This is a genomic window from Paenimyroides ceti, assembly GCF_030409925.1.
Genome location: NZ_JAUFQU010000001.1, coordinates 1,095,761 through 1,151,881, shown reverse-complemented (window position 1 = coordinate 1,151,881; position 56,121 = coordinate 1,095,761). Strand labels below are relative to the sequence as shown.

67 protein-coding genes and 1 tRNA gene (3 of these 68 cut by a window edge) are annotated in these 56,121 nt (G+C 34.5%); 16 read left to right on the top strand and 52 right to left on the bottom strand.

All coding sequences use genetic code 11. From position 1 onward, the window contains the following. Window positions 1-44: the start of a DUF6265 family protein gene (locus tag QW060_RS05470; protein WP_290362645.1), read on the bottom strand. It extends 433 nt beyond the left edge of the window; 44 of the gene's 477 nt are visible here — the first part of the coding sequence; its start codon is at window positions 42-44; its stop codon lies beyond the left edge, outside the window. After that, window positions 1-261 carry the 5' portion of a hypothetical protein gene (locus QW060_RS05465; protein WP_290362644.1) on the bottom strand. Its footprint begins 45 nt before the window's first position, so 261 of the gene's 306 nt are visible here — the first part of the coding sequence; the start codon lies at window positions 259-261; the stop codon falls past the left edge of the window. The genes QW060_RS05470 and QW060_RS05465 overlap by 89 nt, the downstream gene beginning before the upstream one ends. 117 nt (window positions 262-378) lie before the next feature. Here QW060_RS05465 and QW060_RS05460 point away from each other — a divergent pair, with 117 nt between their 5' ends. The 3 genes from QW060_RS05460 to QW060_RS05450 all read left to right on the top strand — a co-directional run bounded on the left by QW060_RS05460 (window position 379) and on the right by QW060_RS05450 (window position 6,022). Continuing rightward, a complete protein-coding gene (locus QW060_RS05460; RefSeq protein WP_290362643.1) occupies window positions 379-1,443 on the top strand; it encodes an efflux RND transporter periplasmic adaptor subunit in 1,065 nt (354 codons plus the stop codon). Window positions 1,444-1,464: 21 nt separating this feature from the next. Then, complete coding sequence (locus tag QW060_RS05455; protein WP_290362642.1) at window positions 1,465-4,563, top strand: efflux RND transporter permease subunit; 3,099 nt, start codon at window positions 1,465-1,467, stop codon at window positions 4,561-4,563. A 109-nt stretch (window positions 4,564-4,672) separates the two neighbouring features. After that, complete coding sequence (locus tag QW060_RS05450; protein ID WP_290362641.1) at window positions 4,673-6,022, top strand: TolC family protein; 1,350 nt, start codon at window positions 4,673-4,675, stop codon at window positions 6,020-6,022. Window positions 6,023-6,208: 186 nt separating this feature from the next. On the opposite strand, the gene QW060_RS05445 is transcribed toward QW060_RS05450, so the two are convergent. The 4 genes from QW060_RS05445 to QW060_RS05430 form a co-directional block, all read right to left on the bottom strand. Beyond that, window positions 6,209-6,757: a YbhB/YbcL family Raf kinase inhibitor-like protein gene (locus tag QW060_RS05445; protein ID WP_290362640.1), complete on the bottom strand. Its 549-nt coding sequence runs from the start codon at window positions 6,755-6,757 to the stop codon at window positions 6,209-6,211. A gap of 86 nt (window positions 6,758-6,843) precedes the next feature. Beyond that, a complete protein-coding gene (locus QW060_RS05440) occupies window positions 6,844-7,680 on the bottom strand; it encodes a helix-turn-helix domain-containing protein (protein ID WP_290362639.1) in 837 nt (278 codons plus the stop codon). Between the two features lie 579 nt (window positions 7,681-8,259). Next, complete coding sequence (locus QW060_RS05435) at window positions 8,260-8,964, bottom strand: transglutaminase-like domain-containing protein (protein ID WP_290362638.1); 705 nt, start codon at window positions 8,962-8,964, stop codon at window positions 8,260-8,262. Window positions 8,965-9,059: 95 nt separating this feature from the next. Then, window positions 9,060-9,791, bottom strand: coding sequence for a helix-turn-helix transcriptional regulator (locus QW060_RS05430; protein WP_290362637.1), 732 nt, complete (start codon window positions 9,789-9,791; stop codon window positions 9,060-9,062). 296 nt (window positions 9,792-10,087) lie between these two features. Here QW060_RS05430 and QW060_RS05425 point away from each other — a divergent pair, with 296 nt between their 5' ends. Together QW060_RS05425 and QW060_RS05420 are read left to right on the top strand one after the other, a co-directional pair. Next, window positions 10,088-11,134 carry a S41 family peptidase gene (locus tag QW060_RS05425; RefSeq protein ID WP_290362636.1) on the top strand — a complete coding sequence of 349 codons (1,047 nt, stop codon included), beginning with the start codon at window positions 10,088-10,090 and terminating at the stop codon, window positions 11,132-11,134. 463 nt (window positions 11,135-11,597) lie between these two features. Then, window positions 11,598-11,777 carry a hypothetical protein gene (locus tag QW060_RS05420; RefSeq protein ID WP_290362635.1) on the top strand — a complete coding sequence of 60 codons (180 nt, stop codon included), beginning with the start codon at window positions 11,598-11,600 and terminating at the stop codon, window positions 11,775-11,777. A gap of 11 nt (window positions 11,778-11,788) precedes the next feature. On the opposite strand, the gene QW060_RS05415 is transcribed toward QW060_RS05420, so the two are convergent. Together QW060_RS05415 and QW060_RS05410 are read right to left on the bottom strand one after the other, a co-directional pair. Continuing rightward, window positions 11,789-12,013, bottom strand: a complete 225-nt coding sequence (locus QW060_RS05415; protein ID WP_290362634.1) for a hypothetical protein — start codon at window positions 12,011-12,013, stop codon at window positions 11,789-11,791. Window positions 12,014-12,117: 104 nt separating this feature from the next. Then, window positions 12,118-13,074: a helix-turn-helix transcriptional regulator gene (locus QW060_RS05410; protein WP_290362633.1), complete on the bottom strand. Its 957-nt coding sequence runs from the start codon at window positions 13,072-13,074 to the stop codon at window positions 12,118-12,120. 88 nt (window positions 13,075-13,162) lie between these two features. On the opposite strand from QW060_RS05410, the gene QW060_RS05405 reads away from it, so the two are divergent. Then, on the top strand, window positions 13,163-14,326 hold the full coding sequence (locus QW060_RS05405) for an FAD-dependent oxidoreductase (RefSeq protein WP_290362632.1): 1,164 nt from the start codon (window positions 13,163-13,165) through the stop codon (window positions 14,324-14,326). A 129-nt stretch (window positions 14,327-14,455) separates the two neighbouring features. On the opposite strand, the gene QW060_RS05400 is transcribed toward QW060_RS05405, so the two are convergent. The 3 genes from QW060_RS05400 to QW060_RS05390 form a co-directional block, all read right to left on the bottom strand. Then, window positions 14,456-14,641 carry a hypothetical protein gene (locus QW060_RS05400; protein ID WP_290362631.1) on the bottom strand — a complete coding sequence of 62 codons (186 nt, stop codon included), beginning with the start codon at window positions 14,639-14,641 and terminating at the stop codon, window positions 14,456-14,458. Window positions 14,642-14,845: 204 nt separating this feature from the next. Further along, entirely contained in the window at window positions 14,846-16,030 is a 1,185-nt protein-coding gene (locus QW060_RS05395; RefSeq protein WP_290362630.1) for an alpha/beta hydrolase-fold protein, read from the bottom strand. A gap of 240 nt (window positions 16,031-16,270) precedes the next feature. Then, window positions 16,271-16,903 (bottom strand): histidine phosphatase family protein, encoded by a 633-nt coding sequence (locus tag QW060_RS05390; protein WP_290362629.1) that lies wholly within the window; start codon window positions 16,901-16,903, stop codon window positions 16,271-16,273. Between the two features lie 18 nt (window positions 16,904-16,921). Here QW060_RS05390 and QW060_RS05385 point away from each other — a divergent pair, with 18 nt between their 5' ends. After that, window positions 16,922-17,071: a hypothetical protein gene (locus QW060_RS05385; protein WP_290362628.1), complete on the top strand. Its 150-nt coding sequence runs from the start codon at window positions 16,922-16,924 to the stop codon at window positions 17,069-17,071. Between the two features lie 7 nt (window positions 17,072-17,078). On the opposite strand, the gene QW060_RS05380 is transcribed toward QW060_RS05385, so the two are convergent. From QW060_RS05380 to QW060_RS05345, 8 genes are all read right to left on the bottom strand, one after another. Beyond that, a complete protein-coding gene (locus tag QW060_RS05380) occupies window positions 17,079-17,546 on the bottom strand; it encodes a GNAT family N-acetyltransferase (protein ID WP_290362627.1) in 468 nt (155 codons plus the stop codon). Window positions 17,547-17,677: 131 nt separating this feature from the next. Then, a complete protein-coding gene (locus QW060_RS05375; RefSeq protein ID WP_290362626.1) occupies window positions 17,678-18,223 on the bottom strand; it encodes a hypothetical protein in 546 nt (181 codons plus the stop codon). 65 nt (window positions 18,224-18,288) lie between these two features. After that, a complete protein-coding gene (locus QW060_RS05370) occupies window positions 18,289-18,798 on the bottom strand; it encodes a GNAT family N-acetyltransferase (protein ID WP_290362625.1) in 510 nt (169 codons plus the stop codon). Between the two features lie 175 nt (window positions 18,799-18,973). After that, window positions 18,974-20,134, bottom strand: coding sequence for a S41 family peptidase (locus tag QW060_RS05365; RefSeq protein ID WP_290362624.1), 1,161 nt, complete (start codon window positions 20,132-20,134; stop codon window positions 18,974-18,976). Window positions 20,135-20,245: 111 nt separating this feature from the next. Beyond that, the gene (locus QW060_RS05360) at window positions 20,246-21,715 is read right to left on the bottom strand and encodes a class A beta-lactamase-related serine hydrolase (protein WP_290362623.1); all 1,470 of its coding nucleotides are present in this window, start codon (window positions 21,713-21,715) and stop codon (window positions 20,246-20,248) included. A gap of 170 nt (window positions 21,716-21,885) precedes the next feature. Then, a complete protein-coding gene (locus QW060_RS05355; protein WP_290362622.1) occupies window positions 21,886-22,593 on the bottom strand; it encodes a PH domain-containing protein in 708 nt (235 codons plus the stop codon). A 244-nt stretch (window positions 22,594-22,837) separates the two neighbouring features. Then, a complete protein-coding gene (locus QW060_RS05350) occupies window positions 22,838-23,308 on the bottom strand; it encodes a hypothetical protein (RefSeq protein WP_290362621.1) in 471 nt (156 codons plus the stop codon). Window positions 23,309-23,353: 45 nt separating this feature from the next. Next, on the bottom strand, window positions 23,354-23,890 hold the full coding sequence (locus tag QW060_RS05345) for a hypothetical protein (RefSeq protein ID WP_290362620.1): 537 nt from the start codon (window positions 23,888-23,890) through the stop codon (window positions 23,354-23,356). Window positions 23,891-24,324: 434 nt separating this feature from the next. Between QW060_RS05345 and QW060_RS05340 the strand changes: the two genes are divergently transcribed. Continuing rightward, entirely contained in the window at window positions 24,325-24,480 is a 156-nt protein-coding gene (locus tag QW060_RS05340; RefSeq protein ID WP_290362619.1) for a hypothetical protein, read from the top strand. Here the strand turns inward: QW060_RS05340 and QW060_RS05335 are convergent. The 7 genes from QW060_RS05335 to QW060_RS05305 form a co-directional block, all read right to left on the bottom strand. Continuing rightward, window positions 24,466-24,810: a DUF2085 domain-containing protein gene (locus tag QW060_RS05335; RefSeq protein ID WP_290362618.1), complete on the bottom strand. Its 345-nt coding sequence runs from the start codon at window positions 24,808-24,810 to the stop codon at window positions 24,466-24,468. The genes QW060_RS05340 and QW060_RS05335 overlap by 15 nt on opposite strands. Before the next feature lie 12 nt (window positions 24,811-24,822). Further along, window positions 24,823-25,410, bottom strand: a complete 588-nt coding sequence (locus tag QW060_RS05330; protein ID WP_290362617.1) for a J domain-containing protein — start codon at window positions 25,408-25,410, stop codon at window positions 24,823-24,825. A gap of 169 nt (window positions 25,411-25,579) precedes the next feature. Continuing rightward, a complete protein-coding gene (locus tag QW060_RS05325; protein WP_290362616.1) occupies window positions 25,580-25,726 on the bottom strand; it encodes a hypothetical protein in 147 nt (48 codons plus the stop codon). 5 nt (window positions 25,727-25,731) lie between these two features. Continuing rightward, window positions 25,732-26,286, bottom strand: coding sequence for a hypothetical protein (locus QW060_RS05320; protein WP_290362615.1), 555 nt, complete (start codon window positions 26,284-26,286; stop codon window positions 25,732-25,734). 219 nt (window positions 26,287-26,505) lie between these two features. Continuing rightward, window positions 26,506-26,886 (bottom strand): nucleotidyl transferase AbiEii/AbiGii toxin family protein, encoded by a 381-nt coding sequence (locus QW060_RS05315; protein WP_290362614.1) that lies wholly within the window; start codon window positions 26,884-26,886, stop codon window positions 26,506-26,508. A gap of 243 nt (window positions 26,887-27,129) precedes the next feature. Then, window positions 27,130-27,252, bottom strand: coding sequence for a hypothetical protein (locus QW060_RS05310; protein WP_290362613.1), 123 nt, complete (start codon window positions 27,250-27,252; stop codon window positions 27,130-27,132). Then, complete coding sequence (locus QW060_RS05305; protein ID WP_290362612.1) at window positions 27,236-27,811, bottom strand: hypothetical protein; 576 nt, start codon at window positions 27,809-27,811, stop codon at window positions 27,236-27,238. Before QW060_RS05305 ends, QW060_RS05310 begins: the two co-directional genes overlap by 17 nt. A 379-nt stretch (window positions 27,812-28,190) precedes the next feature. Here QW060_RS05305 and QW060_RS05300 point away from each other — a divergent pair, with 379 nt between their 5' ends. Next, a complete protein-coding gene (locus QW060_RS05300) occupies window positions 28,191-28,502 on the top strand; it encodes a hypothetical protein (RefSeq protein ID WP_290362611.1) in 312 nt (103 codons plus the stop codon). A gap of 21 nt (window positions 28,503-28,523) precedes the next feature. Here the strand turns inward: QW060_RS05300 and QW060_RS05295 are convergent, their stop codons facing one another. The 8 genes from QW060_RS05295 to QW060_RS05260 all read right to left on the bottom strand — a co-directional run bounded on the left by QW060_RS05295 (window position 28,524) and on the right by QW060_RS05260 (window position 34,191). After that, on the bottom strand, window positions 28,524-29,162 hold the full coding sequence (locus tag QW060_RS05295) for a hypothetical protein (protein ID WP_290362610.1): 639 nt from the start codon (window positions 29,160-29,162) through the stop codon (window positions 28,524-28,526). 256 nt (window positions 29,163-29,418) lie between these two features. Continuing rightward, window positions 29,419-30,129 carry an FAD-binding oxidoreductase gene (locus QW060_RS05290; protein WP_290362609.1) on the bottom strand — a complete coding sequence of 237 codons (711 nt, stop codon included), beginning with the start codon at window positions 30,127-30,129 and terminating at the stop codon, window positions 29,419-29,421. Between the two features lie 79 nt (window positions 30,130-30,208). After that, entirely contained in the window at window positions 30,209-31,081 is an 873-nt protein-coding gene (locus QW060_RS05285; RefSeq protein WP_290362608.1) for an AraC family transcriptional regulator, read from the bottom strand. A gap of 340 nt (window positions 31,082-31,421) precedes the next feature. After that, the gene (locus QW060_RS05280) at window positions 31,422-32,084 is read right to left on the bottom strand and encodes a DUF4919 domain-containing protein (RefSeq protein ID WP_290362607.1); all 663 of its coding nucleotides are present in this window, start codon (window positions 32,082-32,084) and stop codon (window positions 31,422-31,424) included. After that, window positions 32,085-32,294, bottom strand: a complete 210-nt coding sequence (locus QW060_RS05275) for a hypothetical protein (RefSeq protein ID WP_290362606.1) — start codon at window positions 32,292-32,294, stop codon at window positions 32,085-32,087. Continuing rightward, entirely contained in the window at window positions 32,276-32,551 is a 276-nt protein-coding gene (locus QW060_RS05270) for a CPCC family cysteine-rich protein (protein ID WP_290364696.1), read from the bottom strand. The genes QW060_RS05275 and QW060_RS05270 overlap by 19 nt, the downstream gene beginning before the upstream one ends. Then, window positions 32,545-33,078 carry a hypothetical protein gene (locus tag QW060_RS05265; RefSeq protein WP_290362605.1) on the bottom strand — a complete coding sequence of 178 codons (534 nt, stop codon included), beginning with the start codon at window positions 33,076-33,078 and terminating at the stop codon, window positions 32,545-32,547. Before QW060_RS05265 ends, QW060_RS05270 begins: the two co-directional genes overlap by 7 nt. A gap of 273 nt (window positions 33,079-33,351) precedes the next feature. Continuing rightward, window positions 33,352-34,191 (bottom strand): hypothetical protein, encoded by an 840-nt coding sequence (locus tag QW060_RS05260; protein ID WP_290362604.1) that lies wholly within the window; start codon window positions 34,189-34,191, stop codon window positions 33,352-33,354. Window positions 34,192-34,212: 21 nt separating this feature from the next. On the opposite strand from QW060_RS05260, the gene QW060_RS05255 reads away from it, so the two are divergent. Further along, window positions 34,213-34,398, top strand: a complete 186-nt coding sequence (locus QW060_RS05255) for a hypothetical protein (RefSeq protein ID WP_290362603.1) — start codon at window positions 34,213-34,215, stop codon at window positions 34,396-34,398. A gap of 22 nt (window positions 34,399-34,420) precedes the next feature. Here QW060_RS05255 and QW060_RS05250 read toward each other — a convergent pair whose 3' ends face one another. From QW060_RS05250 to QW060_RS05235, 4 genes are all read right to left on the bottom strand, one after another. Further along, complete coding sequence (locus QW060_RS05250) at window positions 34,421-35,059, bottom strand: hypothetical protein (protein WP_290362602.1); 639 nt, start codon at window positions 35,057-35,059, stop codon at window positions 34,421-34,423. Window positions 35,060-35,277: 218 nt separating this feature from the next. Continuing rightward, window positions 35,278-35,826, bottom strand: a complete 549-nt coding sequence (locus tag QW060_RS05245; protein ID WP_290362601.1) for a GNAT family N-acetyltransferase — start codon at window positions 35,824-35,826, stop codon at window positions 35,278-35,280. A 226-nt stretch (window positions 35,827-36,052) separates the two neighbouring features. After that, window positions 36,053-36,784, bottom strand: coding sequence for an HNH endonuclease (locus tag QW060_RS05240; protein ID WP_290362600.1), 732 nt, complete (start codon window positions 36,782-36,784; stop codon window positions 36,053-36,055). A gap of 225 nt (window positions 36,785-37,009) precedes the next feature. Next, window positions 37,010-37,723, bottom strand: a complete 714-nt coding sequence (locus tag QW060_RS05235) for a DUF6794 domain-containing protein (protein WP_290362599.1) — start codon at window positions 37,721-37,723, stop codon at window positions 37,010-37,012. 28 nt (window positions 37,724-37,751) lie between these two features. On the opposite strand from QW060_RS05235, the gene QW060_RS05230 reads away from it, so the two are divergent. Beyond that, on the top strand, window positions 37,752-37,976 hold the full coding sequence (locus QW060_RS05230) for a hypothetical protein (RefSeq protein WP_290362598.1): 225 nt from the start codon (window positions 37,752-37,754) through the stop codon (window positions 37,974-37,976). A 584-nt stretch (window positions 37,977-38,560) separates the two neighbouring features. Here QW060_RS05230 and QW060_RS05225 read toward each other — a convergent pair. The 13 genes from QW060_RS05225 to QW060_RS05165 form a co-directional block, all read right to left on the bottom strand. Further along, window positions 38,561-38,869 (bottom strand): hypothetical protein, encoded by a 309-nt coding sequence (locus QW060_RS05225; RefSeq protein WP_290362597.1) that lies wholly within the window; start codon window positions 38,867-38,869, stop codon window positions 38,561-38,563. Further along, window positions 38,833-39,015, bottom strand: a complete 183-nt coding sequence (locus tag QW060_RS05220; RefSeq protein WP_290362596.1) for a hypothetical protein — start codon at window positions 39,013-39,015, stop codon at window positions 38,833-38,835. The genes QW060_RS05225 and QW060_RS05220 overlap by 37 nt, the downstream gene beginning before the upstream one ends. 527 nt (window positions 39,016-39,542) lie before the next feature. Next, window positions 39,543-40,091 carry a hypothetical protein gene (locus tag QW060_RS05215; protein ID WP_290362595.1) on the bottom strand — a complete coding sequence of 183 codons (549 nt, stop codon included), beginning with the start codon at window positions 40,089-40,091 and terminating at the stop codon, window positions 39,543-39,545. A gap of 173 nt (window positions 40,092-40,264) precedes the next feature. After that, on the bottom strand, window positions 40,265-41,017 hold the full coding sequence (locus QW060_RS05210; protein ID WP_290362594.1) for an HNH endonuclease family protein: 753 nt from the start codon (window positions 41,015-41,017) through the stop codon (window positions 40,265-40,267). Continuing rightward, window positions 41,010-42,188, bottom strand: a complete 1,179-nt coding sequence (locus QW060_RS05205) for an AAA family ATPase (RefSeq protein ID WP_290362593.1) — start codon at window positions 42,186-42,188, stop codon at window positions 41,010-41,012. Before QW060_RS05205 ends, QW060_RS05210 begins: the two co-directional genes overlap by 8 nt. Before the next feature lie 415 nt (window positions 42,189-42,603). Next, a tRNA-Ser gene (locus QW060_RS05200) sits at window positions 42,604-42,691 on the bottom strand. 79 nt (window positions 42,692-42,770) lie between these two features. Continuing rightward, window positions 42,771-43,904 (bottom strand): 3,4-dihydroxy-2-butanone-4-phosphate synthase, encoded by a 1,134-nt coding sequence (ribB, locus tag QW060_RS05195; protein ID WP_290362592.1) that lies wholly within the window; start codon window positions 43,902-43,904, stop codon window positions 42,771-42,773. Then, window positions 43,897-45,345 carry an LptF/LptG family permease gene (locus QW060_RS05190; RefSeq protein ID WP_290362591.1) on the bottom strand — a complete coding sequence of 483 codons (1,449 nt, stop codon included), beginning with the start codon at window positions 45,343-45,345 and terminating at the stop codon, window positions 43,897-43,899. The genes ribB and QW060_RS05190 overlap by 8 nt, the downstream gene beginning before the upstream one ends. A gap of 7 nt (window positions 45,346-45,352) precedes the next feature. Further along, a complete protein-coding gene (locus QW060_RS05185) occupies window positions 45,353-45,979 on the bottom strand; it encodes a LolA family protein (protein ID WP_290362590.1) in 627 nt (208 codons plus the stop codon). After that, window positions 45,979-48,453 carry an FtsK/SpoIIIE family DNA translocase gene (locus QW060_RS05180; RefSeq protein WP_290362589.1) on the bottom strand — a complete coding sequence of 825 codons (2,475 nt, stop codon included), beginning with the start codon at window positions 48,451-48,453 and terminating at the stop codon, window positions 45,979-45,981. The genes QW060_RS05185 and QW060_RS05180 overlap by 1 nt, the downstream gene beginning before the upstream one ends. Window positions 48,454-48,456: 3 nt before the next feature. After that, window positions 48,457-48,828: a diacylglycerol kinase family protein gene (locus QW060_RS05175; protein ID WP_290362588.1), complete on the bottom strand. Its 372-nt coding sequence runs from the start codon at window positions 48,826-48,828 to the stop codon at window positions 48,457-48,459. Window positions 48,829-48,885: 57 nt separating this feature from the next. Continuing rightward, window positions 48,886-49,704: a 3-deoxy-8-phosphooctulonate synthase gene (gene kdsA, locus QW060_RS05170; RefSeq protein WP_290362587.1), complete on the bottom strand. Its 819-nt coding sequence runs from the start codon at window positions 49,702-49,704 to the stop codon at window positions 48,886-48,888. Between the two features lie 4 nt (window positions 49,705-49,708). Next, window positions 49,709-50,242 carry a DUF4199 domain-containing protein gene (locus tag QW060_RS05165; protein ID WP_290362586.1) on the bottom strand — a complete coding sequence of 178 codons (534 nt, stop codon included), beginning with the start codon at window positions 50,240-50,242 and terminating at the stop codon, window positions 49,709-49,711. A 165-nt stretch (window positions 50,243-50,407) separates the two neighbouring features. Here QW060_RS05165 and QW060_RS05160 point away from each other — a divergent pair, with 165 nt between their 5' ends. The 3 genes from QW060_RS05160 to QW060_RS05150 are packed head-to-tail and all read left to right on the top strand — an operon-like array spanning window position 50,408 to window position 53,917. Then, complete coding sequence (locus QW060_RS05160; RefSeq protein WP_290362585.1) at window positions 50,408-50,896, top strand: SixA phosphatase family protein; 489 nt, start codon at window positions 50,408-50,410, stop codon at window positions 50,894-50,896. Then, the gene (ppk1, locus tag QW060_RS05155; protein ID WP_290362584.1) at window positions 50,893-52,992 is read left to right on the top strand and encodes a polyphosphate kinase 1; all 2,100 of its coding nucleotides are present in this window, start codon (window positions 50,893-50,895) and stop codon (window positions 52,990-52,992) included. Before QW060_RS05160 ends, ppk1 begins: the two co-directional genes overlap by 4 nt. A 1-nt stretch (window position 52,993) precedes the next feature. Further along, window positions 52,994-53,917: a Ppx/GppA phosphatase family protein gene (locus QW060_RS05150; RefSeq protein ID WP_290362583.1), complete on the top strand. Its 924-nt coding sequence runs from the start codon at window positions 52,994-52,996 to the stop codon at window positions 53,915-53,917. Window positions 53,918-53,936: 19 nt separating this feature from the next. Here the strand turns inward: QW060_RS05150 and QW060_RS05145 are convergent, their stop codons facing one another. Further along, entirely contained in the window at window positions 53,937-54,416 is a 480-nt protein-coding gene (locus QW060_RS05145) for a glutathione peroxidase (protein ID WP_290362582.1), read from the bottom strand. Between the two features lie 79 nt (window positions 54,417-54,495). Here QW060_RS05145 and QW060_RS05140 point away from each other — a divergent pair, with 79 nt between their 5' ends. Then, entirely contained in the window at window positions 54,496-55,686 is a 1,191-nt protein-coding gene (locus QW060_RS05140; RefSeq protein ID WP_290362581.1) for an LETM1-related biofilm-associated protein, read from the top strand. Between the two features lie 181 nt (window positions 55,687-55,867). After that, window positions 55,868-56,121 carry the start of a T9SS type A sorting domain-containing protein gene (locus tag QW060_RS05135; RefSeq protein ID WP_290362580.1) on the top strand. It continues 3,538 nt past the right edge of the window, so 254 of the gene's 3,792 nt are visible here — the first part of the coding sequence; it begins with the start codon at window positions 55,868-55,870; the stop codon falls past the right edge of the window.

Sequence of the window (56,121 nt, the reverse complement as noted above, 5' to 3'; positions counted from 1 at the left end):
AAGGCAACTAATGTAATGAGTAAAAAGCAGTACGTATTTTTCATTTATAAGTTTTTTATAGTTTGGTAACAGGTAATAATATGAGTTATGTTCTATTAAGATTCTTCTTGCCAAAGTTTTAGAAATCATAAAATTACTATTTTTTTTCACATGACAAATCTGAGCTAAAAATTTAAATCGTACAAATAATACAACTGTAAGGAAGATATCATCTGTGTCATCATAATAAATAGGTGATATTTTCCTCTGATGCTTATCCACCCCTGCGTTAATAAATTTTACAATACATACCTGTAATTATGTAAAAACTTTAAAACCACTGACTTCTACATTTGTCAATAAAATTAATTGTTTGTTTCATAACTTAAAAACAAGATAATGTTTTACAAATACCATACATACAAATTAGGAATAATAATTCCATTGTTAAGCATCCTGTTCACAGCATGTGAAAACAAACCTAAAAAAGAAGATGAAGCTACAACTCCGGCAGCTGCAGCAAAATTACCCGTAGATATTATTATTGCTCAGGAACAGGAGCTCGACCAGCAGGAAATCTTTGTAGGTACTCTCATGCCACACCGTGAAATAGCAGTTGTGAGTGAAACCGCACAAAAGATAACCAAAGTAGCTTTTAAAGACGGCAGCTATGTTAATCAGGGAGATGTACTCTATACGCTCAATGACGCCGATCTCAGATCACAGCTCAGACAGATAGAGGCTGAACTCAAACTTGCACGATTAAATAAAGATCGGATGACAAACCTTCTGAAAACAGAAACTGTAAAACAACAGGAATATGACGAAGCTTTGACACGACTCAACTCTCTTGAAGCTCAACAAGATTATTTGCGCACAGAGTTGGCAAAAACCGTAATCCGTGCCCCATTTTCGGGCAAAGTAGGTATAACCAAAGTGCATTTAGGAGCCTATGTATCACCCGGAACAGCTTTGGTAAACCTTCAGGATCAAAGCAGCATAAAAATAAGTTTTACACTACCGGAAAGGTATCTGCCTCTTATCACATTAGGTACTCCGATTAAATTCAGTACCGGATTGTCTGATGAACAATTCAACGCCAGCATTACTGCTACTGAACCGGGACTGGACGCAGATGGCAGAAGTCTTCAGGTACAAGCCATTACAAACAATAATGGAAATAAATTCCGGGCAGGACAATCTGTAAAAGTTTACTTCAGTACTGAAAAGAAAGGTACAACAGGTATCATGATACCTACGGAAGCACTAATGCCCGGCGAAAAAGGCTATAATGCGTTCGTCATAAAAGGTGGCATAGCCAAACCCATGCCTGTAGTCATAAGTAACAGAACGGAATCAGAAGCCATTATTACCTCCGGTATTCAAGCGGGAGACAGCATTGTAATTTCAAATATGCTGCGACTTGCCGACGGTACTCCGGTACAGCCTGTCATAAAAAAATAATCCATTTCAATTTGCAACATCATGAGTATATCATCTTTAAGCATAAAAAAACCGGTTTTAGCCGGTGTATTTTCCCTCCTTATTGTCATTTTGGGTATTGTTGGATGGAAGCAATTAGGGATTCGGGAGTTCCCACTCACAGAACCGCCCGTTATCTCAGTTGTCACTTTTTATCCGGGAGCAAGTCCCGATGTAATAGCATCTAAACTGACCCGGCCTATGGAAGAATCCATTGCCGAGGCAAACGGAATACGTACCATATCCTCCGAATCCAGAGAGCAGGTAAGCGTTATTTCAATAGAATTTAATCGAGAAATGGACATCGAAGATGCTCTGAACGATGTCAGAGATAAAGTATCCAAAGCCCGAAAACAGCTTCCGGCAGATGTAGATCCGCCAATTGTACAAAAAGCCTCTTCACCGGATAACCTTGTAGCTTTTCTGGAAGTAGAAAGTGATACGAAAGATATTAAGGAAGTAAGTCATATCGCTTCTACTGTTATCAAAGACCGTGTGCAATCTATTCCCGGTATCAACAATGTCGCCATTGTAGGTGAGCACAAATATGCAATGCGTTTACGCTTTGACCCGATTAAACTGGCTGCCCATAAGCTTACTCCGGAAGATATCCGGCAGGCGTTGTTAAGGGAAAATATAGATGTACCCTCCGGAAGGGTTGAAGGAAATAATAGTGAACTCAGCATACGCACACTGGGTAGACTGACAACACAAACTGATTTTGAGGAAATGATTGTCAAACAAACTGAAAATTCTGTGGTTCGTCTCAAAGATATAGGTTCAGCCGAATTGGGTGAGATGAATGAGCGTACTGCCATTATCAACGAAACAGGCAATCTTAATCGTGTAGGTATCGGTGTAGCCATACAAATACAGCGCGGTGCGAATGCTATTGAAGTAGTAGATGAATTTTACAAACGTCTTGAGCAGTTACGTAAAGACATTCCGTCTGAATATCGTCTTATTGTAGGATTTGACTTTACGCAGTCGGTTCGCGAATCTATTAAAGAAGTGGAAGAAACCCTCTTTATTGCGTTTGGTCTTGTGGTTATTATTATTTTCCTCTTTTTACGCGACTGGCGTTCTACCATTATCCCCGTTATCGCTATCCCGGTATCTATCCTGTCGGCCTTTTTCATCATGTATGTTTCAGGCTTTTCCATCAATGTGTTGACGTTGCTTGGATTGGTACTCGCTATTGGACTGGTGGTGGATGATGCAATCGTGGTACTTGAAAATATTTATAAAAAGATAGAAGAAGGCATGCCACCGATACAGGCAGCCTTTAAAGGATCCAAAGAAATTTATTTTGCAGTAATTTCTACAACCATTACACTGGCAGCTGTATTTTTACCGATTGTCTTCATGGGAGGTATCAGCGGACAACTTTTTAAAGAATTCGCTATAGTGGTATCTGGCTCTGTATTGGTATCTGCCTTTGTTGCACTTACACTAACGCCTATGCTGAGTGCTTATTTTCTGAAAAAGAAACAAGGACCAGGCTGGTTTTACAGGGTTACAGAACCTTTCTTTGTTCGTATGAATAACGGATATGCACGGTTGTTGACTGCCTTTATGCGGGCCAGATGGCTGGCATGGATTTTTCTGATTGTCACTACAGGACTTATCTATTTTGTAGGTAAAAAATTACCTTCAGAACTTGCGCCGGTAGAAGACAGATCCAATATGAGTCTTATCGCCATTGCGCCTGAAGGTGTCTCTTTCGATTATATGAAAAAAAATATGATTGAAGTCGGTAAATATGTCAATGACTCTACGGATGGACTGTATCAAACCTATTCCATGGTTGCGATATCCTTCATTCCGGCACCTGCACCTGTTAATGTTGCTGTACAAAGTATCTATCTGAAAGATCCTAAAGAAAGAAAAGCCAGCATACAGGACTTATACAATCAATATGGGGCAGCATCTGCCAATTTCAGAGGTTTTCTCTTATTTCCTTATCTGCCACCTACCATTGGTTCGCGTTATGGAGGAGGTATGCCCGTACAATTTGTATTACAGACTCAGGATCTTGATACCCTGACTGCAGCACTACCTAAATTTCTGAATGCTGTACGTCAGAGTAAAAAACTGATGTTTGCCGATGCTGATCTCAAAATCAATAAACCTGAAATCAAAATAAATATCGACAGGCAAAAGGCAGCCCTGATGGGAGTTTCAATAGAAGAAGTAGCCCGTACTTTGCAGCTTTCCCTCTCCGGACTGCGCTACGCTTATTTCCTTCGAAACGACAGACAATATGAGGTAATCGGACAGATGAACCGGGAATTGAGAAATGATATTACCGATCTTAATTCCATATATGTACGTTCTAACAACGGACAACTGATCCCTCTAAACAACCTCATCACAACCGAAGAGGCTGTAAGTCCTGCCGCTATATACCGTTATGATCAGTTCACCTCTGCTACTGTATCCGCAGCTCCGGCTCCGGGTGTCAGTCTTGCAGAAGGGATTGAAGAAATAGAACGCATTAAAACTGAAGTCTTGGGTGAAAACTTCAAAACATCATTAGCCGGTCAGTCTCGTGATTACAGAGAAAGTCAGGGAAACATCGCCTTCACTCTTATACTTGCCCTGGTAATTATCTATATGATTCTGGCCGCACAATTTGAAAGTCTGCGTGACCCTCTAATTATTATGCTTACTGTACCGATGGCGGTGACAGGAGCTATTCTGAGCCTCTCCTGGTTTGGTCAAAGTCTCAATGTATTCAGCCAGATTGGTATTATTACACTCGTAGGACTTATTACCAAAAACGGAATCCTTATTGTTGAATTCGCCAATCACCTCAAAGATACAGGCTTGTCTAAATTTGATGCCGCGATACAGGCAGCCGAACAACGGTTCAGACCTATTCTGATGACCTCTCTGGCAATGATATTCGGTGCACTACCTATTGCACTTACTGCCAACAGCCGTCAGTCGTTGGGTATCGTTATCGCAGGCGGACTTGTATTTTCAGGAATACTTACGCTGTTCATTATTCCGGCTGTATATTCTTATTTGTCCAGCAGTAAACGCAGAAAAGAAGCAGTAGAACTGGATGAAAACGAAATTACAAATGCTAATGAATAATGACCGGAAAATAATTATCTCCTTGTGCAGTTGAGAAATACCGGCTGCACCTGGTGGTAATAATCACCTGAAAATTTCGGCTAACCCAATGAATAAAACTATTTTCACAATGAAAAAAGCATCACATATATTTATAATAGCGCTATTGCTATTTATAGGCAGCAGACCATCACTGGCTCAGACAAAAACACTTTCACTTAAGGAAGCGTTGACAATGGCAAGGCAGGGAAATAAAACAATACAAGTACAAATACTGGAAGAAAAAAATGCTGCAGAAAAAACAAGGGAGAATAAAGGCCGACTATTACCGGATATTTCAGCCGGAGTAGCCTATTCTTACTATTTCGACCGACAAAATATCTTCCTTCCCGGATCATTTGCCGGAACTACTAAAGCAGTACAGGAAGTTGCTGTTGGCGGGAGAAATGCTTTTAACGGATTTGTATCGTTATACCAGCCTATTCTGGATCCAGGTTCGCACAGAATGACGAAAGCATCCCGAATTAATGAAAAAATACAGGCTGAGAAAACAGAAGATTTAAAAAGCCGGGTGGCACTCGCGATCTCTTCACGGTATCTCGATATATTAATGATGAAGCGTCAGCTACAGCTTTTAGAACAAAGCCATGAGCGGAACGTCAAAGCGCTGAAAGATTCAAAATCTTTGTTTGCACAGGGCAGAGGACTTAAATCAGACACTTTACGCAGCTTTATTGCAGTTGAAAATCTGAGATCTTCGGTTTCTTACCTTAAAAATAATATAGACGTTTCCGGTATAGAACTCAAAAGGCTTATTGGTCTTGATGAAATACAGGAACTGGAGTTGACAGATGAATTAGAATCGGAGGTTCAGACCAATCAAACCGAGTTTCTTACGGTAAGCGAGGCTTTAAACATTGCCGAAGTCAACCGAAATGATATAAATGTACAGGAATTGACTATTGAACTACAATTACAGAAGGTATCAGCAACTAAAGCTGAACTGATACCCAAAATAGGAATCATCGGGCAATATCAGATTCAGGCACAGGCAGATAACCTGAGATTTAATGATTATGTATGGCCAAGAACTTCATTTCTGGGCTTACAACTAAGCGTACCTATTTTTAATGGCGGACAACGCAGATCAAAAATCAATCAGGCAAAAATTGTAGCAGATCAGGAAGAGGTACGACTCAAAGATCTGAAAGACGAAGTGAAAACAACACTGGCAAGTATAATAAGCAGATGGAAAGAAGCTTCTTCACAATTGGAAATTCAGATTACAACAGTACAATCTGCTGAATTGAATCATCAGATGACAGAAGACCGGTTTGAAAACGGATTGGGTTCACGACTGGAACTGACTGATGCCGAACTTGCGCTTACACAGGCTAAAATCAATTATCTGCAGGCAGTATATAATCTCAGGGTGCTGCATACCGAACTACAATACGCTTTGGGAATGTTAGAATTGTAATACCTGAAATCGTAATAACACACAAAAATTGCCTGACAGCATCTTTAAGAATATTATAGCAAGCTTAAAAAATTATTCAAGTATCCTAAAACAAACAAAGTTTTATAGTAAGAGGACATTTTAATTATGTCCTCTTTTTTATAGTTATAAATTCTTTGATAATTGTATAGATAAAGTAGGTGTAATTTATCGCTTATAATAGGCAATAATACTCGCTTTTGCTAAAGTATTATTCCAAAGATTAAACCCGACTATTGCAGGATTTACATTTTCATCAAGCCCTAATGTAGTGGTTTTTAAAGCATAAACCGTGATGATGTACTGATGAAATCCGTGTCCCTCTGGTGGACAGGGACCTCCAAATCCTTTGATTCCATAGTCTGTTATACTTTGTATAGCACCTTTGGGAGCGATATTGGATTTGACATTGCCTGCATTAGACAGCAATTCATTTACGTTTGCAGGAATATCAAATACCACCCAGTGCCAGAATCCACTTCCTGTTGGTGCATCAGGGTCATACATGGTTACGGCAAAACTTTTTGTCCCTTCAGGCGCATTTTTCCACGATAACTGAGGAGATTCATTGGTTCCTGAACAACCAAACCCATTAAATTCTTGTTTTTGAGTTGCTGATCCTCCTAAATCTTTACTGGATAACGTAAATGTTTTTTGTGCGAAAAGTACTGTTGAGAATAGCAACAACAATACTAAAATAAAATTTGCTTTTTTCATTGTATTACAATTTAAAATTTAAGCAAAGTTAGCAGCACTATTATTGAGAAAATGGAGTATTAGGTTCAAAAACTGTTGCTAAAAGCTCACTTTTTATGATGTTGTTTGGGCGTCATTCCATATTTTGATTTATATGCCTGGATAAAACTGGATAAGTTTTCATATCCTGCTGCTACATAAATTTCAGAAGAATTTTTTTGCTGCTGGTTCAGCAGATAATGAGCATGTTCTAATCTTTTGTTCTGGAACCATTTGATAGGTGATTCGCCATAGTGTTTCTCAAATTCTCTTTTGAAAGTTGAAATGCTCATATTGCATAAAAATGCCAGTTCCTTTAATGTTAATTTACTCAATTGATTGGTTTCAACAGTCCGAATAAATTTCTGTGTACTATCAGGACTTTTTACGATAAATGAAGATAAAAAATCTGTTCCGTAAATTTCGGTCAGATATAACATGATTTCTTCAAACTTTACTTCGAGTAATTTTGTTTGCAGATGTTTTGATAATCTTGAAATATCGGATAAACTTTTTGCGAAGCCCTGAATAAAATGGTCATATTGAAAATCATAAACAGATTTATATCCCTTCGATACTGTTTTGTCAAGTGCCACTTTATGTATAAATTTCAATAAAGCTTCGTTGGTAAAAAACAATAATACACTTCTGTAACTTTTGACATCAGAAAGTTTTTCCGTCATCAGGCAATGCCCTGCGCCCATTAAAAGAAATCTGGTATTATCAATTGAAATGGCTGAAGTATCAAAAAACACTTCTTTTGTTCCTTCCATTAAAAAACTAAAAGCATTCTGATTCAGAATAATTTCCTGCTTTACAATTGGCTGCATACTGTTATAATCAAAAACCTGAACAGATTGATTAGTCTCTAAAGTAAGTTCTTCCGGTAATGTGATGCTTTTCATTCGATGTACGTGATTTTGTTTAAAATACAAACTTATTTAAGACATAAGTATTGTGGTTCGCTTATTTATTTCAGCTTAACTATTGTGATACTCTGTAGCGTGTTATCATCCGTCTATTTCTTAGAAGTTATTTGATAATAATATCAATCATTTTTTTAATTATCCTCTGAGATGGGACCGAGAAATCATTCTTTCAATTGCTGAACTATACCATTATTATTGGAAAAAATCAACACAACAAGCAGCTGTTGTGGATTTTTTAGACAGTTGGAAATTACATTTAAAATTCTAAAAAAATAAAATTATCTGAAAATCAGTACCTTTTAAAATACAGCTATTTTGGTCTGAAAATTGATATTTATTTAATGCTTATGAAGAAGAACTGACATCCACCAAAGTGTTAGTAAAAAAGGGGAACTTTATTGTTTCCCTTTTTTTATTTTTTATGTTATGGTAAAACTACACAACTTTCCATACATTATGAAATTTCTGTCTCTTTATGATTTTGTGCTTTGGAAAAACAACAAGCCTATTCAGTAAGATGTTGTAAAACCGGATTCATCTATTTTATATTATAGGCTATCCCCTGCCCTTTCTTATTTTTTGAACATTTCTGTTTAGGAATTTTCTTACCATATTGCTAAAAATGAATCTTTTGAAGATGCCCATTTGCTGTTGGTGCTTAGCATAAAAGGCGTCTGGGGTATCAAACAATCCAAAATCCTGATTGATTCCTTTGTGCTGAATAAAAGTATGGTTGAGTTTCCATTCAATCGGTGGGTCTGCCAAATTATCAGTAAAAGCTCCATATCCGCAAAAGACAGTTGTCCTCTCTTTATTTTTCTGCTGAATTTTGGTGATATATTCTTTATCAAGAATCACACCTTCAAGAAAATACCAGTTTTCGTTTATGTAGACCTCGACCCAACTATGAAGAATATTTTTAGGTGATAATGTGTACCAAATACCTGTTATAGCTCCTTTTTGCAGAGCTTTGTCAATGGTAAATCCGTGTATTCTGTTTGGAATTCCCACTGCCCGCAGAAGTGCCATTAATAAAGTCGCTTTGGTATTACATTGTCCATAACCGTCTTTCAATACCTGAGCCGCTGTTATTGTATCAGATGAATTATAACCAAATTTAATATCATCTCTTACATAATTATAAATGGCCTGTACGCGGTCAACAGGTTGCATTTGCAGCCATTTTTTTGTTTTGATTAAGGCTTGAACCGAGCTGTCATGATAATTCAGCAGAGGGGTTTCTTTCAGATAATTGTTCATGTTTTTTAATTTTAAATATAAAACTGCTTTTATGGTTATGATTTATAACCAAACAAAATTGCAAAACAGTACAAATATAAAATTGTATAAACCGGCTAACGTTTAGGTAAAAAGAATTTAGGTGTCACACCAAACGTTTCCGAAAACGTTCTTGTGTAATGTGAACTGTCTGAAAACCCAAAAGCATGTGCCGTATCTGTAATAGAGTTTTTTGTTAGATAAGGTAATGATTTTACTAACTTATTCCATAACTGATAGCGTCTGAAACTGAGATTGGTTTTCTCTTTAAACAGATGTAAAAAACGAGTGGGTGATACATTGCAATATCCGGCGACCCTTACTAAAGAAAGTACATCATCAAAATGGATATCCATAAAATCCAGTGCTTTAAGGATCCTTTTGTCTTCAATATACTTTTCGTCTTCCAATGATGCTCTGCAGGTTGTCAGTATTTGTGAAACGGATTGACAAACCATCTCAAATGACCATTCATTTCTTTCGAATTTATCTAATGTTCTGAGGAGCTCATCTGATATATAATTATTGAAAACTACCGGATCTGTACTGTCAAATTTCAACTTTAAATAATGACCGACACTACTTAGTGGGTTTATTAAGATCGTCAACTGATTCGTATTGCATGTCAATGCATGTTCAACTTTTGAAGGGAGTAAAAGTGCTTTTCCGAAAAGATTTTTCCCTTTTTTATCAGATAAGGCAAGATTTGACTGTGTGGAAACACTGATTTGCAAAGCATAATGTTTATGATATTTATTATCGGTAAGAGGTCCTAAAAAAAAACCGAAATTTCTGTCAAAATAAAACATGATATCTGTTTACAGTTTTATGAAAAACAGATCCTTTCAGGTGGTTAAAAAATTAATTAAACAGGAAATCTGATGATAACCTTTTAGAGATTTAAAACCAAATTAATCAAAATTTGATACTGTTTTTCCGGCAAAAGTTCTGTTTCAAAAGTAAAAAGATTTTTTTGTATTCGGTACTCCTAAGTCTATAATAATCCACTACCTTCCATCACAATTACCTATTTATCGGTTAATACCTGTAGTACATATAAAAAGAACAATACAAACTAATTTTATAACTTTGTTCTATTGAAAACATGCTTACATCCAATAAGCTTCTTATTCTTAAATATATGAACAGATATTTTTTAATAATCTCTCTTCTTCTTTTTTCAACAGTATCATTCTGTCAAAATTTTAAAAACGACAGTATAAAGTTATTTATTGACAAGTCAATCGAATTGATACAAATAAACTCAATCCATGCCGAAAATATCAACAATATTAAGAATGAATTATATAGTAAATCACGAGATTTAATTCTGATAGATGAAATTGTCCCTTTTTATGAAGAAGTCTTTAAACAACTCAATGATTATCACGGAGGCTTAAAATATAAAGGAAAAACATACGGATGGAATCCTACTAATATGAAAACAAATTTGTATTTAAAGGATAAAATAAAAACGGATACAAAAACATTCAGTAAACTCATTGACACAAAAATCGCCTATATCAGAATTGTTGGGAACAACGATTTTAATTTTACAAAAGTAGACAGTTTAGCAAACGATATTGTATCTTATATCAATAATATAAATTCAAAGACAATTAAAGGCTGGATCATAGATTTAAGACTTAATACCGGTGGAAATATGTATCCTATGTTGCTTGGCTTGAAAGAGTTTATTGGAGACAATTTACTTTTTGGCGGTTTTAGAAATGCTCAAAACAAATCTACCGGAAATTGGGAAATTAAAGAAGGAAAATTATGGATTGACAATGTGATTTTAGAAAGAACTGAAGATTTAGATTATCCAATAAATAATGATATTCCAATAGTGATTTTAACGAGCTGCTATACTGCGAGTTCAGGAGAAATGACAGCTGTATCATTTATCGGTAGAAATAACACTTTTATAGTAGGAGAACCAACAGCAAATTACACTACAGCAGTTCAAGGTTTTAAAATAAACAAAGATGCAGGAATCAATCTATCGACGGATTATGTTGTTGACCGAAATTTAAAAATTTATAAATCAAATATTTTACCTGATTTTGAAGTATTAGGAGGAGATAATCTGGAAGATTTAAATAGTGACCAAAAAATACGTAAAGCATTAGAATTGTTGAGAAAATTATAATTTATAATGGTTCGATAATTTACCATTCCCATTAGACTTTGAACCATTCCCCAACAATCTTTTTTATCTTTTAAATGTCTTTTCATTTCAAATAAAGCTCTGACGCAGCCATCTTTTTCGTAAGTTGTGCCTACGTTTTCTGAATCTATCTTTTCTATAATTTTCGATAGATGTATCCTTTTCTTTATTGTTATCAAAAATGTATTTTATGATAAGAGATACAATTCTCGTTTTATAAGAGAACCTTAAATTTTCAATACAAAAAAGAATACTTATAAACCTTTAAAGGTGTAATTATAGTGATTTAAGCAAATTAATCAGCACACATTACCATCATTTTTTAAAAACAATAAGTATATTTTACCAGCATTTTAAACAATCTATAATAATAAAAGTTTTTTTACAATTTATTATTTTAAATAAGTATATATATATACTTTTGTAATGTTAAAGAATTAAAACTATGGATACAAAATTAAAATTTAGTCAACATTACCGAGATGGTAATTTGTCTGTTGAAAAAGATGAAATTGTAGCCGTTGATTTGGCTAAGGATAAGTATTATGCAAGAGTATTAACTCGGCAAGGTAACTGGGTAAGATTAAGTAAAAGTTTTAATGAATTAACATCGATATTATATTGAAAAAAAATACATTAAAAAACGTAATTGTGGTGACCTATTATTTTATTGAATAGTAAAATATAAAGTAGAATTTTGAAGTATCGGCTTACAAGATTGGTGACTTCTATTGTAACTTTTTTACAATACTGCGTACTGCACTTACCTTCACTTAATTCCTTGTAGATCTTTACTACAAATGAAACAAATAATGGATAAAGTAACATTAGTACTTTATCCATTATTTTTGGTGATTTCATTAATATACTTCTTGGTTGTCAGAGATCTGGTTGTCTTGAGGGTAATAAGAAGTAATTCTTCTTAAATTAAAATCTATAGTACTCTCTCTTAAAAGGGCAGTAAACTAATTATCTTTTAGCTTACTATACCGTTTTGGTTTAACTCCGATCACCTGTTCAAAAACTTTTGTAAAATGTCCTAAATTTGAAAACCCCAGCTGATACCCCACTTCTGAAACAGATAAACCTTTTTTCAACAAGCGTGCAGCTTCCTGCATTCTTGAATTCTGGAAGTATTGAAATATACTTTTACCAAAAACCTGATGAAACAATCTTTTTAGCTTCGTTTCGCTCATGCCGGAAAAGTTCGATAATTCGGCAATTGTGGGGGCTTTTTCAATATTTTGAAGTAATCGGTCTTTAACCTTGTAAAGCATCTTAATATCGGCTGTATTAAAGCCATACACTTTCTTCTCATCCCGTCTTACCAATGAAATCAGTAACTGACAAATGAGTTCCTGAGATTTTAGTTTGTAGTAAAAATCCTGAAGCAATGCCGGCACCTTACTGCTTACAATATCTTCGACCACTTTCAATAGCGGAACAGATATAAATTCTTCAAACAGTAAGGGTTGCTTATTATCCAAAATACTATTTATTAAAGGATGGTCTATTCGTACTCCGATAAGCTCTCGTAAATACTCTGCATCAATACTCAATGATATAGAATTTTGAATGGTATTTTTGGGAACAAAAAGTTCCGCATTTAATCCCTGTGTTGTAATCTGAACCGATGGTTGCAATTTAGTACCCGTTTGTGTTTGGCTTGAGGTGATGATGTGCTGAAAATTGAACAGCAGCATATTCGCAGGTTGATTTTTTCGACTAACAGCAAAATCCCGGTGCAATTCGTAGCGTACGATCATCATCCGCAAACGCTCATCGAAGCTATAGCCCTGCATAAAACCTGTTCCGAATTTTTCCGGAACATCTACTCTGCCATTTATAACGTTACCGCCTACTTGTTCAGCAAAAGCGGCTAACATCCCTATTCCGTCCCTTGATTTAATTTCGATTCTCATAATGTCGTTTACGAGTATTTTTATGCCAAAATACGCTATTTTAATTCATCATACAACAGTAATTTTGTGTTATCAAAATAAAAATAGGATGTCATTAAAAAATAAAAAAATAGCCATTATCGGAGGAGGTCCCGGCGGACTGACTCTTGCCAGATTACTACAAATGAAGGGATATCAGGTAAAAGTATATGAAAGAGATAAAGACCAGAATGTGCGCCAGCAAGGAGCCACATTAGACTTGCACGAAGAATCCGGACTGAAAGCCCTGCATGCTGCCAGTTTGCTTTCTGAATTTAAAAAACATTACCGTCCTGATGCAGACAAACTGCGCTTAACCGACCATAACGCAGTGGTATATTTCGACGATCACATGAATGAAACCCCAGCAGTGGAAAGCGGAATTTCTTTCCGTCCGGAAATTGACAGAGGTCCCTTTCGGGATTTGCTTATTGCATCACTTGAAGGAGATACCCTTGTTTGGAATTCTAAATTTGTATCACTACAAACCAAAGAAAATGGATGGGATATCTATTTCGATAACGGAAGTATCGTGTATGCCGACCTTGTTATTGCAGCAGACGGTGCCAATTCTAAACTCAGAAAATACCTTACCCATATTGCTCCGGTTTATTCAGGGTTAACCATTGTAGAAGGAACTATTTACAATGCAGCCACCAATGTGCCGGAACTCTGGAAGCTTGTCAAAGGCGGTAAAGTATTTGCGTTAGGACTGGAAAAAAGTATTATTCTGAGCGCCAAAGGTGATGGTTCACTGTCTTTTTACACCGGAACAAAGGAAACGGAAGACTGGGTAAAAACTTCCGGTATCAACTTCGAAAACAAACGGGAAATATATGATTGGTTTAAAGAGCGTTTTGCTGATTGGGGCTATGAGTGGCACGAACTTTTTGAAAGTGATGAGAGTTATTTTGTTCCCCGTCCACAATATCATTTCCCACTCGACCAGCAATGGGAGAGTTTACCAAATTTAACCATTTTGGGAGATGCCGCGCATCGTATGCCGCCTTATGCCGGCGAGGGAGTAAATATGGCCATGTTAGATGCCTTTGAACTCGCAGAACAACTGACAGCAAATGATTTCAGCAACATTAAAACAGCTATTTCAAATTACGAAAAGACAATGTGCCAACGTGCTGCAAAAATCACTGAGGTTACCTTACAATCTATGGAGAACATGCATTCCAAAGAAGCACTGAAATTATTACTGGATACGTTTCGCCACATTCATTAATCATAGCTCAATAACATTCAACCTTAAAAAATAAAAATGAAAGTCTTTGTGATGTATATGGCTGTTGTGGCAGACAGCGGAGTCTGTTTTCTCAATTTTGTGTTCTTACGAATTATGAAACAATCAGCGTTACGATGATTTTGACTTCTTTCTGAACGTCAAAAAAACTACCAAAATAAAGGTCACCAGATAAAGCAAGCCCAAAGCTGTCTTCTTAAATGTAAAAGTTGTAAAATCAAATTCTCTGTACAGCGCCAATCCGATAGGAAATGCAATAAGTGCGAATGGCAGATTAAAACCTATTTTGTCTTTCATATACATCAATATTTATTAAATACATCAATAATGCTTCTTAAGAGCAAAAGTAAGAATATAGAATAAAATCTTTCTTAAAATTCAGGTTTAGTGCTTTCGTATTAGTTTTCCTTTTTGTTGTAATAAAAACTGCGATGGCTCAAATGCAATATTCAACACCAACAAACTGCTGCATGAGCCATCAAAAATGGCTCTGGCTCGCTGTTATCGGCGCTTGAGTTGGGTTATTTCTTCTATAATACTTTGCTTTTCTTCATCTGAATAAAATGTATTGGATGTTAACCCGAGTTGTGCTTTTTCTAATGAGCGCATTGCTTCTTCACTGTCTTTTAATTGTAAGCAGGCGTTGGCAATACTGATATAGGCATACGTAAACATAGGATATTCTTTTAAAAGTATATTCCACAAGTTTATTGCCTCCTTAAACTTTCCATCATTATAATACTGATAAGCAATACCATTCAATACCGCCAACCCTATTCCAATTTCGGAACCGTAATGCTGCTTCATCTTAAGCTTAAATTCAGAATAGGCAACTTCGGTTAAAGGCACCTCACTCCGTTGAATTTTGGTTACTTCTTCTGACCAGTAATCAAAGACATCAATTAGCGCCGGAGGCACTGCCATGCCCGGAACTGCCATGTGCTGAACAGTATTAAAACGATATCCTTTCCAATCCAGCTTCGAATCAATTGCGGTAGCCTGTTTTAAAAAATCATGCATAAGGTCATAATCTTTAGAATCCGTAAACGGATCTCCTGTAATGAATCTGTAATATACGGTATGTGTCAACTGAGTATGGGAAAGCTCTCTTTGTAAAGAATCTACAAGATTTACATTTTTCTGTACATAAAACGGACTGATCGCAATCACAGAGGTAAGTTCGTTCATTCGTTTGATCAGCAGATAAGATGTAAAATATCCAAAACGGGAATGCCCGATCAGCGTTCTGATTTTACCTGCATGATAGGCCTTTTCTGTCCACGGAATGAGTTCCTCAAATAGAAATCGCCCCATCTGTTCTCCCTTTGCATTTTCAGCAGAATCTTTTAAGCTGGTTTCCAAATAGCGTTTGGAATGATTGTCTGAGCTGATACCAATGATAATGGATTCCGGAACTTCGTCAAAGGAAACTAAATAGTTTATGGTTTCATATATCTGACGAAAAATTCTGTTGTTTTGCCGGTCAAAAACAAAAATTACCGGAAATTGGGTTGCTTTCTCCGGCGTATAAGTTTTAGGCAAACTCACCGTAATCTTTCTGTTTTCCTGTAAAGCAGTGGAATAAAAAAGAGTGTCTTTGCCCTCAAAATAATACTCTGAAGCCGATTGCGCGAAAAGAGTGGTAGTAAAAAAGACACAAAATATAGGGAATAACAGAATTTTCATTTAGAATGGATTTTGTACTGCGAAAAGCATTGGCAAAACAGGTTCGTAAAAACGTAAAGTCGTGGAAAAACTGTTCAAAGCGAATCTTTTTTCAATACCGCTAACTTACAAAAATTCGCAGAAACAGAAAGTAAAGCGATGATATTTGTGGCGTTATATTACACTATTTTTATCCTTTTGACTGTTAATAAATTTCTTCTCTTAAATCACTAAACCAGATAAAAATCTTTTGAAACAAACTTATTTACATTCATTACTACTATATGACATATCACTTAACCTGCTGATGATATGCTTTCCTTTAGCATTTTTGGTCAGAAAGGAAACTCCACCTGATTTCCCGTATAAATCACCATAATTTAAAAATTCAACTGTTAATCCCAACCACATGGCATTGAAAATGCTCAAGGTATCTCCATGTGAAACAATGATGATATTTTCAATTTTACTATTCATTATTTCTTCATAAAAAGGAGTCAGCCTATGCCAGACCTCTCTGCGTGACTCTGCATCAGAAAAGCATTTATCATCAATTGTGTACTCTTCTTTTTCAATATTCTCCCGTAACCATTGAACTGACTTGCCTACAGCTGAACCTAAATTTCGCTCTTTCAATGTTTCGGTGATGTTGGGTTTAATTTTTAAACAGTTGCCTATAATTTCGGCAGTTTGCTTTGCTCTCATTAGCGGAGATGCATAAAGCTCAAAAGTCTTTCCATCGCATTCTATTGCTAATTTGCTGCCAATTAATTCTGCCTGTTCCTTTCCATTCGGAGTCAGTTCCCAATCTGTCCAGGATCCGATCATACCGTTTGTATGATGTACCGATTCAGGATGCTGTATTGTGATGATATTTTTAATAGAATTTTTCATTTTAGTCATATACTATTTATGGCTGATGATGGTGAAGTCTGTATACTGAACTTCATTTCAACTGCTGAATGGCATGTTTCATTTGAAAGCATTTACAGTAAGATGTTACCTCTATCTTACCATTTTGAGCCGGTTTGGAGTCTACAAAGTATAATTTCTTTGGGTTAGATATCTTCTATTTTATCCATTTTATTTTTACAGCAGACATCACTTCCAATTCCAGTCTTGTTTCACGTATCACTTTAAAACCGTTTTTTATATAAAATTCTAATGGTGATCTGTACCTATCTCCATTATGCTTTTTGTCTGAATTATGATCGATAACCCATCCATTTAAAATGCTTTCGTTTTTTTTCAGTTCGTTCAACATTTCTGTTCCGATACCTTTTCCGTGCAGCTTTCCGGAAATAATAATTGCAAACCATTTTTCATTTTCTCTGATAAACGTAATAGCCCAACCTTTGATTTTATCATTGGTGTCTGATAATACATAATGATTCTGTTCGGTTAGCCTGCTCAGATAACTTTCAAAATCAGCCATTGAATGGTAAACCAGCTTTTCGGGATATTCGGTATTCCACAAATCGAAAATCTGCTCTTTTTGCGTCTCGTTCAGTTGCGTTAGCTTTATTATCTGCATCATAATTATTGTATATAGAAATTTAAATCAGGTTTAATAAAAAATCATAGAATGGCTTTTTTGCTTGATGCATGGTAAAAATCTTAAAGTTAGGGTGAATCCGTCATCCAAACCAACTGCTGTTCTACTCTGTTTTACTGGATTTTTTTATATTCAAGCCTATTTTTTCTTGTTCGGCTATCTAAAAAGATAATTAACAAAAAGGCACCTGACCTGTTATTGGAATAATCAAAAATAAGATTTCCATTTATGTTTTTGCCTAATCTTATTCTATTAACATCAAGAGCTCCCGCGATAAAAGGCACAAGTATACATTTTGTATTCTTGTTTTTCAGATATAAATAACCATCTTTTTTTAATTTCGTTTTCAGGATTCTTTCTCTAAAAACAGTATCATTCTCAATATAACTTACTTTAATTTTATTTTCTTTTATGATCTCTAATCCAAATTTATAACTTTTTAAACTGTCAAGATGTAAAGTATCTTTAAGAAGTTTTCGATCAATTTGTTTATAAAAGTTATTCCTAACCCACAAATTTTTATTGTACTTTTTATAAACCGAATCATAATCTATCTGAATTATTTCGAATAGGCCGTTTAGTTCCTCTACATTACTTTTATCCAATTTATAGGGATTCATTACGTTCTTATCAAATGATGCACAGCTTTGTAACAGCAATGTTGAAGCTAAAAATAGGAATAGTATGATTTTGTTCATGCGAATTTATTCTATGTGGTTATGCATTAAAATTTATTATGTTCTATTTTATAAAGTACAGCTTCTTTTCCATCAAAATCAGTATCTTCTATATATTCAAGTCCAATTTTTTCGAGAACTTTTATGGAAGCCATGTTTTCTTTCATAGCCCTGCCTATTATACGTTTCAGATGAAGTTTTTCAAACCCGTGTTCTACACAAGCCATTGCACTTTCTGTTGCATAACCTTTATGCCACTCTTCTTCAAAAAAGCGAAATCCAATATCCGTTTCCTTTTTTATTTCATCAAATTTCAATCCGCACCAACCAATAAATTTGTTTGTTTCTTTTTTTATTACGGCCCATCTTCCATAACCATTCCGTTTATAATCCTGGTAATTTTCTAAAAATATTCGTGCTTCTTCAATGTTTTTAAAGGCAGTATTACCCGTATATTTTATGACGTTGGGATTTAGATTTAAAAGATAAAAGTTTTCTGCATCATCAGGATGCAGTTCTCTTACTAAAAGTCGATTCGTTTCTAAAACAACGTTCATATATACCTGTTTAGGTGGATTTTATTAACCTACTGTATTTGACCAATGAGAATGTCTAAGCTCAATCTTTTAAAAAAAACAGTCTTTACTATTTACTAAAATATAGAAAAAAGAAATAATAAAAAAGAGAGATAAATCTCCTATTTATTTAAATGTTGGTATGGAGCCGTTATTTTTATTTGATTTCTTTAGCCTTCTGTATAGTTTGTTCACTGTTTTGAGTTAAGATTTCAGGTAAAAAATTTTCTCTCGGTATTCCGTTAATATGATACAATCTTTCTGTCGGAAATTGAAATCCAATTTTGGTTTCGGTAAGTTGAAAATTAGAAATAGCACCAATCAGTCCTGCCATTTCAGTTCCAATAATTTTAGCTCGTTTCATTCCATCAAAACCAATGGCTATACCTTCTCCCATACTCCCAGTCCAACGTCCGACCAATATATAAAGGTTGCCTTTATAAAATTCATTTCTTGGCGTTACATATTCATGCCAGTGTCTTTTGGTTGTATATTGTTTTTCGTCAAATTCGTGAATTTGATAGGGCAAAAGTTGATTTACGAATCTTCCCATTATCGCTCTGGCAACCGTTGTATTTCCTCCTCCGGGAGTTTCCGTTAAATCAATGATTAAGTTCTTGAACTCAAACAAGCTGTCCAATGTTCTGTCAAATTCTGCAATCAGATTATTATTTCCTAAAGAATTATTGATTTTGATGTAAGCTGTATTCGCATTCAATGCCTTGCTATAGAGCAATTCTTCACTATTGGCATACGTAACAGGAACATAGATTTTTTCTTTTCCATTTTCTATTACTGAAATTTCTCTTTTAGTGTTGTGTGTTCCTGCAAAAAGCATATCAAGAGCATATTGATACATTTTCTGATTGATATTGTCAGTAAATTTTGGAAGAAATTTTCTCAATTGTTCTTCAATCGATTTACCGTTAAAACGTTTTACTTCCATTCCGATTTTCAATCCTGATAAATCCGCTCCAAAACCTTTCCGTAAATCTTTGATATAAAATTTATTGCCTAATTTTTCAACATACAAGTCGGAACCTGAAGGAATTAGTCTGTTTGAAGTATTCAGATTGGTGTTTAAAGACGAATGTCCGTTATAGAGTTCGTTTAAAACGGTTTCTAAAAATTCGATAAATTCATAATCGTTTGAAATTTTTTCAACTCGGGGTTCATATATTTCTCTGACTTTGTCCCAATCTATTTTTTGTTCTTCGAAATACGCATAATGATTATGGATGTCTGTCCAAAATTCAATAAAATCTTTTTGGTATTTGGTTTGAGCAAAAATAGAATTTCCAGCAAAAATTAAAATCAAGAAAATTGATTTTGTCAAAAGTTTTAGGTTCATAAGCAAGTTCTGTTCTTAAATTACCGCTACCATTTTGTATGGCTTTATCGGACTTGAAGGCGTTGTATAAAAAGAACTTTATTTCGTCTCAATGTCAACTATTTTTTGTCCGTTGTCTCCTAAATAATGTTTTAGTAACGTTTCATAAACACTTACACCTGTGTCTGAGTTTGTAAAAATCAAAAGACCATTCTTTGTTTTGGGAAGGATAACAAATAGCGTTTGAACACCATTATCAGCACCGCCGTGAGACAAAGCCGTTTCTTCATTATCTAAATCATAGATTTCAAATCCTAAACCAAAATGTTTTCCTTTTGTACTTGCTACTTGTTTAATTGTCATTTCTTCAAACACCTTTTTTGATAAACCATCACCATTGATAACACTTACCAAAAATTTGCCATAATCTTCAACAGTTGTCAACAAATCATCTGCGGCATTGGGTGTTTCGTTCTTTACAGTTTCGTACGCTGTTCCATCTTTATCATAACCTGTTGCCAATCTTGTGGTATCTACATTTTTGTCCCAGACATACTTTGTATCGTTCATTTTCAAAGGTTGAAAAATAAGTTCATTCGCTAATTGCTGCAAGGATTTATTAAACTTCTTTTCTAATGCTTTTCGTAAATATTCCATTCCTTCTCCCGAATATTGATAGTTCGTTCCCGGATCAAATTGAAAGTTGAGTTTCTTGGTTTCATTCATCCAACGCCAATTTGGAAAACCTGTTTGGTGACTCAAAATAATTCTTGTTGTGAGCTTCTTAGTTCTCGGATCGTTGGCAATATCCGGGTCTATCCAATATTTGTAAAGCGGTTCGTCTAATTCCCATTTTCCTAAACTCACTAATTGTAATACAACTATTGCAGTTACAGGTTTCGTCAAAGAAGCTACATTGAAAATAGTGTTATAAGGTGCTGAAATCCCTTTTGAAATTTCGCCAAATACTTTTACTTGTTGCAGTTTACCATTTTCAATAATTCCAATTCCCAAAGTCAGAACTTTATTTTCTTTGAGCCACTTTTCAATTTCAGTTTCATTGTCAAATATTGATTTTCCTGTATTATTTTCATAGGCTTGATGGTCAAAACTAAAAGAAGTTGTTAGTTTCCATTCGCCATTTTCTAATTGCCAAACATTGGTAAACTTTGCTATTCCTGCTTGACTTTCTCTTTTTTCCGAAAATCTATGTTCGCCATTCTGAACTGCACCATAGAGAACACCATTTTTATAAAGAGGGAATATCTCTGTGCTTTCTTTTACTAAAAATCGCTGAACCTTGCGATGGGTCTCCTCGTTGCAAATTCCATTTTTTAAGTCGGTCAGAAATTTTGTTTTGTCAGAAATTCCATCTTTATCGTGATAAAATTTAAGATTCTCGCTTAACAAATTTTCAAACTGCTTGATGTCGCAATGGTTAAAACCAACGTCAAAAAGCAAACTGTCTTTGGTCAGTATGGTTTTATATAAATCTGAATTTTTGTCCAGCTGTGCACAGGCAGGAAAAAATATCAATAGTGCAAAAAGAGTTGTTAAAAGTTTGTTCATTTATTATTGTCGTTTAATTTTTCGCGGTCGTTTAGGCAAAAGAACAGCCTTTTAGTATTTTCTAAATTTATTAAAAAAGTAGACATAAAAGGCTATTGCAACAAAAAAGGAGAAACTTTTAATTTCTCCTTTAACCTTTCATTTCGCTAAAGCGATGTTAACTGAAACTTTCAAAGTTTTTGTAGTAGTTTCTTTTTCTGTTCGTTAAACTCTTCTTCAGATAAAATTCCATTTTCTTTTAGTTTACCTAACTTTTCGAGTTGTTCTAAAACATTTGGTTGTGAAACGGTTATGAAATTATGAGTTTCACTAGGTTGAGAAAGTTTGTCACGAACAAATTCTGCAAAACCTCTTGCACATGCCTTCTCTACGTTTTCAATTTTTGCAATGTTTCCAGATGTATGAATTTTTATACATCCTAAAAGCAAACCCGTTTGATACTGAATAGATGTGATTTTGTCTAAAGGGAAATCCTCAACTTTTAATCCATACAGCATTCCTTTGTCAACAAATAAAATTCGTCTATTTGTTGATACTAAAATTCCTTGTCCATTATTATATGTCCCTTGTACTAAATTGTCAATAATCTCTGTCGGAGCCAAAATACTTGTTAATTCATTAATTTCACGTCTTCCCAAAAAGTTTGAAACACTGCTAAGTTTGAGTTCTTGAATTTGCTTTTTGATTTCGTCAAGGCGAGATTTTTTTTGCTGGTCTGAAGTCAATTTCTCTTCAAGCAGATTTTTTATGTCAGCTATAGATTGATTTTTTAACTTAAAAGCTACTCTCGGATTTATGTTGTTTATCTTCTTAAAGCAAGATGAACAAACAGTTCCACCATCACTTAGTTTTCCAGAGCTAAATGTCGGCGTATTCATAAATTTTAGTTCTGTTGAACAGAGAATACAATTTGCCATATTTTAATTATATATATCATTTTAGTTTGTGAGTATGTTTTCACAACTTACTTCTAACGGTTTCATACTTACACTGGGGTATAAATTTTAAAGGAAAAATTTCGATTTAGTGAAACAGTAAGCAAAAGTCAATTCATTTATTAAATTCAAGAAAAAACATTATTTAATCACACCAGCCATTTTAAAAAACATGTGTAAGCTGATGTTATAATTTTTCAATAATATCAATTAACTGAGTCCAATCTAGAAGTTCATCTTTATTAAAATATTGGGGATCAAATTGTCTAATATTTGTGTTGTTTCTTTTTTGTCCTTTTTTTCCAGGAGAATTTAACCAACTTCTATGTCCAGAATAGATTTTAGAAGCTAAATCTGTAGATTTAATTATTAAATATTCAGGAGCTAAATTTTTATCAAGAGGGATATTTACAAAAATAAAAAATTTCTTATCTGATGTTTCATTTTCAACTTTTTGTGTCAAAACCCATTTTCTCTTATTTTGTGTTGTTTTAACTTGAATTGATATTGATTTATCACCATTAGGATTACTTACTAAAATATCTATTCCATCAGAATTCCTTAATGTTATAGCTGCTAAATAGCCCCGTCTTGAAATTTCCGCTGCCACAAAATATTCACCTGCTATACCACTTAATTGTTTTGAAATTTTCGTCATAAAGTTTGCTTTTTAATATCGGCTAACGAGCCACGGCTTGGTGATTTAGTAGTTGATTTTTTCGTGTTTGTTAAATTCTTTGTCTAGTTCGTATATAATTCTGTCCGAAAATTCAAAGTTAATTAGTTTCTCTTGACAAACATTTTTTAGCTTTTGCAAATATGCAAGATAAAGTTCTACTTGGGTTTCTATTGAACTGAAATATTTTGGCATATTCTCTCCATAAATAAACCGATAAACTCTTTGGTCAATAATTTGATAAATTTTAGGATTTTTAAATCGTAAAATTGTCGAAGCCATAGCAAGTCGTATACCTTTTGTTGAAAGTAGATTTCCTAAAATTTGCTTTGTCAAAGCTTCATTTAAAAATGTAACTTCTTTATTTATGCTGTTTAATAACGAAAATGTATAGTTGTCTATTTCAGCATATCGGTTTATTTTCCATAAAACAATTTGGTTAATTATTTCTTGATCAAAATCTGTAGATATTGTATCAAGTTCTTGGGTAAGTTTCGGTTGAAAATTATATTTTTCATTTCTCAAATGTTCATTTGTTATTTCAACCTCATGTATAGATTTCATAAGTTTACTTTATTTTCATTAATTCCATTAAGTTCCTTTATCGAAAATACAGTTTCATCAGACCTTCTAAGATTTATGATTTGACTAAATATATATATTCTTGATAAGACTTTTAATTGTTTCTAAACTTGACCTTTATGGTTAGACATTTTTATCAGTTTCTCTTAAATTTTTAATGAGTGATTTAATCCATTTGCATATAAAGTTTAGGGACTTTGCATTCGTATGGGTTACGGAGCACAACATTTTAATTTATTTGTAAACATGATTAGAAGCACAAAACTTCAAGTTTTCACGTCACAACCACTGACACAAAATCCATGTTAATGGTTCTTAGATCTTCTAACTCGCTCCTGAAAGTCTTCCAAGAATGTTTAAAACAATTCCAATTCCAAAACCCCATAATGCTGCATGACAAGCTGATTTTGCCTTGTTTGGCATTTTGTCCTTATTGGAAAAGTAAATTATTGCACCTGCTATTGGTATGCAAAATGAAAGAATTGCAAGACCTGTGCTTAATTTGTCATCAGGATTTTCTTGCGGTGGAAGTTGATTTTCTCCTGTCATTGTTTAATTTATTTAAAGATTAGTAAAATTTGGTTTCCAATATATTTCCCAATTATAGCTACTAATGACATTCCGCCAATGCCCGCCATTAGCCCTGTCGTTACTCTTAAAAAATTATTACTTTCTCGTTTGAAAAATACTTGTGTTATTCCGTCAATATAAGTAGGTAGTATTAAAGCAAGTGTCCACCAAACATTAAGTGTAAAAAAGTTGAACATAAATAGAGGAAAAGTAATATAACCTATGTGTATTCCTGTGCATCTTGCACAAACCGGAAACTGTTTTCCTCTCCAAAATAAAGACCGTTCTGGTTTTCTGTGACAAAATGTAATATGAAGTCTTCTTTTGTCCATACGTAAATATTTTTAACGACCTGCCTCTTTGGCAATGAACGATATAATTGTTAAAATAAAAAGCACAACAAAACTAACAATTGTCAAACTACAAACAGCGTTAGATTTTTTTGTATATCCTTCTCTTCTGTATTTAAAAAACATACAAAGTCCTATCGCACCAGGAATTATAAACCAATTGCCTAAGAAAATCCAAGCCTTATCTTCAAATTGTAATTCAGCATTCTTCTTTATATTGGCGACTCGTTCTTTCTCCACTCTTTCCTTTTCTCTTTTTTCTCGGGCTTCTTTTTCTTGTTTTACTTTTTCTGAATCGGATTTAGTAGTTTCGTACTTTGTTTCTTCTTTGTGTGTGTAGGTTTGACTTGATTTTCGTTGCCCATTGAAAAAATAATCATAGTTACTATCATACTTTCCTTTTTCATAAAGGTCAGACAGTATTTCGTATGCTTCTTGTATTTCTTTAAATCTTTCTTCAAAAAATTTATCTCCGTCATTTTTGTCCGGGTGAAACTTTTGTGCAAGTTTTCTATACGCCTTTTTTATATCGTCATTTGAAGCATCACGCTTTATTCCCAATGTCTGATAATGGTTTTTCATTCTTTATTCCATTTCTGTCTTTTTACAATGACTGCTAACGTGTCGAAGTCTTGGTGAGGGAGCGTATTTAGTAAAAAAAATAAGTAGAATTACTAATATTGGAATCTTGTACAAATGCTCAATCGAAACAACTCAGCCACACTTTAGCAAAACCTGGTTAACTACAGTTTTATTTTTGATCACCGGGCTTATGTTCATGAGGTCTTAGACCAGGATGTTTTGGTTTAGTTTCAGGAGTTACTCTTCTTCTTTTGTCAGGAGTTCCATCTTGTTTTTTAGGTTTTGGGCCAGGCTTAATAAATTCAATTGGTTTCATATCTTTTATTTTTTAAGTTCTTCTATTTTATTTTTAGCTTCAGTAAATGCGATTTCAATGATGTCTGCATTATCAATAAATAATGTATTGTCTGAACCATATTTTTCCAACTTTATATACCAGCTAGCCTTTCCTTTGCTTACATAGTAGCCTACTTGAAATCCATCAACAGTAACAAATTTATTTTCAAGATAATCTGGATTTGTGGCGATATCGTTATCTACTTCTGTTTTCAAAGCCTTTAATGCTTTTAGTACTTCTATTAAATCACTGTATTCAATTGATGCTGTAGTATTACTATATTTACTTTCTTTTACTATTTGATAAAAAGATACGGATGAGTTACCGTTTACAATTTTTCTAACTTTAGTTTCAGTCGAACCAAAAGTTGTCTTAAGATTTGGTAATTTAGTGTCGACAAATTTTGTTATACCGCCTGTTTTGGATGTGAAAATATCCATTTTTGTTATAATAGTTTCAGCATCTTTTTTTATTTCTTGTCCATAAATTGTAATTGACATGATGGTCATAGCAGAAACAAAGAGAATCTTTTTTAACATTTTTTTTAAATTAGTTCTTAAATTATTTTTGCTAATGTAAAATAGAATTTTTAAGCTTACTTACGGAAAACCATAATTTGATGCAAATTCAAAATCAAATTATTATAGAAAAGGAAATAGAAAAAATCCCTATTGAGGAAGCAATGGAAATGCTAAAAGAAGTAGGAATAAATGTCAATCAAGAAGATTGCTGAGCTAATGCTTTTCAGAATATTTGGATTAGGGTTTATATGCATTTACTGCATCAACAATATTCTCCTTTATAAACTCCCAATATTTACCCCTTAAACAGATTGGATCAAAATCATCATCAGCAAACTCAAAATTAATGAGGTTGTTCAATATGAGTTCTTCATCGTGTGTATAAGGATAACGTTCTAGATGCAAAGAAAGCATAGTAGAAATATTGTAGTGGGTCAGCAGTTCATGCAAATCCCAGAAATCTTTCTTGCGACCTATACGTTGTACAACATCTATTTTCATAGCAATGATTTCTTCGGTAGTAGCCATTCTGATTGCATCCGCAATCAAAGAAGATTGTATAAAAGTATCCGTATAAAACACATCTAATTTTACCACATTGTCCTTATCTGTACCCACACAATTTTATTTATTAGGCCTTGTCGGTCTGTAAATGAAAATGCGATTTGAAATTCGTCTCCGTCGTTAGCGTGTCCACCCCAAGCCCTTTTAAAATAGAAATAACGCAATTGTCTTAACCATTCTCTAATTGTATGTTAAGAGTGTCGTTCGAATATCCAATTGTCCGAGAGTTTTTCTATTTGCATTGTATCGTCTTACTATTGTGCCTAACGGTTTTCGGCTTAGCGATGTGGCTGATTTTTAGCACTGAAGTTCATAAAAGTTCCAAATGTTAGTTTCTGCACAAATGTTCATTAGAATTCCGTCAGCCGCCATATTGCCAAACCGATGTTGTGCGTTAGCCTTTTTATTCATCATTGTCATATTCCCACCATTTTTCACCGTATAATTTTTTCAATTCAAATGTTTTTTCAATTCGTGTCTTTATTTCATCAAAGTCTTTAGAATTACAAAACCCTAATTTCCTTTGTCCCTTGGGTGAAGTTGAAAATTTGTCGTCCCCTTTATGCAAAGTATTAAGTATTTCAGGTATGGCTTTGTCAAAAGAAAATACACAAAGATGTTTATGTCCATCGTCAACTGTGTCTAATGGAAACCAAGCTTCGTGAATACTTTGAGTTAGTTTATAGTCAATTTTTATAAAATCATTTGGGTTGTCTAAATGAAATATAATGTCAAATTTTTTAGGTATTTCAAAGTCGGCATAAGCATATAGTGTAAATACAGCTATTTCGTTCTCTTTTCGTGTCCAATTAATGTACTTTTCATAAGCTTGTCCCTTAGGTTTGTCTTTACAGCGTTTTACACATTCAGTTTGCCACATAACAACTGCTTTATCCGACAAATATTCATCAGCAAAGAGAAATCGTTGATTTGGTTTACATTGTTCTTCTGTTCTCATAGTTTCTGTAAGGTGACGCACAACGGGCCGCGTATTGGTGATAGTGGAGGATTAGAAAGCCTAAACTTTTCAATTTTGCACTGACCTAAGCAACTGCTTTTTATTATTTTCTAAATTTATGAAAAAAGGAATTAAATAATCATGAACACCTAAAAAAAATAAAAAACTCGTTCATAAATATAAAGGCTGTTGCAATTAAAAGTGTAAACTTTTAATTTCTGTTTTAAACTTCCATTTCGTCAAACTGTTTTCATGCGATGTTTTTTTTAATTAGTAAAATACCATTCACAATTAGTAAAGAAATAAATACACTTAGTAACTCCATAAGTTTACATTTCTATAAATTTCATTTTCGTAATAAATAAATGGATTAGAACCGAAATAAAAAAATAGAATAAAAATGTTAACTATTGAAAATAAGAAGTTACTTTTAATAATTGACAATTCTTTTTTAGCTAAAATTTTTATTATAAGAAGTGTAATAAGTGAAGTGACTAATGATAACAGAGAATTTAATATTATTAGTAATGGAGCCATCCCAACATTCCCTCCAGGATATTTCTTATATATTAAATACCAAATAAAAATAATAGTACTTAATAAGCCTATTAAAACAAAAGAAATAATGCTTTTTAGTATAATATTCATTAAAGCGAATCTTTATAATTATTTAATTTCAACTTCAATTTCTCAGTTCCTGAAATATCGCTAAAGCAATTTTATCAGAGGTTTTTTATTTAAATTCTGTTTGTTTCTTGTTTGTTAACTCATCGATTGTCATGGGTTGTTTGTTGTACCTTTTTTCAGGGTTATTTAAAAGTTGCTTTTCTTCTCCCATTGCAAAACCAAGTTTATATCCAATATTATCATTTGTTGTCATAAAAACATTATCGTATTCCGTGTCAAAATCACTTACAAAAAGCATAACCTTTTTATTTACACTTTTGTCCGTTATCCAAGTGTCATTTGGTTTTGTAGTTGTCCAGCCTACTGTTTTAAAATGCCTGTCAAATCCCATTGGATAATTTACATAGTTGATAAAATAGCAAAAGAATTCAAACTGTATGTCATATGGAAATGTTACAGCAAATTTTTTATCCGAAAGTTTTGATAAAACAGGAATTACCTGAAAAGTTTCTTTATTGTAGGAATTACAAAATTCCTGAATAATTTTCTTTGCATCACTTTCATCAATATCTTCAATGATTACAATTTTGTCGTTCATGATTTTCTTTTTTGGAAAATATTTTTCAGAAGGTCTTCTTGTATCAGTGTCAGGTTTTGATGTTTGATTTTTTAGTTTAGTACATGCAAAAAATGTAATAATTGCGATTATTATAATTCCTGCAATCAAATACTGTTGTTTTATCATTTCTTTAATTTATATTGGGTATTCTTTTTTCTAAAATTACAAGTACCTTTTTGGGTATTGCCAAAGGTAAGAATATCGAAGCGGAAAATTCCAATTTATTGACACGGTAAGGAAAAGCCATTTCTATTTACTAATATATAAAAAAAGTCAATAAAATTGGCTTTTTTTGGAATAAAAGATTAAGCCAAAAAGCTAATATAATTCCGCTTTTATGAGAGTGCTGATGTGTATGTGTCATTGTTTTCTGATTTGAGTTTTACAATCCTTTTTTGCCTTCAAGCCAATAACCTTGTGAGTAAATGTTTCCTTGCTTTTTGTCTTTTAAAACTTTTCTGAATGTCTGAACCGATTTGGCATTCCCGACTAATGCGAAATTGGCGATGTTCCATTCCTGTGTTTGAAATAAAGGTAAAGTGTTTAACCATTTTTCATTTCTAAACGAATTGTTTTTTGTGAAAACAGTGTAATTTTCTAATTCTAAAAGTTCGGGAACACTTTTGTTTTCTTCGTCTAACTCAAAATAGAATTGAAATTGATGATTATTTTTTTTCAATAACGGCAATATTGCAAAGGCGACGCCTAATGAGGTTTCATCGCCAAAAAAGAATTGTTGTTGTTCATTCTGTTCATACAGTTTTTTTCCTCTTGGCGGACTGATAAACAATTTATCGCTTACTTTTAGGCTTTCTATAAATTTGCTTCCAACTCCGTTGCCGTGAATGTGAAAAATAATATCAAAAACTCCGTTTTCTTTATTGTGGTAGGCAACTGTATAATTTCTAAATTCTGTTTCACTCACACGAATTACAGAAGCATAGCCGATTGAGAAATCCCATTCTGATATATCGCCTTGAAAACGAATTTTCTTTATCTGTAGGCTTAAAAAAGTTATTTCTATAACTGTTACATTTGGGCTTAATTTGTTTCCAAATAAGGTTATCATCCATTTTGGTATGCTTGAAATCATTGTTTACTCCATTAAAATTTAATGCAAAGGAACAATGAATTGCAATGTCAAACAATGCAAGAAAAGGGTAAGTATTGGACTAATCGCGGTTTTTGTTTCTGAACACCAAAGCAGACATTCCTACAACTTTGGTAAACAGTCGGGAAAAGTAAGGATAGTCATCATATCCTAATGCCGTTGCAATTTCTTTTACTGATTTATCAGAATGATAAAGCAAACGTTTTGCTTCTAAAATTACTCGCTGTTGTATGTGGTGCGAAACTGAATGTCCTGTTGTTTTTTTTACACATTCGTTCAAGTAAGGCGAAGAAATATTTAATTGTTGTGCGTATTCTGTCGGGCTTTTGGCAGTAACAAAGTTTCGTTCCAACAATTCTTTAAATGCTTTGGTTACGATTTCAAACCGTGAAAGTTTGTCTAACGGTTTTGATTGGACTAAATACTGTGAAATTACAAGACCCACTAAAGTATTGCAACTTCCATTGAGTAAAGAATGATACAGCTTTTCATCTTTTCGTTCCGATAATTTTGTACAAAGTGACAGGGCTTCGGAAATGACAGAAAACTTTTCTTTTTTTAATGTCGAAGGTTTGGCAGGCGAAATATCTTCCAATAATTTCAAGTATTCGGGATTTAGATTTTCGTCGCTGATTGCCCAAATGCTCACTGTTGCGTTTTTGAATGATAGTATTCGGTGTACCTGGTTTTGATGAATAAAGATAACCGAAAGCGGTTTTATAGTGTGTTTTTGAAAGTCGATTTCAATGCTTGTGGTTCCTTTTTCTTGTAAAAAAAACAAATGATATTCGTCCCTGTGCGATTGTTTAATGTTGTCAAATCCTTCGAACTGTTTGTACAAATGAAAGTCTTCGGTTGTTATTCTTCCAACAAAAATACCTTCGCCTAATTCGGCTGTCATAGGATTTACAGGTATGGAAGATTTTGTCGGCATTGTTTTTATTCTGTTCCAAAGTTAGAAATAAATGTCCCCGATTTACATTTAAGCGTGTCAAATTATGCCGGGTGGTGGGTAGGCTTGATTTCCCGTTTTTGTCTGTTGGTTAATGTCTGAGCGGTTGTCGTTTAAGGTTGCTACCAATGGGCCGCGTATGGCCATAGTGGCGGGCTAGAAAGTGATGACGTTCAATTTTTACACTAAATTGAGCAACAGCTTATTACTATCAACTAAATTATAAAAAAAGTACCTATAAAAAGCTGTTGCGATAAAAAAGGAGAAACTTTTAATTTCTCCCTTAACCCGCCATTTTGCCAATACGATGTTGTAGGCAGTATTATTTTTTTAGATTTTCACTTCTTATTAATTTTGGAGAAATGTCAAAGTATATTATATCTGATTGATAGTATTTGGTTTGAGAAATTTCAAATTTGTCACATAAACCAACTAAACTTTGTTTTTTAATATTTTCTACATCAAAGTAACTATATAAAATATCATATTCATCTGAAACGCTAATTACTTTAAATGCAGTTTCGCAAGTCAAACCATTTCCACTATAAACAATTACTTTTCTAAGTGCTCTATATCTATCCTGAAATTTTTTCCATTCCGATTCTGGTTTGTTGAGTTTATAAAGAGAGTAAGCCATTAAATCATTTGCTTTTAAACTTACTGGATTTTTTAAAAGATATTTTTCACACGCAGAAATTAACTCCTCAAATTTTTCATCTTGCTCTAATTTTGAAAGTTCAATTTCTTCTGATTGATTTTTTAAGTAATTTTCTTGAAAAGTAAATCCATAATATAATAATGCATATTCTTCAAATTTTAACTCTTTGTCAAAATCATTAAACTTCTTTAAAAGTTTTGGATAATAATTAGGAGAATTCTGGTCTTCAATTTCCTCTTTAATTTCAGAATAATTAATAGTTAGTTCATTCTGAGCATTGGCTTGTGAGAAAAATAAAACAAAAATTAAAAGTAAAAAAGCTTTCATCTATCTTTTAGTCAGTGTTATTTTATGCAGTGTCTTTTTAATATTGCCTACAACGGACCGCGTATTGGCGATGGGCGGGATTTTAGCACTGAACTTCAATCGAAGAACAGAAGTTAAATTTTGCACTTCCGTTGATACGAAGCCGTTCAGCCTGCCTATTGTCAATACGATGTTATGCACCGTTTTTATTGTCATTCTAATGGTTTCCAATTTTCGTCTCGTTGTTCGTCCTTTGTCGGCTGTCTTACGATTTTAATCATCTCTCTTTCACAAGCACCAAATTTAATAAAGTTCTTTTGTCCTTGTCTTAGTGAAACTCGGTTTGCTCCGCCTTCATAGTTCGGGTCGTCAAGTTGAATTGGGTCGTCTTCCCAAAAGCAAATTTGGCAGATGTCATATGAGCCGTTAGGTTGTTCTCTGAATGTCTTGTAACCACAACAAGGACAAGCAAACTTCTCTGTTACCATACTTTCCACCAAGGTTTTTTGTTCTCAAATGAATAATAACTTCCACCTGTCAAAGCTTTTGTGTCAAGGTCATACTTAAACGCAACCCATTCGTCAGCATCGTGAATAGGATTAAATGCAAGTCCTGTCACCAAATTATTTTCAATTTTAATTTCAGCTAATCCGTCCCACGATATTCTTTCGGTGTGCCAATGACTTCCGTCTGGTTCAACAATTGTCAAGTCTGTTTGGTCTTGTAAAACAAGTCTGTCGTTACTTACACTAAAGATGTCACTATAACCAACGCCAAAAACTCGAATTGGTTTTGTGTCGTTTGGGTTCATTATGTAGCAAGTCCCAAAAGCCATAACCAACAAGTTTTGAGTTTTTTCAAATTCTATGATTTCTTTTAAGTATGTCCAACCCGGTTGAAAGTTTGCGACCCATTCTGTTCCGTCATTTTTGTAAAATCGAACAGGAAACCCTTCGGAATAAAAAGGTTCTCCATTGTCAGTTACAGGAACATACATCGGTCCATAAGTCGGCAAAGCGTTTAATATTTCGTATCGTTTTTCTGTCTTCACTTTGTCTTGAGTAGGGTTGTCCTAAAATGGTGCATAACGGTTCGGCAGCTTGGCGATAGTGCGGGATAAATTGGACGAAAGGTTCAATTTAGCACGAACGGTAACCAATGCTGTGAGCCGTTAGCTAAATTAAAGAAAAAAGGCCAAAGCTGACAGCATTTGGCGGATAAAAAGCATCTATTTTCTATCAGCACAAAACCCCGCATTTTGCCAATGCGATGTTAGCCGATCGTCCTTTTATTCAATAGATAATTTTTTGTAATAATCATTTTCATATTTTTTTTCTGCTTTTTTTCTAAATAATAGAGAATCAAATATTGAATGATTTATCAGACGCATCACAACTAAAGGAATAATGAACAGTACAAATCCTGTTACTGAAATAAACCAATCTTCAAAAATTTGAGTTTGTTTACTTAAAAACCATAAAATAGATACAGCAAATACAAACATAAAATAATATCGAATATATTTTATGTCTTGTTTCACCTTGCTTTTGACAAAAATATCTTTTTCAATTTTCAGTTCTTGAATAGTTTCAAAAACTAATTTTCGACCATATTTTTTTGAACACGATGATTGAATAATAAATTTCCCTTCAGTCATGTATTCTGTAGTTTTTATCGGTAGCTCATTAATATATCCAACAATTTCTTGTTGTTGAATATCTTCTTTTAACAAAGATTTTTGCAATTCATTAAAATCAATGTTTTTATCCAATTTTAAATGATTTCTAATTTTATTTTTTAGTTGGTTGGTTGTGAAATCTTTCTTAATTATCCATCTAACATATTTATGATCAGGGTTTATAAATAATACTGGTTCTTTTATATTCTTTTCTAAGCTATGTTTATAGATAGATTCAGCATCAATTAAGTTTCCATTTGGAAGTTTGATTTTAAATACATTCTTACTGAAATTTTCATTAATTTTTTCCTTACCTAATTTTGTTAATTCCTCATTTGAAACTTCTTCAAGAACCATATGTTTTTTTACTTCTTCGAAATCAAATTCAAATGAGAAGTCAGTTATCGAATTAAGGATAAGTTCAATATTATTAGAATTGCTTGCTTCCAAATTTATTGCTGCATTTTAAGGATGTCGGCTAACGAGCCGCGTATTGGCGATAGTGGTGAATTAAAAAGCCGAAACTTTCAATTTTGCACTGACTTGAGCAACAGCCTTTTATTATTTTCTAAATTTATGAAAAAAGGAAATATAAAAGGCTGTTGTAACAAAAAAGGAGAAACTTTCAATTTCTCCTTTAAACGTTCATTTTGCTAAAGCGATGTTAGCAGGTGTTTTTTTATTTAAATTCAGTTTGTTCCTTGTTTATTAACTCATCAATTGTAATGGGTTGGTTGTTGTACCTTTTTTCAGGATTATTTAAAAGTTGCTTTTCTTCTCCCATTGCAAAACCAAGTTTATAACCAATATTATCGTCAGTTGTCATAAAAACATTATCGTATTCCGTGTCAAAATCGCTTACAAAAAGCATAACCTTTTTATTTACACTTTTGTCCGTTATCCAAGTGTCATTTGGTTTGGTAGTTGTCCAGCCTACTGTTTTAAAATGCCTGTCAAATCCCATTGGATAATTTACATAGTTGATAAAATAGCACAAGAATTCAAACTGTATGTCATACGGAAATGTTACAGCAAATTCTTTGTCCGAAAGTTTTGATAGAACAGGAATTACCTGAAACGTTTCTTTGTTGTAAGAATTACAAAATTCTTTAATAATTTTCTTTGCATCACTTTCATCAATATCTTCAATGATTACAATTTTGTCGTTCATGATTTTATTTTTTGGAAAATATTTTTCAGAAGGTCTTCTTGTATCAGTGTCAGGTTTTGGCGTTTGATTTTTTAGTTTAGTCCAAGTGAAAAATGCAATAATTGCGATTATTATAATTCCTATAATCAAATACTGTTGTTTCATCATTTCTTTAATTTATGTTGGGTGTGCTTTTTTCTAAAATCACAGGTAACTATTTGGGTATTGCTAAAGGTAAGAATATCGAAGCGAAAGGTTTCAATTTAGTAATTCAGATAAGCAAAAGCCAATTTATTTAATAAAAAACATATATAATTGGCTTTTTGCGGAATAAAAAACCGAAACTTTAATTTTTAGCCTTAACCCGCCATTGCGCCAAACCCATGTTAGCGATTCGGCTTTGTTCTTTCATAATCGTTTCTATCAATTTTATACCAATTATGTTTTATTCCGTCAAGGTTAAAAGTTTCAATAAATTTTAGTCCTACTTTCTCCAATATTTTGTTTGAACCGATATTTTCGCTGTCAGCTCTTGCGAAAACTTCGTCTGTTTTAAGTTTTTCGAATGCATACTTCAATGAAGCAATTGCTGTTTCTGTTGCAATTCCTTGGCCCCAATATTTTCTAATTAGTCTATATCCGAGGTCATAGTAATTTTTATGGTTGTTTGTTAGTACAGTAACAAACTCTAAACCTGTCCAACCAATGAAATTATTTGTGCTTTTGTCAATAATAGCCCAGCGTCCAATCCCGAAGTCTGTGTACTGTTGTCTGACAAAATTTATGAGGTTATTCGTTTCTTCTTTGCTCTTTACTGTTTTGTTCCCTAAAAATCTATGAACTTCCGGGTCAGAATGAAGTTCAAACATTCCGTCAATGTCTGCCGGAAGTATTTCCCTTAAAATTAGTCGTTCCGTTTCTGCAAATATTTTCATTTCTCTCTTGTCGTATGATTGTCTTCATTTAAGCTGACCGCTAACGGGAAAAGGCTTTGCGATAGTGCGGGACAAAAATGGACTAAAAGTTTAGTTTTGCACCGAAGTGAGCCAAAGCTGTGAGCCGTTGGCTAAATTAGTGAAAAAGACAATGCGAAGAGCATTGGAGTAATAGAAATCCGAAGGATAAGTTTAGCACTTAACCCCGCATTTCGCCAAACCTATGTTACCTGCTGTTTTTTATTATTTCTTTTAAGTTGTCAATTGACATATCTTCTAAATTTCTATGTAGCATTCTATGACAATTAGGACAAACTAAAGCTAAATCTTCAAGTTTTGTTTTTTTTTTAGTTTCATATGTAGAAAGTTGTTTCGTATGATGACATTCAATAAAGCCTTTTCCTAATTCACCATATTTTTTTAAAAAATCAAATCCGCAAACTTCACACTCTAGTTTTCCAGTTTCCTTAAATACTAGTTTCTTTTTAGATTCTGTTAGTTTATTATCCCGTTCTCTGGCTTTATGAAGTTTATAAATTATTTCACCTTCAAAACCTTCTTTGACGTAATTATCTTCTTCGTCTTCGATTTTGTAAAGTTTATTAATTGTTTGTACATTGTTTATAGATTCCATTATTAGAGTAGAAATTCTTTCTAATTCTTTGACATTTTCATTGAATTCAAAGAATGTTTCTTTGTCTAGTTTTGAGAAACTTGTTAAACCTTTATTTGGATTATCAGGATCAATTGCCATAAAATTACATAATTTCATAGCTGTTCCATTGGGGTTTCTAAAATTTAATTTCCTTTCCTCCTCAGAATAAATTGGAAGTTTGTTTAATGTTTTAGAAAGTTCAATTACTTCAGGATTGTTTTTTTCAAATAATGAAGAATCTAGTTTAAAATATAAATTTAAAGTCAGGATTAATTCATCACGATGCCATCTCGGATTTCTCACTTACGCCGTTTTAAAAATTGCAGGTAACGGGAAACGCATTTGCGAAGTGTCGGATAAATTGGACGAAAAGTTCAATTTAGCAGTAACGTAGCCGATGTGTTTCCACAGAAGCTAAATTATTAAAAAAGAGCTGAATGTGGAACACATTCGGCGGATAAAAAAGCAGAAACTTTCAACTTAGCCGTTACCCCGCCATTTCGCCAAACTGCTTGTTAGCAGCCGTATTTATTTAGCCTCAAATTCTTTCCATTTTTCGTGCTGTTCGTTTAACCAATCATAATAATATTCAAGAATGGTTGCAGACATATCGTCAGGATGTCTAAGACCTTTATCAATTAAATATTGTTGTAGTCTTGAACCACCCCAAAGTCCCCAATTATTTCTAAGCCAAGTCCCAAATCCGTGATGATACATAATTGTTTCATTTCTGTCTTTTAGGTTTTTAATTGTTTCAATGTCTTTGTGTTTTAAAAGTTTGTTGAGTTCCAAAAAGCACTCTTCGAGATTTTTAGGAATATAAAGTCCATTTAGTGAATCAGCGACAATTCGCTTTTTATAAGCTTCTCTTTCTTCTATAAGTTCTTGTTGTTTTTCTTGCTTCGCTTCTTTCTTATTTTTATTCATCAAAGCAATCCACCCACTAAACCTCCATTTTTCAGTTTCCGAAGGAATTGATGCTGTTATAAATTTTTGTGAGGATATGAAATTTTCAATTCTATCTTCAGTAAGTCCGTTATAATTCTCAATTTTATCAAGAATAGCATTACCGTCTTTATCAATGATAATCTCAACATTAACAGAATACCGTTTGAATTTATCTGAACCTTTTTTGCCTTCGGGAAAAACTCTCATTTCAAGGTTTTCAGCCAAACCTTTTTCTAATGTTAAACCATTTGAAAGATTTGGTAGTCCGTATAATGAAGAAGGCTTAAACTTCACTATATGTGATTGAATAGGTTTTATTGCTGTGAATTTTTCCGTATTAACTCCTGAAATTGGCATCGAACTTAAATATTCTGTATTCAAGTCAATAGTAATTAGTTTAGATGTTTTGGTGAAAATGTATAGAGTGTCGTTATTTAAGTATGTTGCTTTTTCTGTTAGTTTCTTTTCAAAGTCAGATACGTTCTCTTTGAATGTTATTTTTCTTTTTCCACTTTCCCAAACAACGGTATCAATTGCTTCTTTATAAAATAAATAGCAATCTTCGTTGTCAGAATTACAGTCAGTTAAGTCAGTTAACTGAAATTGTTTTGTAGAAATTCCATTTTTATATATTTCGATACTCTTATTTTGAACACCTTTCCAGTTAAATTCTCTGTCAATTACATAAGCTATAGTTTTCCCGTCATTACTTAAAAAAACTTCTTTACTGTTATCCGATAACTCAAAATGTCTATCAATCTTATAAACTTCGGTTGAGTCAGAATTGAAAACGGTTGTTATTCCTGTTGATGTTTGCTCAATATTATCAAATGGAATAGTTTTTAAAAAGAATTTTTCATTTTGTGATTTAATAGTATGGATGTAGCAAATAGAATAAGTTGTCTGTGCAAAAGTTTGTCCAATGGTCGTAAACCACAATAAAATAGTCAATATTTTGTACGGTGTCGTCATTTAATATGGCTGCTAACGTTTCGGGGCTTGGCGTTCGGGCGGGTTTCAGAGCACAAATTTTAATTTACTACTAAAGTTCATAGAAGTACAAAGCTCCAAGTTTGTACGTCAGCCCGCCTGATGCAAACCCCGTGTTATATGCTGTGGTTCTTTTGTCTTTCACCTTTGCCATCCTTCAATTTTAAAGTTTTTTTCGATTAGTTTTCGTTCTTTCCCACCATTGTCTGGAACAAACCAAACTTCAAATCTTGCTGCATAAGGTTTATCCCAATCTCCTTCATAAATTGTAAAAATTCCTTCTGCACTATAACCTTCTCTTGCAGTCATTTCAAACTTTGCTGTCGTATCACTTGAATTAAAAACTTTTATTTTACTTCTTTCTTTTAGTCTGTCTGCTGATAAAGGGTCGTTGTGTGTAACTTCAAATGCTTTTAAATAACAATAACCACTCTCAATTTTTTTGTCCAAACAGCGTATGAATAAAGTCCTGGTTGAAATGATTTGTAAATGTAAAAGTCAATATCTGCAATGTTAGTTGGTTCAGTTTGGTCAAGTGGCTCATTGATACTTAGATCTGTCGGAATTTTTAAATTGTCAGCGTATGTGTCAGGCATTGATTGGTCTTTCCAAAACAAGGCTATTGAGTAAAAGAAAAATGCAACCAATGAAATTCCAATAATTATTGTCGTCAAGATTGCAAAACGCCAGCGTCTTTTTACTAACTGATATATTGTCGAAATGATTAGTCCTAAAAAGCCAAGCACAAATAACAGAAAAGAGAAGTCTTGTAGTTTGTGGATATTTGTCAACTCACACAAAACCATAATTAAAGCTGTCAGCCCAAAAACAAGAACAGGTCGCCGCCATTCGTCAAAGCAGTATGTTAATATTTTCGTCATTGTCCATTAGTTGTTGTTTGTCGTCCTACCATAACATATAAATTTTCGGGGCTTGGCGTCAGTGGCGGAAATTGAAGCGGAAAGTTTCAATTTTGTACTAAGCTAAGCAACAGCCTTTTATTATTTTCTAAATTTATGAAAAAAGGAAATATAAAAGGCTGTTGCGGGTAAAAATGCACAAACTTTCTATATTTATTTAAGACTCCATTTCGCAAAACCTATGTTATCTGCAGGCGTTATAATTATTTTCTCCAGTATTTTAAATCAAGATTTACTTTGGCAATATTTATTTTTTTTGAAATCTCTTGTGCTGCATTCTGATATTTTTCACTTAGATCTAAATCTAATTTTTTTATTGATTTCCATTTTGGAATGTTTAATTCAGTGTCATTGTAAATTCCTGTAGCAACATCTTTATCAAGTGGTACTTCTAAGTATTTTATTTTGTCATTGAATTTAGTAAACTCAATTGGTAGTTTGTAATAGTCTGAAAAGAATTTATTATAAACAATTTCTCTAAAAAATAAATTTAAACCTTTTCTAGCTGCTCCCCAAGATCTTGCTTCTTTGGGAAATTTTGAAACTAGTTTCTCAGTGTGTGTGTTTAGAAACTTTTTGTAGTCATTTCCATTGTCAATTGTCGCTATAAAATCATCAATTTTAATTTCATAAAAATAATTTCTTGCAGTTTTAATTATTCCAGATGCACCTTGATTTCGTAAAGCAGAAGCGCCAACTGAAATAGTTGATAATCTCTTATGAATATATTTTAAAAACTCTTTTTCTGTCATAGATTTATAGTTGAAATTTTGGTAGAATTCTTGTAAATAACGTTTTGACTCTTTGCGAAGGCGGGGATTTTTAGCACAAAAGTTCAATAGAATTACTACTTTTGAACCTTGTACAAAAGCTCAATCGAAGCTGTTCAGCCCTGCTTTTGGCAATACCTTGTTAGCTGTAGCTTTTATTTTTCAAGTTTTAAAGCTGTTTTGTTTAATTCGATTTCCAGTTGAGCTAATTCTGCATCCCAAAATCCTAATGAGGTCAATTTACTTTTTAGTGCTTCAAATTCAGTATCTGTCAGAATTACAGCAGCAGATGTCGCTGAATAAATTGCAGTCGGAAGTCCTTCTTTCATAAGGTCTTTTGTTCCATTAACAACCCTATTCTTTCTACGTGTACTAGTTTGAACTCCACTTATGTAATCATCAGTTAACTCGTTCAATTGTTCTAATTTTTCTTGAATTGCATTTCCAATTTCAAATCTTTTCTTTACTAACCTGTCTTGGTCATTAAGTTTTAAAACAGAAACAGTTAATTTGCCGAACTCGTCAGAACCTTTAATTCTATAACGCCAATATTTTAAATGGTTTTTTGGGTCGATTTTACTTGGGTCAATTATAGGCTCTAATTTAGTATCATGGTCATTTTTTGTTCCATTACATTTTTTGCAAGAAGGAAGCAAATTTTCCCATTCTAAAACTTCGTCTTTATATGTATCCTTGTGGTTAAAATGTTCTACTTCCAAGTACTTGCTTTCTTCATTAATGTTTGCTTCGCAGTAGCAACATTTGTCATTGGAAAAGCCTAATAATCCTTTTTTAATAAAGTCAACATTCCAAACTGATTTTCCTGTTGATTTAAATTCATCTGTCAAAGCAACTTGTAATTCTGCTGTAAGCTCGACAGGTTTTGGAGTTCTGTCTAACTTAATCATTTGTCGAAATTCCAGTTAATTGAATTTTTAATATTTTCTTTAATGAGTTTTCTGGATGCAACATTGCATCTAAAATTAAAAATTGAGCATTTGCTGTTTCATAGTCTTCGTTATCAATGGCTGTATTGAAATTTGAAATAGCATCTAGATATGTAGGTGTTCTTGTTTCAGTCATCCCCATAACGTCAGTAAGGATTTCTTCAACCGACCAGCCTTGACAACCATACACTTGATTGACAATAGGATTAATTTTCACCTCATTTGTTTCAGTTATTACTAGTGGTATAATTTCACTCGCATTCGAAACTTGAATAATATGTGGACTATGAGTTGAAGTTATTACTTGCGCATTTGGTAAAATAAATTTTAAAGCCTCATATATTTTTGCCTGCCATTCAGGATGTAAGTGCAGGTCAATTTCGTCAATTAAGACAACACCATCAAAGTCCTTAATAAATTTAGTTGGATTTTTATACCTTAATTCAATCTCTTGTATTAATCCTAGAATTAGGGCTAAGCTAGATTTATAACCGGAAGATAAATATTCGAAATAAATTTCTCCTAACGGTGTGGAAAGTAAAATATCAAATGAATTTGGTAAAACCTTTGAAAACTTAATTGATGGATTTAATATAGTAAAACACTCTTTAGCTAACTCATAATTTTTCAGTTGATTTTCATCTAAAGTATTTGGTTGAGCTGAAAATAAAAAACGATTTACAAACCAATTTTTCAACTCATTTGAAACAGAACCTCGAATTGTTTCTTGTGAAAAAGTGTTATAGTCTTTTATTTTGTCAGTACCTAGTGAATTTAGCCTTATATATTCTATATTTCTGTGTGTTTTAAAAACAATTACATCGTTCGAATTTTGATAATATCCATTATAATTTCGACTCGTTTCATTAGGATGGAATTGATTTGTTAAGAATGATTTGGAAGAAACATTCCCATTTATTGTAACATTAATATCCCATTGTCCTTTTTCAAAGCCTGCTGTTTTTTTTAATGTTGTTTGGGCACCCGCAAATGATTGAGCTAGGCAATCTAAAATTGTAGTTTTACCAATTCCATTTTGTCCACAGATAATATTGAAATGATTGTCAAACTTTAGTTCTAAATCTTTAATAGGTCCAATACCTGCGATTTTAATATTGTTTATTTTTATCATTTTCTATTTAATGTTTCGGTCGATTTGTCTTGTTGTTGTGGTTGGAAAAAATTACAGCTAACATTATTTTTGCACAAAACAAACACATCATAGTTTCGTAAAACCCTATCGATAGCTTTTGTTTATAAAAACTTTTAACAAACATAACAAAGTATTTTAATATAAGAATACGGAAAACCGTAAACAGAGTATTATTTTATAATAAATACATAGAAACTCTATTAAACATTATGAAAACAGAAGAGTACTAAGATATATATCCATCAAAATATACCAGTAGATAAAACTATGGGGGTGCATTTGTGGGCAGAGAAAGAAGAATTATCTCATTTCGCCCGTTTATTCTCGAGGAGAATCGTTGTTTGCAAAAGTCAATAAACAACAAAACCCGACTAATGTCGGGCTTTATTTTTCGTGGCGGAGAAAGAGGGATTCGAACCCCCGGACCTGTTACAGTCAACAGTTTTCAAGACTGCCGCATTCGACCACTCTGCCATTTCTCCAGTAAGACTCGCAATATTTGCTATTGCGAGTGCAAATATAGTCTTTTTTTTATTTCCGCAAAAACATTGCTAAAAAAAATTAGAAATTGATATAATCTACTATTTCAAGTCCGTAACCGATCATTCCCACGCGTTTGGTATGTTCGGAATTCGACATAAGTTTGATTTTGGTAATGTTCAGATCGTGCAGTATCTGTGCTCCGATTCCGAAATCTTTGACATCGAGTTCTACTTTAGGTGCTTTGACCATTCCTTCGGTTTCTGCCTGCAGCTGTTTCATTTCCGAAAGACGCGTAAGCAAGCTGACAGCACTGATGTCCTGATTGATAAAGATCACCGCCCCTTTTTCCTCGCGTTCGATCGCTTCAAACATACGGTCGAGTTTTTCTTCCTGATTGCTGGTCAGTATGCTCAATAAATCATCGTTTACCTGAGAAGAGTTGATCCGCGTCAATACGGCATCTCCGGAGTTCCATACGCCTTTGGTCAAAGCAATATGTACCTGTTTATTGGTTACCTGCAAATACGCTCTTAAACGATACGTACCGAATTTGGTTATGATTTCAAAATCTTCTTTTTTCTGAATCAGACTGTCGTGCTGCATACGGTACGCAACCAGATCTTCTATCGAAACTAATTTCAGATCAAATTTTTTAGCCACCTCAAGCAGTTGTGGCAAACGCGCCATCGTACCGTCTTCATTAAGAATTTCCACTAAAATACCTGCAGGTTTAAAACCTGCCAGACGCGCAAAATCGACTGCTGCCTCAGTATGTCCCGTACGGCGCAATACACCGCCTTCTTTGGCGATCAGAGGAAAAATATGTCCGGGTCTTCCCAAATCTTCGGGTTTGGTTTCTGGTTTTACGAGAGACTCAATCGTTTTGGAACGATCCTGAGCAGAAATACCCGTAGTACATCCGTTTCCGATCAAATCAATTGAAACCGTAAAAGCCGTTTGGTGCAATACCGTATTATTGGTAACCATCGGAGGCAGATTGAGTTCTTTACAGCGCTTTTCCGTCAAAGGAGCACAGATAAGACCACGGCCGTGCGTAGCCATAAAGTTGATCATTTCGGGTGTTACCTTTTCTGCTGCTGCAATAAAATCACCTTCATTCTCGCGGTTTTCATCATCTACAACAATGATTACTTTTCCCTGACGAATATCTTCAATCGCTTCTTCTATGGTGTTTAAAACTATATTAGACATGTTGTTTGCTTTTTTTCTTAAATACTTTTTTGAAGAATACTTTTACATGGTAGAACATATTGTCTACACTGTTGATCCCTCTATCTCGTGTTGCTTTACTTGTAAATGAAATGGCAAGAGGCAATAAAACCATCGCTCCGAGCCAGGCTCCCATACTGCCCGGAATTCCGTTTTCCTGCGCCAGTTTTCGGCCAAATGTGTTGATAAAATGGTAGCTGATAAAGATCAGTACGGCAAAAATCATCGGCAGTCCCAAACCGCCTTTGCGGATGATGGCTCCTAAAGGTGCACCAATAAAAAACATAAGGATACACGAAAAGGCCAAAGCGAATTTCTCGTGTTTGGTATGTTCGTGACGGTTGATGTTTTTGAGGCGTTCCTGATTAATGGATTCGTTATTATGCGCTGTAAAGCCAATGTTTTCAGCTGTTGAAGATGCATTTCTGTAAATCTGTAATTTTTGGTTTCGGGTTTTACCGCCAAACAGCGAATCAGCTTTTGGGGTTACCACTACCTGATTTTTATAAATCTCTTCGTTTAAAACGGTTTCACTTCTGAGCATCAGGTTGTCCTGTTGGGAAACGCTTTCTTTTTGAAAATTGGTACGCAGGGAATCAATGGTATAGCCTAGCTGTTTTACAGACATCATATTGGCTGTATTACTGATTTCTGACTTGTTTTCGTCTTCAGTATTGAACTGCCCCATATCAATATTGATGGTGTACTTCTTAAAACTGGCTTTGGCAAACGGTGATTTTTCTGCCTGCGCACGCGTTTTGGTCGCTACATCTTCATAATAATGTCCGTCAAATAAGTGCAGTTTTAAAAGATTAGACGCATCATCTGTTTCCAGAATACCGCGGTCTGCCTTGATAACGGTTTTGTTGATAAAGCCTACATTAGACTTAATATGCATGGTTACCTTATCCAGCAATTCGCCTTTATCGCCTTCTTTTTTCTCTACTTTGATATTGATGTTGCCCACATCGTTGAACTGACCGGCTGCAATGGCCATAGCAGGTTTCGTCTGCAAAATATCCTTGCGCATATTCACAAACTTATATTCCGATTTAGGCGCTACATTGTTCACAAACCAGAAAGAAAGCAATGTAAGTCCTGCGATAAAAAAGATCAGATAGCGCATGGCTCTCTGCAAGGAGATTCCGGCAGATTTCATCGCGGCAAACTCATAGTTTTCCGAAAAATCACCAAAGGTCATAATGGAAGACAGTAAAACCGATAAGGGCAGTACCATCGAAATCATTTTTGGGGAATAGAAAAACAGGAACTTAACGATGGTCATTACATCGAGGTCTTTTCCTGCGAGTTCACCGATAAAAACCCATACTCCCTGTAAAATAAAAATAAAATACAGGATGGTAAATACCGATAAAAATGTTTTTACAAAGGTTGAAAGTATATATCTGTCGAGAATTTTCACTCTGTTATCAATCTAATTTATTAATATAATAATTCGGGTATTTAGACGATGCAAAGGTAAAGTGATTTTTCGACAAAGTTTGATTCGTTTTAAAAGTTTTAACCGTAATAATGGATTTATTGCCGTTTTTAAATACTTCAATAATAGTATAAATATGTTTGGTTGCCGTATCAATCCCCAACAGAATTTCTTTGGTAGAAGATTTGCTGCTGGTCGGTTTCAGTTTGATGTATTGAAGGTTTTTTCCGGCTGCTTTTTGAGTGATGTCCCATGAATAGGTGTATCCCGAATTAAAAAAGGTCAGCGCTTTAGAAGGCGTAATGGCTCCTGTATTGGAAGTGGACAGTTTGGAAACCGTTACTTCTTCGTCTTCCGGATTCACCGTATATACCTTATCGCCGTCATACAGTTGTGTAATGCCCATAAAAGTAGCGAGGTATTTGTCACCTTCCAGTGTTAAGTTACCGGAATGGTCCTGCCCGTTTACATTGTAACTGAAATCTATGGCAATATTTTTATAGGATTTTATTTTGGAGCTTACTTCGTCCAATAATTTCTTTGCTTTGTCTGCCTGTTGTGCCTGTGCAGAAAACACGAGCATCAGTGCTGTAATGATATTAAAAAAATACTTCATTAGTCAAAATTTTGTTCGTTGTTAAAAAACTGATCCAGAGACGCCAGATCGGGAATGTTGACACTACGCGCCTTGCTTCCTTCAAACGGACCTACAATACCCGCTGCTTCGAGCTGATCGATAATACGTCCGGCTCTGTTGTATCCCAATTTCAGCTTTCGCTGTAATAAAGAAGCAGATCCCTGCTGTGCGGTGACAATGATTTCGGCAGCTTCCCTGAACATACTGTCTCTTTCTGATATGTCAATATCAAGACTTGTGCCAGTCTCCTCGCCTACATATTCCGGCAATAGATACGCATCTGCATAGGCTTTCTGTGAACCGATAAATTCCGTTATTTTCTCAACTTCAGGTGTATCTACAAATCCGCATTGTACCCGTATGGTATCATTGCCCTGTGTATAAAGCAAATCTCCCCTACCAATAAGCTGATCGGCTCCGGGACCGTCTAAAATGGTTCTTGAATCGATTTTTGAACTTACCCGAAACGCAATACGAGCTGGGAAATTGGCTTTGATGATCCCCGTAATAACGTTTACAGAAGGACGCTGTGTGGCAATGATCAAATGAATACCGATAGCACGTGCCAATTGTGCCAAACGCGCAATCGGAGTTTCTACTTCTTTTCCGGCCGTCATAATCAGATCGGCAAACTCATCGACTACCAATACGATATACGGCAGAAAACGATGTCCGTTTTCCGGATTCAGTTTGCGTTGTTTGAATTTTTCATTGTATTCTTTGATGTTTCGCACCATAGCATCTTTTAGTAAAGAGTAACGGTTGTCCATCTCGATACACAAAGAATTTAGAGTATTAATTACTTTCGTATTATCGGTAATAATGGCATCTTCTGTATCCGGTAATTTTGCCAGATAATGACGCTCAATTTTGTTGAACAGCGTAAGCTCTACTTTTTTAGGATCAACGAGGACAAATTTAACTTCTGCCGGGTGTTTCTTGTACAGCAAAGACGTCAGAACAGCATTAAGTCCAACAGACTTACCCTGTCCCGTAGCACCCGCCATAAGCAAATGGGGCATTTTTGCCAGATCGACTACAAAGGTTTCATTGGAAATGGTTTTTCCTAATGCAATCGGCAATTCCATCTCCGCATTCTGAAATTTAGGAGAGGTAATAAGGCTTTTCATAGAAACAGCCGATGGTTTGGTGTTAGGCACTTCGATACCGATGGTTCCTTTTCCGGGAATCGGAGCAATAATACGGATGCCCAGTGCTGCCAGTGACAATGCGATATCGTCTTCCAGACTTTTGATTTTTGAAATACGGATACCGGCATCCGGTACTATTTCATATAGGGTAACCGTAGGCCCAACAGTAGCTTTGATCTGAGCAATACCTATTTTATAGTTGTTCAGCGTATCTACAATCCTGTTTTTATTTTCTTCCAGCTCTGCCTGATTGATGGTTATACCTCCTGTGTTGTGATCGGTAAGCAGATCAGCTGAAGGAAACTGGTAATGCGAAAGCTCTAATGTAGGATCAAACTCTCCGAAATCTTCTACGAGTTTGGCCGCCAAATTCTCTTCTATCGTCGGTTCTTCTTCAAACGTTTCGATAATAAAATCATCGTTATGCGCTGCTTTCGAACTGCTGTTTTCTTTTGGCGTTATAACAGGCGTCAGATCAAAATTGGTTACGGGAGCCGCTTTATCAACAATGCTGAAATCAGAAGTATTTTTTTCTGCAGTCGGTTTAGGTTCCGTTATTACCGGTTTTCTATCGGTTAAGGATTGCTCCGTCATCTTTTTTTCTTCCTGAGAAGGAAGTACGCCTACAGCTGCTTTTTCGGTCTCCTTTACCGGTTGGTTTTTAATAATATCTTCCGCTTTTGAAAGGTTGTCTGTAATTTTATCTTTGGTATTTTTTAAAACATTGGTAAAAAGTTCCGGTGCCATTTTGATACGGAAAATCAGGTAAAACAAAATACCGAAAATCACGACAAGCATGGTTCCAAACTGTCCGAGATAATCCTGCAGATACTGGTTCATTTCATAACCGACAGTACCACCCGAATAGGCATAGTCCGTTCCAAAATGCCCTAAAGCCACTGAAAAAACAAGAATGGCAAATAAATCCCAGAAAATCATTTTTCTCAGTTTGACTGCCGAAAAAGTAAAGGCAAAATACAACGCCAGTGTAAATACTATTTTTACAAACAGAAATGAGGCGATTCCGAATCCTTCAAAAATAAAAAAGTTGGCAAGGTAAGCGCCTAATTTGCCCACCCAGTTATCGACTACTGCTTCGCGGTCATTCAACAGTTCCACAACGCTCTGATCGTAATTACCGGTTGTAAAATAAGAGATAAAACTGAAAAGCAATATAAATCCGAAAAACAGCAATAAGGTTGCCATGATAAACATGATGCGTTTGCCATTGGTTACTTTCTGAGGTGTTTTTCCCGTTTTTGGAGCATTATTCGGGGTACTTTTTTTTGTACTTGAAGCCATTATTTATAAAAATATTTTGGGTAAATAGATGAGGGCACCGACCGCAAGAGCCGCTAAAGCAGCAAATGTTACAGCACCGGCTGCTATGTCTTTTATAAATCCTATTTTATTATTGAAATCCGGATGAATGAAATCCGCTATTTTTTCAACAGCCGTATTGAGTCCTTCGATGCTTAATACCAGCCCTATTGCCAGAATCTGCAGCATCCATTCCGTAGCAGAAATGTCAAAATAAAAACCCAGTATTACCGCTATCAGCCCTAACGAGCATTGTGCCATAATACTGTGTTCCGTAGTTATGAGTTTAAACACGCCAACGAGTGCGTATTTAAAGCTTTTTATCCTTCCGATGATAAAAGAATCTTTTTCTTTCATTCGTTTTTCAATGCATTTTTTAAGATATCAAAAATAACGTATTTTGATTAAATAGCGTTAAAATTGGTTGATAGTTTGGCGGATGGCTACAAGCTTTTTCATCAGGTCTTCAAAATAGTCCAGATGAAGCATATTGGCACCGTCGCTTTTCGCATGAGCCGGATCAAAATGGGTTTCTACAAAAATACCGTCTGCACCTACTGCAATTCCCGCTTTGGCAATGGTTTCAATCAATTCGGGTTTACCGCCTGTAATGCCACTTGCCTGGTTAGGCTGCTGCAGTGAATGTGTAATATCCAAAACAGTAGTGGCAAATTGTCTCATGGTTGGTATTCCTCTGAAATCAACAATCATATCCTGATATCCATACATAGCGCCGCGGTCTGTAACCATTACATTTTCATTGTGGCTGTCAAGTACTTTCTGAACGGCATGCTTCATGCTCTCCGGACTCATAAACTGTCCTTTTTTAAGGTTTACGACTCTGCCCGTTTCTGCTGCTGCCACAACCAAATCAGTTTGGCGCACTAAAAATGCCGGAATCTGCAATACGTCTACATACTGTGCTGCCAAAGCGGCATCAGAAGATTCATGGATATCCGTAACGGTAGGAATATTGTAATGAGCCCCTACTTTCTGAAGGATTTTCAATGCTTTTTCATCCCCTATTCCTGTAAAAGAATCAATACGGGAACGATTGGCTTTTTTAAAAGATCCCTTGAAAACCAAAGGAATTTTTAAATCATCTGTAATCTGCATCAGACGGTCTGCAATTTTAAACGCCATTTCTTCTCCTTCTATGGCACACGGCCCCGCAAGAAGAAAAAAGTTACCACTGTCGGTATGTTTTATATTCGGTATATTACTGATGTTCATATTTTTATTTTTTAACTTTTTTTGTTTTTGGTTTTACAGCGATCACTTTTACAGGTGCCTTATAGTTTTTTGTTTTGAGAAGGTACGCAAAAAGAGCAGAAAACACAACGCCGTATGAAAGTATATCTCTTAGATTCAGATACATTTTATCGTCAAAATTATGTTTTTCCAAAAGCGCTTCTCTTGTTTCTCTTCCTTTGGCCAGTTCATATTGTATCAAATGCTCAAAATAATCAGGCGAAATGGAATTGTAAGAAATATAATGCGCAATGGGACTTAACAAAGCTACCATTCCCGTTAAAAACAAACCAAATTTAAAGGCCTGATTGAAATCCCACTTACCCGCATAAAAGTTTTTCTTTTTATCTCTGAAAGCTAAAAAGCCTAACACAATAACAACCAGCAGATATAAGAATCCTGAAATGATGATGTTGCTGAAATCTATATGATTTCCGGTAATTTTTTCAACAAAATTCCATGCACAATATGCTAAAGTAAAGATAGCAGCCCATTTCAGCTCAATTCCTAATGTGTTCATTTATGATATAAATTTGATAGACAAAGTTACTTTAAATATATCAAAACAGAAAAAAACAGCTTCTATTTCCACAGGTATTACATATTTTTTTTCTATATTAGAAATACAGTAAATTCTATCATTTTATTTTATGCCCTGAAACGAATTTACTCTAAAATGTACGCTATGAAAAAGTTAATTCTGATACGACACGGCAAATCGAGCTGGGATTTGCCTTTTAAAGATTTCGACAGGCCTTTGTCTAAAAGAGGTCTTAATGATGCGCATTTGATTTCTGAAAAAATCACAAAGGATCTTCCCAACCGTTTTATGGTGTGGAGCAGTCCAGCAAAACGCGCACGCAATACCGCTATTATATTTACACAACACCAGAACATACCTTCTGAGCTGCTTATCGTTAATGATGATTTGTATACTTTTGATGTTAAGAAATTAGCTGCTGCAATAAAAAAATGTAAAAACGAACATCCGAATCTAATTCTTTTCGGACATAATAATGCTATTACGGATTTTGTTAATAAATTTGGAGATAAATCAATTAGAAATGTCCCTACTGCAGGTGTCGTGATTATGCAATTTGATGAGGAGAATTGGCAGGATATCAGCAAGGGAAAAATAATAAAGACTATTTTTCCAAAAGAATTTAAAACATGATCATCTCAGAAAAGAAAAACAAATATCTTGACAGAGAAAAAAGTTGGCTGGCTTTTAATGAAAGAGTATTGCAGGAGGCGGCAGATAAAACGGTTCCATTACTGGACCGATTGCGCTTTTTAGGCATTTTTTCTAACAATCTGGACGAATTCTTCCGGGTGCGTTATGCTACTATCCGCCGTATCACACAGCTCAAAGACGGTCATAAAAAAATCATCAACGGGGTGAGCGCCGGTGAACTGCTGCACGAAATTACCGAAATAGTAATCCATCTTCAAGCACAAAGTCTTGAAATTCTCAGTGAAATAGAAGAACAGCTGCAACAGGAAAATATTTACATTCTCGATGAAACACAGATCGACGAAGAACAAAAAGTTTTTGTAAAAGAGTTTTTCATCCATGAAATAAGTGCCGATTTGGTTACGATCATGCTCAACGATCTAGCAGAATTTCCTTTGCTCAGAGATCCCAACGGATACCTTGCCGTAAAAATGATTCTCAAAGACGAAAGTAGCAATCCGAAACCGGAAAGAAAACGCACGCGTTACGCCATTATAGAAATTCCGAACCATATCAACCGGTTTGTAGAACTGCCTACAAAAAACGGTATTCAGTACGTCATGCTTATTGATGATGTGATGCGTTTTAATCTTGACAGCATTTTTTCTATTTTTGATTACGAAAGTGTATCTGCTCACATGATCAAAGTAACAAGAGATTCTGAACTGGACTTTGATTCGGATCTTCACAAAAGCTTTATTGAGAAAATTTCTACGAGTGTCAAAGAAAGAAGTATTGGCGAAGTGGTGCGTTTTGTATATGACAAAAGCATCGAAAATGATACGCTGCAGTTTTTTCTTGAAAAAATGGAGATTGAAGCAATTGACAGTATTATTCCCGGCGGACGGTATCACAACAGAAGGGATTATATGAAGTTTCCGAATCTCGGTAGAAAAGACCTGTTGTCTAAAAAATTGATTCCGCTGCCCGTAAGCGGTCTGAATCTCGAAGGAAGCCTGATTCATCAGATACGCGAAAAAGATTATCTGGTACACACTCCGTATCAATCTTTTAATTATCTGGTACGTTTTTTAAGAGAAGCCGCTTTAGATCCGAAAGTTACTGCTATAAAAATCACACTATACCGGCTTGCAAAAAATTCACAAATCATCAGCTCGCTTATCAATGCCGCGAAAAACGGTAAAAAAGTAACGGTACAGATAGAATTGCGTGCCCGATTTGACGAGTCGAGTAATATTTATTATGCCGAGTTAATGCAGACAGAAGGATTGCATCTTATTTTTGGTGTAAAAGGCTTAAAAGTACACAGTAAAATATGCCTTATTGAACGTCTTGAAAATAAAAAAATCCGTCGTTACGGTATCGTTTCTACTGGTAATTTTAATGAGAGTACTGCAACCGTTTACACGGATGTTGCCCTGCTTACCGCCCATCAGAAAATTTTGAAAGAGGTCAGCAAAGTTTTTGACTTTTTTGAAGTAAACTATAAAATTCAACGTTATAAACATCTGATCATTTCTCCGCATTATACGCGTAACCAGTTCTATAAACTTATTGATCAGGAAATCGAAAATGCGCTGGATGGCAAGGAAGCGTATATCCGGCTGAAAATGAACAGCCTTTCCGATTATAAAATGATTGACCGTCTGTACGACGCCAGCAGAGCCGGAGTAAAAATACAGCTGATTGTAAGAGGTATTTGCTGTCTGATTCCAGGTATAGAAGGCATGAGTGATAATATTGAAGCCATCAGTATTGTCGATAATCTGCTGGAACATTCCCGTATTTTTATTTTTGGCAATCAGGGTGATCCTAAAGTGTATATTTCATCTGCCGATTTTATGACCCGGAATATCGACGAACGCGTAGAAGTCACCTGTCCGATTTATGATGAAGATCTTAAAAAAGAATTAATAGATTGTTTTAATATCTGCTGGAGCGGTAACGTAAAAGTACGGCTTCACTCGATGGATTTGTCCAATAAATACAGAAAGGCTTCTGAATCTGAAAGATTCCGTGCACAATTAGAAACTTATAAATACTACAGAAACCAGTTAGATGTAGTTTTGGATTGAGATGATTGAAATAAAAAAATATGCAGCAATTGATATCGGATCAAATGCAATGCGCCTTTTGATAACGAATGTTATTGAAGAAAAAGGTAAAAAAACACAATTCAATAAAAGTCATTTAATCCGGGTGCCAATACGTCTGGGGCAGGATGCCTTTACCGTTGGAGAAATATCAGAAGAAAATACCCAGCGCATGATCAAGGCTATGAAAGCCTATAAGCTTCTTATGGAGGTTTACAAAGTTGAAAAATACGCTGCCTGTGCTACCTCTGCGATGCGGGAGGCATACAACGGTTCGGATCTGGTCAAACTCATCAGACAGGAATCCGACATCCGTATTGAGATTATTGATGGCAAAAAAGAAGCCATGATCATTGCTAATTCCGATTTAAAAACCTTTATCAACTCTGAAGGTAATTTTCTATATGTAGATGTAGGTGGCGGCAGTACAGAATTCACTTTGTTTTCTGATGGTAAACAGATGGCTTCCAAATCGTTTAAAAACGGTACGGTTCGCCTTCTGAATAATATGGTTACCGACACGGTATGGCAGGAAATAGAAAAATGGATCAAAACCCAGACGGCGATGTATCCGCACATACAGCTCATCGGATCGGGTGGCAATATCAATAAGTTATTCAAGATGTCGGGCAAGACTCAGGATAAGCCGCTTACAGCTGCTTACCTAAACGGACAATTGAACTATCTGAATAATCTTTCGTATGAAGAAAGGATTTCTCAGTTAGGATTAAATACGGATCGTGCCGATGTAATCATCCCGGCAATCCGCATTTATGCCAATGCGATGAAATGGAGTGGCGCCAAACAAATTTATGTACCTAAAATCGGACTTTCTGACGGTATTGTAAAGGCACTGTATTATGATAACTCCGGTTTAAAGATTCATGATTTATCCGTAAACGAATAGTACAGACTATTCGTTTACGTTATAAGATTCTCACAATGCGTTTTTCCATTTTTCGCGGTTTGCGATACGAAGCAAAACGCTTTACCGGAACTCCGTTTTTATCAATGAGAAATTTGGTAAAATTCCAGTTGATGCGCTTTCCGAAAAAACCGGGTAACTCTTTTTTAAGATACGTAAACAACGGATGCTCATTAGCCCCATTTACTTCAACTTTTTCAAAGACAGGAAAGGTAACGCCGTAATTTACCAGACAGTTGTCCTGAATTTCTTTTTCATCTCCGGGTTCCTGATTTCCAAACTGGTTGCATGGAAACCCTAAAATCACAAGTCCTTTATTTTTATATTTTTTATAAAGCTTTTCCAATCCGGCATACTGAGGGGTAAAACCGCATTTACTTGCCGTATTTACGATCAATAGTGTTTTCCCTTCATACGTGCTGAAGTCGATTTCCTTTCCGTTTATGGAAAGTGCTTTAAAATCATATATAGGTGCTTTCATATTAAATACATCTTGTTGTAAATATAAATTTTTTCTCTCTATTTTTTTCATTTACTTTTGAAATACAAAAAAATAATGCATGAATCCTTCAAAAAGTAACTGGATTGCAAAATATTTTAAAGAAACCGCTTTACATCATAATGAAATGGTGGAGGAAACGGCATTTTATGATGAAATCAGGCAATCTGGTTTTACATATGGCTATACTTCAAAGATACCCATTACTTATGTGAAACACAAACAGTGGACCACTGAAGAGAAAGCCAAGATAACATTACTACATATTTTATATAAAACCTACGTACAGCAAACGCATGACAGCAATACAGAACGTTTTTTATCCAGAACTATTGCATTTTATCAAACATTAGACCAATTTAAAGCCTCTTACTTTTTCGATTATATATTGCCGTCTGTCAATGATGAAAAAGCAGGACTTGAAAAAATAATTAACAGCCGGGTACAGACCACGAGTAATATCATTGAACGCAATTTTTCGCACAACCTGTCCAATGCCTTATTGTTTGTAGACATACTCGCTTTCAGACGGTTCTTAAATGATGAAGAGAATGTGTTATTATACTTTAAGGAACTGGAACAGACCATACTGGAACTTGTATATTATGCTTATCAGCAAAAAACACAAAAATCCAAATATGACGAATTGATTCTTGATTTGTTTGAAAACTCTATCCGGTATACGAAAAAGGATTTTAAAAAACCTGAACTGGATACCATACGCTTTTCTACCTTTACCAGTATATGGGGTAAAAATTATTTATTAGACATTACCAACTGCGTCATGTGGTCCGATAAATTATTAGAATCGGCTGAAATACAATTTATTTATAAAGTAGGTAAACTTCTTTCTTTACAAAATGAGGCTATTAAAAAAAGTTTGATTGCCATTGAAGTTTTTATTCTTGAAAATAAGGAAGATATCCCCTATTTTCAGTTTTCACACCCGATAAAAAAGTTTTATAAACACACTTCTAAAGCGATTCTGCTTTTACTCGAGCGGAATAAACAAAGTCTGGCAAAAGAATTAAGCAATAATAAAGAATTACTTTTGTTGCTTGCAAAAGCAACCCATAAAAATCTGGATACACAGGAAAAGAAACGCATCAAAAAACAGTTGATTGAACTCAGTAAAACGATTCCGTCTCTTACCATTTTTATCTTACCCGGCGGTAGTCTGCTGCTTCCTTTACTCATTAAGTTTATGCCGCAAATCTTACCGAATACTTTTAATGAAAATCTCGAAGATTGATTCTTTATCCCACATTTTTCCCAGATATTTACTACTCTTTTTTCAAAAAAAAGTGGTATAAATTACACTTTTATCTCTAATTATCAATCCCTTGTTGTGCATTGTTAATAATTTCTTAATTTTGCACATCCTTTTGGTCGGATAATAAAATGTAATTTCGCAGCTGAAAAATTTTTCTACAATGAACAACAAAACTACTTTACCAACAACAGTATCACTAAAGAGTTTACTGTTATTTTTGATTACTCTTTTTTCCGTAATTACTTCTGCTCAAACATCAGAAGTCGTTGTGAGATGGAGTACTGCAAGCGGCACAGGTCCGAACGGATTAGGTATCAGCCCGCTTACACCATCATCAATCAACGAAAACCTTTCATCAGGCGGATTGATACGAGGAAGTGCTATTACAGTACAAAATACCCCTCCAGGCGGAGT

What these genes read in the sequence shown, in the direction of transcription:
- QW060_RS05460 (WP_290362643.1), top strand. Translation starts at nt 379, where the DNA reads ATGTTTTACAAATACCATACATACAAATTAGGAATAATAATTCCATTG.
- QW060_RS05455 (WP_290362642.1), top strand. Translation starts at nt 1,465, where the DNA reads ATGAGTATATCATCTTTAAGCATAAAAAAACCGGTTTTAGCCGGTGTA.
- QW060_RS05450 (WP_290362641.1), top strand. Translation starts at nt 4,673, where the DNA reads ATGAAAAAAGCATCACATATATTTATAATAGCGCTATTGCTATTTATA.
- QW060_RS05445 (WP_290362640.1), bottom strand. Translation starts at nt 6,757, where the DNA reads ATGAAAAAAGCAAATTTTATTTTAGTATTGTTGTTGCTATTCTCAACA.
- QW060_RS05440 (WP_290362639.1), bottom strand. Translation starts at nt 7,680, where the DNA reads ATGAAAAGCATCACATTACCGGAAGAACTTACTTTAGAGACTAATCAA.
- QW060_RS05435 (WP_290362638.1), bottom strand. Translation starts at nt 8,964, where the DNA reads ATGAACAATTATCTGAAAGAAACCCCTCTGCTGAATTATCATGACAGC.
- QW060_RS05430 (WP_290362637.1), bottom strand. Translation starts at nt 9,791, where the DNA reads ATGTTTTATTTTGACAGAAATTTCGGTTTTTTTTTAGGACCTCTTACC.
- QW060_RS05425 (WP_290362636.1), top strand. Translation starts at nt 10,088, where the DNA reads ATGCTTACATCCAATAAGCTTCTTATTCTTAAATATATGAACAGATAT.
- QW060_RS05420 (WP_290362635.1), top strand. Translation starts at nt 11,598, where the DNA reads ATGGATACAAAATTAAAATTTAGTCAACATTACCGAGATGGTAATTTG.
- QW060_RS05415 (WP_290362634.1), bottom strand. Translation starts at nt 12,013, where the DNA reads ATGAAATCACCAAAAATAATGGATAAAGTACTAATGTTACTTTATCCA.
- QW060_RS05410 (WP_290362633.1), bottom strand. Translation starts at nt 13,074, where the DNA reads ATGAGAATCGAAATTAAATCAAGGGACGGAATAGGGATGTTAGCCGCT.
- QW060_RS05405 (WP_290362632.1), top strand. Translation starts at nt 13,163, where the DNA reads ATGTCATTAAAAAATAAAAAAATAGCCATTATCGGAGGAGGTCCCGGC.
- QW060_RS05400 (WP_290362631.1), bottom strand. Translation starts at nt 14,641, where the DNA reads ATGAAAGACAAAATAGGTTTTAATCTGCCATTCGCACTTATTGCATTT.
- QW060_RS05395 (WP_290362630.1), bottom strand. Translation starts at nt 16,030, where the DNA reads ATGAAAATTCTGTTATTCCCTATATTTTGTGTCTTTTTTACTACCACT.
- QW060_RS05390 (WP_290362629.1), bottom strand. Translation starts at nt 16,903, where the DNA reads ATGAAAAATTCTATTAAAAATATCATCACAATACAGCATCCTGAATCG.
- QW060_RS05385 (WP_290362628.1), top strand. Translation starts at nt 16,922, where the DNA reads ATGGCTGATGATGGTGAAGTCTGTATACTGAACTTCATTTCAACTGCT.
- QW060_RS05380 (WP_290362627.1), bottom strand. Translation starts at nt 17,546, where the DNA reads ATGATGCAGATAATAAAGCTAACGCAACTGAACGAGACGCAAAAAGAG.
- QW060_RS05370 (WP_290362625.1), bottom strand. Translation starts at nt 18,798, where the DNA reads ATGAACGTTGTTTTAGAAACGAATCGACTTTTAGTAAGAGAACTGCAT.
- QW060_RS05360 (WP_290362623.1), bottom strand. Translation starts at nt 21,715, where the DNA reads ATGAACAAACTTTTAACAACTCTTTTTGCACTATTGATATTTTTTCCT.
- QW060_RS05355 (WP_290362622.1), bottom strand. Translation starts at nt 22,593, where the DNA reads ATGAATACGCCGACATTTAGCTCTGGAAAACTAAGTGATGGTGGAACT.
- QW060_RS05350 (WP_290362621.1), bottom strand. Translation starts at nt 23,308, where the DNA reads ATGACGAAAATTTCAAAACAATTAAGTGGTATAGCAGGTGAATATTTT.
- QW060_RS05345 (WP_290362620.1), bottom strand. Translation starts at nt 23,890, where the DNA reads ATGAAATCTATACATGAGGTTGAAATAACAAATGAACATTTGAGAAAT.
- QW060_RS05335 (WP_290362618.1), bottom strand. Translation starts at nt 24,810, where the DNA reads ATGGACAAAAGAAGACTTCATATTACATTTTGTCACAGAAAACCAGAA.
- QW060_RS05330 (WP_290362617.1), bottom strand. Translation starts at nt 25,410, where the DNA reads ATGAAAAACCATTATCAGACATTGGGAATAAAGCGTGATGCTTCAAAT.
- QW060_RS05325 (WP_290362616.1), bottom strand. Translation starts at nt 25,726, where the DNA reads ATGAAACCAATTGAATTTATTAAGCCTGGCCCAAAACCTAAAAAACAA.
- QW060_RS05320 (WP_290362615.1), bottom strand. Translation starts at nt 26,286, where the DNA reads ATGTTAAAAAAGATTCTCTTTGTTTCTGCTATGACCATCATGTCAATT.
- QW060_RS05310 (WP_290362613.1), bottom strand. Translation starts at nt 27,252, where the DNA reads ATGACAATGATGAATAAAAAGGCTAACGCACAACATCGGTTTGGCAAT.
- QW060_RS05300 (WP_290362611.1), top strand. Translation starts at nt 28,191, where the DNA reads ATGTTAACTATTGAAAATAAGAAGTTACTTTTAATAATTGACAATTCT.
- QW060_RS05295 (WP_290362610.1), bottom strand. Translation starts at nt 29,162, where the DNA reads ATGATAAAACAACAGTATTTGATTGCAGGAATTATAATAATCGCAATT.
- QW060_RS05290 (WP_290362609.1), bottom strand. Translation starts at nt 30,129, where the DNA reads ATGATTTCAAGCATACCAAAATGGATGATAACCTTATTTGGAAACAAA.
- QW060_RS05285 (WP_290362608.1), bottom strand. Translation starts at nt 31,081, where the DNA reads ATGCCGACAAAATCTTCCATACCTGTAAATCCTATGACAGCCGAATTA.
- QW060_RS05280 (WP_290362607.1), bottom strand. Translation starts at nt 32,084, where the DNA reads ATGAAAGCTTTTTTACTTTTAATTTTTGTTTTATTTTTCTCACAAGCC.
- QW060_RS05270 (WP_290364696.1), bottom strand. Translation starts at nt 32,551, where the DNA reads ATGGTAACAGAGAAGTTTGCTTGTCCTTGTTGTGGTTACAAGACATTC.
- QW060_RS05255 (WP_290362603.1), top strand. Translation starts at nt 34,213, where the DNA reads ATGTCGGCTAACGAGCCGCGTATTGGCGATAGTGGTGAATTAAAAAGC.
- QW060_RS05250 (WP_290362602.1), bottom strand. Translation starts at nt 35,059, where the DNA reads ATGATGAAACAACAGTATTTGATTATAGGAATTATAATAATCGCAATT.
- QW060_RS05245 (WP_290362601.1), bottom strand. Translation starts at nt 35,826, where the DNA reads ATGAAAATATTTGCAGAAACGGAACGACTAATTTTAAGGGAAATACTT.
- QW060_RS05220 (WP_290362596.1), bottom strand. Translation starts at nt 39,015, where the DNA reads ATGCCTGACACATACGCTGACAATTTAAAAATTCCGACAGATCTAAGT.
- QW060_RS05215 (WP_290362595.1), bottom strand. Translation starts at nt 40,091, where the DNA reads ATGACAGAAAAAGAGTTTTTAAAATATATTCATAAGAGATTATCAACT.
- QW060_RS05210 (WP_290362594.1), bottom strand. Translation starts at nt 41,017, where the DNA reads ATGATTAAGTTAGACAGAACTCCAAAACCTGTCGAGCTTACAGCAGAA.
- QW060_RS05205 (WP_290362593.1), bottom strand. Translation starts at nt 42,188, where the DNA reads ATGATAAAAATAAACAATATTAAAATCGCAGGTATTGGACCTATTAAA.
- ribB (WP_290362592.1), bottom strand. Translation starts at nt 43,904, where the DNA reads ATGTCTAATATAGTTTTAAACACCATAGAAGAAGCGATTGAAGATATT.
- QW060_RS05185 (WP_290362590.1), bottom strand. Translation starts at nt 45,979, where the DNA reads ATGAAGTATTTTTTTAATATCATTACAGCACTGATGCTCGTGTTTTCT.
- QW060_RS05180 (WP_290362589.1), bottom strand. Translation starts at nt 48,453, where the DNA reads ATGGCTTCAAGTACAAAAAAAAGTACCCCGAATAATGCTCCAAAAACG.
- QW060_RS05175 (WP_290362588.1), bottom strand. Translation starts at nt 48,828, where the DNA reads ATGAAAGAAAAAGATTCTTTTATCATCGGAAGGATAAAAAGCTTTAAA.
- kdsA (WP_290362587.1), bottom strand. Translation starts at nt 49,704, where the DNA reads ATGAACATCAGTAATATACCGAATATAAAACATACCGACAGTGGTAAC.
- QW060_RS05165 (WP_290362586.1), bottom strand. Translation starts at nt 50,242, where the DNA reads ATGAACACATTAGGAATTGAGCTGAAATGGGCTGCTATCTTTACTTTA.
- QW060_RS05160 (WP_290362585.1), top strand. Translation starts at nt 50,408, where the DNA reads ATGAAAAAGTTAATTCTGATACGACACGGCAAATCGAGCTGGGATTTG.
- ppk1 (WP_290362584.1), top strand. Translation starts at nt 50,893, where the DNA reads ATGATCATCTCAGAAAAGAAAAACAAATATCTTGACAGAGAAAAAAGT.
- QW060_RS05150 (WP_290362583.1), top strand. Translation starts at nt 52,994, where the DNA reads ATGATTGAAATAAAAAAATATGCAGCAATTGATATCGGATCAAATGCA.
- QW060_RS05145 (WP_290362582.1), bottom strand. Translation starts at nt 54,416, where the DNA reads ATGAAAGCACCTATATATGATTTTAAAGCACTTTCCATAAACGGAAAG.
- QW060_RS05140 (WP_290362581.1), top strand. Translation starts at nt 54,496, where the DNA reads ATGAATCCTTCAAAAAGTAACTGGATTGCAAAATATTTTAAAGAAACC.